Source organism: Pandoraea sp. CB10b_02, from assembly GCF_002216225.1.
Classification (GTDB): Bacteria; Pseudomonadota; Gammaproteobacteria; order Burkholderiales; family Burkholderiaceae; genus Pandoraea; species Pandoraea nosoerga.
Genome location: NZ_NJGW02000007.1, coordinates 113,498 through 170,833, shown reverse-complemented (window position 1 = coordinate 170,833; position 57,336 = coordinate 113,498). Strand labels below are relative to the sequence as shown.

Here is a 57,336-nt window from a genome sequence, read left to right as displayed (position 1 = left end):
AGGGCATCGAGCAGGCGCTTCGCTTCGGCTTTCGCCTCGTCGACCAGGCCTGCCGCGAGGAACGTTCGACCGCAGCACAGCGGCCGCTCGCCCGCGCGCTGGTTCACATGGACCGTGTAGCCGGCAGCTTCGAGCACCCGCCGGGCGGCCTGCGCGTTCTCCGGTTCCATATAGTTGTTGAACGTGTCGACGAAGAGCAGCACCTGGCGCTCGCCCTGTGCCGGCGACGGCTTCGCGGCGAGCGGTGTCTGGCGCGCCAGAAACGACGACTTGAGCGCCGGCAGCGAGCGCTCGGGCGCCAGGCCAAGCCAGCGCTTCGCGGCGTTGCTGCCGGGCAGGCGCTGCGCGGCGTCGAGCAGGCCGCCGACGCGGCTCGCCCACGGCGCGTATCGCGGCAGGTACGCGATGAGCCTGTCGCGCAGCGACAGCCCGTGGCGCTTCGCCCGCGCGTGGCGCGCCTCGATCTTGAAACGCGCCATGTCGATGCCGGTCGGGCAGTCGCGTTTGCAACCCTTGCACGACACGCACAGATCGAGCGCGGCCTTCACGTCGTCGCTCGCCAGTCCGTCATCACCCAGTTGTCCGGACACGGCCAGCCGCAGCGTATTGGCACGCCCGCGGGTGACGTGCTGCTCGTCGCGCGTCACGCGATAGCTCGGGCACATCGTGCCCGCGTCGAACTTGCGGCAGTGGCCGTTGTTGTTGCACATCTCGACGGCCGACGCGAGACCGTGCGTCGCGTCGGTGCCCGTACCGGGCGCGGTCTGCTCGCCCGTGAGCGCATCGCGCTGCACGTTCCAGGCCGCCCAGTCGAGTGCGGGCGTGAACGGCTTCGCGGCATACCCGGGCGCGAAGCGGAACAGTTCGCGCGTATCCATCTTCGGTGGACGCACCATCTTGTCCGGATTGAAGCGGTTCTCCGGATCGAACAGCGCCTTGATCTCGCCGAACGCCGCATTCAGGCGCGGCCCATACTGCCAGGCCACCCACTCGCCGCGGCACAGCCCGTCGCCATGCTCGCCGGAATAAGCCCCCTTGTATTCGCGCACGAGCGCGGCGGCCTCCTCGGCGATGGCGCGCATCTTCACGGCGCCGTCGCGGCGCATGTCGAGAATCGGGCGCACGTGCAGCGTGCCCACACTCGCGTGCGCGTACCAAGTGCCTTCCGTTCCGTACCGATGGAACACTTCCGTCAGACGCCGGGTGTACTCGGCCAGGTGCTCGAGCGGCACCGCGCAGTCTTCGATGAAGGACACCGGCTTGCCGTCGCCCTTCATGCTCATCATGATGTTGAGCCCGGCCTTGCGCACTTCCCACAGCGCCTTTTGCGGCCCGGCGTCGGGCATCTTCACCACGCAATCGGGCAGACCGAGATCCCCCATGAGCGCAGCGAGATCGTCGAGCTTGCGGCGCAGCGCCGCCGCGTCGTCGCCGGCGAACTCCACGAGCAGGATCGCTTGCGGATCGCCCACGAGCGCCTTCTCGATCACCGGCCGGAACGCCGCGTTGTCCATGGCGAGGTCGATCATCGTGCGATCGACCAGCTCCACCGCCACCGGCCCGAGCTTGACGATGTGCTGCGTGAGATCCATCGCCTGGTAGAAGGTCGGGAAGTTGACCACGCCGAGCGTCTTGTGCGCCGGCAGCGGCGCGAGCTTCAGCGTGATCTGACGGCTGTAGGCGAGCGTCCCCTCGGAGCCCACGAGCAGATGTGACAGATTGGCCACGCCGTCGTCGGTGTACGCGCGCGGGTTGAGGCAATCGAACAGATCGAGGTTGTAGCCTGCCACGCGGCGCAGCACGCGCGGCACGCGCTCGCGCAGCTCGTCGCGCTCGCGCAGCGCGATCTCCCGCACGCGCTCGAGAATCGCTCGCGTGCGTGCGTCCGAGGGCGGCGTGTGCAGCGAGCCGAAGTGCAGTTGGGCGCCGTCGGCGAGCACCGCGTCGATGCCCAGCACGTTGTGTACCATGTTGCCGTACTCGAGCGATCGCGAGCCGCACGAGTTGTTGCCCGCCATGCCGCCGATGGTGCACTGGGCAGCCGTCGACACGTCCACCGGAAACCACAGCCCATGAGGCTTGAGCCACGCGTTCAGATGATCGAGCACGATCCCCGGCTCGACGGTGACCGTGCGCGCCTGGGCGTCGAACGCCACCACCCGATTGAGCCACTTGCTGTTGTCGATGACGAGCGCTTCACCGATCGTCTGGCCGCACTGGCTCGTGCCGGCGCCGCGCGCGAGCACCGGCACGCGTTGATCACGGGCGATGTCGAGGGCGCGAATCAGATCGTCCTGGTCGCGCGGCACGACCACGCCGATCGGGAATATCTGATAGATCGACGCGTCGGTCGCGTAACGGCCGCGGCTCGCGCGATCGAACAGCACGTCGCCGCGCAGCTCGCGACGCAGCCGGTCCTGCAGCGGTGTGAGCACCACCCCGCCGCGCTGCATCGGTACCAGATGCACGGGGTGGCCGACCAGATTTGCTCGGGAGTTCGATGGGTGATTCATGATTGTGCTGGCAAATGCGTCACGCGGGCTGGCGGGCGTTGCTCGCCCCGGCCGCCTCGCCGGCCACCGAGAACTTGCTTTCGGGCTGCATGCGGAAGGCGAGAACCACGCCCACGGCCATGAGCACCATGCTGCCCACGAACGGCAGTTCCCAGTTGCCCGTCCGGTCGATCAGATAGCCGGAGAGCACGGGCGAGATGATGGCCGCGAGCGCCGAGCCGGTGTTCATCATGCCGCTGGCCGTGCCCGAGTATTCCGGCGCGATGTCCATCGGGATCGCCCACATCGGCCCGATCGTCATTTCGGCGAAGAAGAAGCCGAACGCGAGGCAGGCCATCGACACGTACAGGTGGTGCGTGAACATCATCGGCACGAGCGAGACCAGCGTGAGCAGCATGCACACCGACACCATCCAGCTGCGTGCGCGCTTCAGACTGCCCGTGCGCTCATAGAGCTTGTCCGTCACGACGCCGCCGAGCGTATCGCCGACCACGCCCGCGAAGAACACGCTCGATGCGAACAGCGCCGACTTCTTCAGGTCGAGGTCGTAGCTATGCAGGAAGTACTGCGGAATCCATGACAGGAACAACCACAGCGTCCAGCCGTAGCAGAAGTACACGATCGTCACCGGCACCATGCGCTTGAAGAGCGGGCCCCACGGCACCGAGGCACTCTTGGCCTTGAGCGCGGGCAGCACGGCGAGCTCTTCGGTCGTGATGCGCGGATGATCCTGCGGACGTTCGGTAAACGTGAAGCCCCACAGCACTACCCACAGAAGGCTCACGATCCCGCACAGGTAAAACGACTCGCGCCAGCCGTGCGTGGCCATGATGAACACAACCACGGCCGGCGCCACGGCGTTGCCGATGCGCGAGGCGGCGTGCGTGATGCCCTGGGCGAAGCCGCGCTTTTCCTTGGCGACCCAGCGCGACATCGCCGACGTGGCCGCGGGGAACGTGGCGCCCTCGCCAAGCCCGAGCAGCAGGCGCGCGAGCAGCAGCGTGACGAGGCCGCCGGCCATGCCCGTGAGGATGGTGGCCACGGCCCACAGTCCGCCGCACACGAGCAGCGTGCGCTTCGCGCCGAAGCGGTCGCTCACCCAGCCGCCGATGATCTGGAAGACGAGATAGGGATAGGCAAATGCGGAGAAGACCAGACCGATTTCGGTCTTGCTGAGATTGAATTCCTTGCCGAAGCCGGCGGCAGCGGTACTGACGTTGACGCGATCGAGGTAGGTGATGAAATACATGACGCATAACATCACCAGCACGACCCTTGTCGCTCGGAAAAGCTTCATTGCACGTCTCCTGAAACATCCTGTGAAGCGCGTCCGCCCGATGCGGATCGCGCACGAGGTGTTGCTGCGGCCCGGACCCTTCTCTCACGAGGCCCGTGACCGCATCGTTCGCAAACAAAGCAAAGCGTTCACTGCAAGGGCGCCGCCTGCGGCGCTCGGCGCCCCTCGTCTCCTGGTATCGGGGACTACGGCACGTCAGGCGGCGGCCTTGAGCGCGGGCGTGTCCTGCGCCTTCGCCAGATAGTCCATCGCCGCCACCACGCCGGAGCCGGCAAGGTTCACGCCCGAGAGCTGCAGGCCCATTTCGCAGCCGGCGAGCGTGGCCATGAGCGTGAGGTCGTTGCAGTCGCCGAGGTGGCCGATGCGGAACATCGTCCCGCGGATCTTGCCAAGCGCCTGGCCGAGCGACATGTCGAAGCGCTCGTAGATGCGCTTGCGCACGGCGTCCGCGTCCACGCCCTGCGGCATGACCACACCGGTGAGCACCGGGCTGTAGACGGCAGGGTCCTGGCACTGGATCTCGAGCCCCCACGCGCGCACGGCGCGGCGCGTCGCTTCGGCCAGACGCTGGTGACGGGCAAACACGTTGTCCAGCCCCTCCTCCAGAATCATGTCGAGCGCTTCGGACAGCCCATAGAGCAGGTTGGTGTTCGGCGTGTACGGCCAGTAGCCGTTCTTGTTCGCTTCGATGATTTCCTGCCAGCCCCAGAACGCGCGCGGCAGCTTCGCGTGGCGGCTCGCTTCGAGCGCCTTGGCCGAGACCGCGTTGAAGCTGATGCCCGGCGGCAGCATCAGGCCCTTCTGCGAGCCCGAGACGGTGACGTCGACGCCCCACTCGTCGTGGCGATAGTCGGCCGAGCCCAGCCCGGAGATCGTGTCGACGAGCAGCAGCGCCGGGTGGCCCGCGGCGTCGATGGCCCGGCGCACGGCGGCAATGTCCGAAGTCACGCCGGTCGACGTTTCGTTATGGACCACGCAAACGGCCTTGATGCCGTGCCCGGTGTCGGCGCGCAGGCGCGCTTCGATCATGTCGGGCTGCACGCCGCGGCGCCAGCCTTCGGTGCCCGGCAGGCCGATGAACTCGGCCCTCAGGCCGAGGTTTTCGGCCATCTTCTTCCACAGCGTGGCGAAGTGCCCTGTCTCGAACATCAGCACATGATCGCCCGGCGAGAGCGTGTTCGAGAGCGCCGCCTCCCATGCGCCCGTGCCCGAGGCCGGATAGATCACCACCGGTTGTTCAGTCTTGAAAATCTTCTTGATGTCGGTGAGTACCTTCCGGCCGAGCGCGCCGAACTCCGGGCCGCGGTGGTCGATGGTCGGGTAGCTCATGGCGCGCAGAATACGGTCGGGCACCGGGCTCGGCCCCGGAATCTGCAGGAAGTGGCGGCCCGAGGGGTGGAAATCGAGCTTCAGCATGAACGTCTCTCTCCTGTGAAAAATCCGCTTTTGAATTTTGCATTCAAAATACTTTAGCAGACGCAAGGATCTTCGCAAGGGCGGAGAAGCGCTTTTAATACAGGCGTTTACCCTAGCGATATGGCGACCTCAGCCGGTACGGTACAATCGCGGCCATGAAGGTTTGATGGTTTTGAATGCAAAAAAATGGAAAACGCGTCGACGATTGCCGCTCCCGAGATTCCGCGTGTGGAACGTCTGCACCTGCACGACACGGTGGTGGAGCATTTGCGCAAGCTCATCATCGAAGGGGTTCTGTCGCCCGGGGTGAAACTCAACGAGCGCGAGCTTTGCGAAACGCTGGGCATCTCGCGCACGCCGCTGCGCGAGGCGTTCAAGGTGCTGGCGGCCGAAGGCCTCATCGAGATCGCGCCGAACCGCGGCGCGAGCGTGGCACGTATGACAGAGAAGGAAATCCGCGAGATGTTCGAGCTCATGAGCGCTCTCGAAGCCTTCTCGGGCGAACTCGCGGCCGAGCGCATGACCGCCGTCGAACTGGCCGAGATCAAGGCGCTGCATTACGCCATGCTCGCCTGCCGGGCGCAGCAGGACTTGCCGGGTTACTACGCCCGCAATCAGGCCATCCACGATCGCATCAACGAAGCGGCGCGCAACGGCGCGCTGCGTCAGACTTACGTGTCGATCAATCGCCGCCTCATGGCACTGCGCTTTCGTTCGAACTTCCACACGGACAAGTGGGACCGCGCCATTGCCGAGCACGAGCAGATGATCGATGCACTGGAAAAGCATGACGGCAAGCGGCTCGGCGAGATTCTGCGCAAGCACTTGCTGGCCAAGCGCGACGCCGTGCTGCAGATCCACGCCGAGCCGCCGGGCGACGCGCCGGGCAACTGACTCGCCTGTCCGGCGAATCGGCGGCAATGCAAACAAAAGGGCGAGGCGCCGATCGGCGCCTCGCCCTTTTGATTCATCCCACGAAATGATCGACGAGATGGCCGGGATGGATGGGAATGAATCGGCGGCCCCCCCCGCCCCTCGGTCACAACCGGCGTTCGGCGGCCTCCAGTGCGCGGCGCGCCAGCACTGCCGGCGATTCGAGCACCTCGCCCGCCAGGCGCGCGACCAGCGCGGCGACATTGCGGCCATACTGCTTGCCGGCGATCACGTCTGCCGGGTCGAGTGCATAGGCGGCGTCGCCGTCCGCTCCCTGCCCTACGACCGCCGGAAAGTCGCTCGGATGGCGGCTGCTGGCCGACTTGCGCGGCACGGCTTCGTGCTCGTCGGCGTCGGCCCACACCATGCCGTGAACACTGGCGAGCGCGGCGAAGTACTCGAGGGTGTCGCGCTTGTCGTCGCCGGAACGGCAACTGAACGCGAAACCGCCCGCGACCTTGTTGCGCCAGTGTCCGGCGCGCCACATGCCGAGGGTGGCGTCGGCAAAGGCCTTGAAGGGTGCGGCGATACCGCCCTGAAATGCCGGCGCGCCGAAGATGATCGCGTCGGCGTTGGCCAGACGCGCGAGCGTGGCTTCGTCGTGCCACTGCCCGTCGATGAGCTGATGCGGCTCGATGCTGATCAATTGCGCATGCGCGCCTGCGTCGTTCACGCCCTGAGCGACCGAGTGGGCAATCATGGCGGTTGCGCCGCCCTGCGAGTAATAAACGATTGCAATATTGGACATGGCGTAGTGCTTCCCTATTGGATGTCCGCCCCATGGCACCGCCGGGATCGCGCTTCCCTTCGCTTCCGCTGGCTGTCTGGACATCAGTCAAGGCCAAATGATGCCAGTGATAACCCCTAGGGAATAGCCCGCATAAATGGACATGACTGTTCCGTCAAAGATAACAATCGGACCGCTACGCCACGCTGTCGGGTCGTCGACACGACGCTGAGCGGAAAATGGACCCACGCGGAGCACGGTCCCCGCGCCGCGTGTCCGGCGACGATGTCGGCGCATTCGCCCCCCTTTTCGCGCGAGAGTCCGCCCCGCTACCAGACGGCCGATGCAGCCTCATCGGCGTGCCGGCGCGCCCAATCGCTCCGACAGCCGGTCGGCGAGCTCCCGAATCTGCCGGCCGATGCGCTGCCCGGTGGCCGCGTCGACCTCGTTCGTCAGGAAGCTGACGGCAAGGCCTGCCACGGCGCGCTCGCCACTCGCGTCGAAGACCGGCGCACCAAAACAGGTCATGCCTTCGCGCATTTGGCCGTTGTCGATCGAATACCCCTCGCGGCGCACCTGCGCCATTTCCTCGGCCAATGCCGAAAAACTTCCCACGCTCGCTCGCGTGAGCGGCTCGGGCCAGGCGCGGACGAGCAGATCGGCGGCCTCGTCGGGCGGCAGCGTCGAGAGCATCGCCTTGCCCGTGGCCGTGTAGGGCGCAGGCAGCCGCATGCCGATGCGAAAGGTCACGCCAAGCGGGCGATCGCCGTTGTGGCAGGCCAGATAAATCACGTGCGCGCCGTCAAGGACGGACAGCGTCACCGTCTCCTCGGCAAACGCGCGCGAGGCCTCCCACACCGCCCGGAACTCCTCGGTGATGTTCGTCTGCGACAGGAACGCGTTGGCCCATCCCATCACATACGAGCCCATCGTCATGCCGCCATTGGGGTGACGCTTGACGAGCCGCAGCTTGACCAGCGTGTCGCACAGCCCATGCAGCGTGCTCTTCGGCACGCCCGTCTCGCGCGCCAGATCGGCCAGCGTCACAGGCTCCGCAGACGCGGCGATCACGTCGAGGACCTGCACGGCGCGCACCACGGCAGGCGCCGTGGTTTTGAGCGGCCGCGCCTCGCCTGTCGCGGGGAAGGCGTGCACGGGAACATCGAGTTTGCGCTTGGGCATGGTCAGTGTGGGTTGCCGAGAACGCCGGTTGCATGCGAAACGTTCCCTGCGTAGAATGAAATTCAATACATAGAATATCGTTCAATAGGTAGAACAGCAAGCCCCGAGACAGGGACATTGCCGTCTTCCTCCCGTCCACCGCCATTACGACAAGCCGGCGAGTCCGGCCCACTGCCATGCAACTCAAAGACACCACGCTTCTCAAGACCCTTGCCTGGGTCGACGGCCAATGGATCGCCGCCGACAGCGGCAAGGCGTTCGACGTCCTCGATCCCGCCACGGGCGAGGTGCTCGCCCGGGTGCCCGAGCTCGGCGCGCAGGAAACCACGCGCGCGATTCTCGCTGCCGAAGCCGCCCAAAAGCCCTGGGCCGCCCGCACGGGCAAGGAGCGCGCCGCCGTACTGCGTCGCTGGTTCGACCTGGTGGTCACGAACACCGACGACCTCGCGTATCTCATGACGCGCGAGCAGGGCAAGCCGCTGGCCGAAGCGCGTGGCGAGATCGCCTACGCCGCGAGCTTCATCGAGTGGTTTGCGGAAGAGGCCAAGCGCGTGGACGGCGACGTGCTGGCAACGCCCGCGGCGGACAAGCGCCTCGTCACGATCAGGCAGCCGGTCGGCGTGTGTGCCGCGATCACGCCGTGGAACTTCCCCGCCGCGATGATCACGCGCAAGGTCGCGCCGGCGCTCGCCGCGGGCTGCGCCATCGTCGTCAAACCGTCGGAGCTCACACCGCTGTCAGCCTTCGCACTCGCGGAACTGGCCCATCGCGCCGGCATTCCGGGCGGCGTGTTCCAGGTAGTGACGGGCGACGCGCGCGCCGTGGGCGGTGTGCTCACGTCGCACCCGAGCGTGCGCAAGCTGTCGTTTACGGGCTCGACGGGGGTGGGTCGTCTGCTCATGGCGCAATGCGCGCCCACGGTCAAGCGCATGTCGCTGGAGCTCGGCGGCAATGCGCCGTTCATCGTGTTCGACGATGCGGATCTCGACGCGGCGGTCGAAGGCGCGCTCGCCGCGAAGTACCGCAACGGCGGGCAAACGTGCGTGTGCGCGAATCGCTTCTACATCCAGGAGAGCGTCTACGACGCGTTCGCCGAGAAGTTCGCGAAGCGAGTGGCCGCGATGAAGGTCGGCAACGGTCTGGAGGACGGCGTGGTGATCGGCCCGCTGATCGAGCCGAAGGCCGTGGACAAGGTGGTCGCACTCGTCGAAGACGCGAAGTCGCATGGCGGCCGCGTGCTCGTGGGCGGCGCGGCGCATGCGCTGGGCGGCACGTACTACGCGCCGACGGTGATTGCCGACGCCACTTCGCAGATGCGCGTGGCGCGCGAGGAAATCTTCGGCCCGGTGGCGCCGCTGTTCCGCTTTTCGCGGGACGCCGACGCGGTGGCGCTCGCCAACGATACGGAATTCGGACTGGCCGCGTATCTGTACACGCGCGACATCGCACGCGCCTGGCGCACGGCCGAGGCGCTCGAATACGGCATGGTCGGCCTGAACACCGGCCTGATCTCGAACGAGGTCGCGCCGTTTGGCGGTATCAAGCAGTCGGGCGTGGGCCGCGAAGGTTCTCGCTACGGCATCGAGGAATACCTCGAGCTGAAGTATCTTTGCCTGCAGATGTGATGCGGCACGCGGCGCGCGCCCGCCGGGGCGCGAACCGCGCGAGAATGGCGATGTTTCGAGAGTGCCTGAACAAAGGAAGACGATCATGAATCCGTTTCGTTTCCAGACGGTCCCGACCGTCGTCGTGGAATTTGGCGCCGCCCGCCGGCTTGGCGCGCTGCTTCGCGAGCAGTATCCGACCAGCAGGCGTCTGTGCGTGGTAACGGACGGCTTCCTGCACAAGAGCGGTCTGCTCGCGCCTGCCCTGGCCGATCTGGCCCGGCATGACTGGCAGGTCTCGGTAATCGACGACGTGATCGCCGACCCGCCCGAGCACGTGGTGCTGGCAGCGGCCGAGCGCGCTCGCGCCGCCGACGCGCAGATCGTGCTCGGGCTGGGGGGCGGCTCGTCGATGGACGTCGCGAAACTGCTCGCCGTGCTGCTGCCGGGCACGCAGTCGATCGGGGACATGTATGGCGTCAAGAAGGTAACGGGGACGCGCCTGCCTCTGGTGCAGATGCCGACGACGGCCGGCACGGGCTCCGAAGTGACCGCGGTGTCGATCGTGACGACAGGCGAGACGACGAAAATGGGCGTGGTCGCGCCGCAACTCTTTGCGGACCTCGCGATTCTCGACGCGGAGCTCACGCTGGGTCTGCCGCGCGCCGCGACCGCGGCAACGGGCATCGACGCGATGGTGCATGCCATCGAGGCCTACACGAGCGCGCACCTGAAGAATCCGGTCTCGGACATGCTCGCCATGAAGGCGCTGGAACTGCTCTCGCGAAACCTGCTGCCGGCGTGCAACGACGGCCGCCATCGCGAAGCCCGCGAAGCGATGCTGCTCGGTGCGATGTTCGCGGGTCAATCGTTCGCGAACGCCCCCGTGGCTGCCGTTCACGCCCTCGCCTATCCGATCGGCGGCATCTTTCACGTCGCGCACGGCCTGTCGAACGCCCTCGTGCTCTGCCACGTCATGCGCTTCAACGCGCCCGCCGCGAGCGAGCGCTACGCCGAACTCGCCGACGTGGTGCTGCCAACGAAGATTACCGGCAGCGACGAAGCGAAAACGGACGCGCTCATCCGGCATATCGAAGCGATGATCGTCGACACCGCCATTCCCCGTACATTGCGCGAAGTCGGCATAACGCAGGACGACATCGCCCGCCTGGCGTCGGACGCCATGCGCCAGACCCGACTGCTCGTCAACAATCCCCGCGAGCTCACGCAAGCCGACGCTTTCGCCATCTACAGCGCCGCACTCTGACGGCGCTCTGCTGGCCGGGCTGCGCGACGATGCCGCCCGCTCCTTACCGCGACGAAAGCGGCAAGCCTCGCAGGGTCTCGACGATGGTGTCGGCCAACGCTCCCGGCGCCACCGCACTGACGTCGGACTCCGTCTGCAACGGTGTTGACTGGCAACGCGGCGTGAGGCGCAAATACGGCGGTTCGGCCTTCGCGAACAGCGTCACGCTCGGTGTCGACGTGGTGTGGGCCACGTGCATGAGGCCGCCGTCGGCCCCCACGAAAAGCACCGCATTGGCAATCACGCGCTTCGCGTCGCGCAGCGTCAACTGGCCCGTGAACGACGTCAGTTGCAGATGGACGAACTTCGCCTCCATCAACGCCTTCGCCGCTTCAACGCCATTGCCCGAGCCCAGCAGGACGACGCCAGTCGGCATGCCGGGCTCGCAGGCCACGTCATAGGCCTGCAGGCACTCGCGCCAATGCGCATAGGTGCGGCGCGGCTCCACCCCGCCCATGCCGAGCACGATGAACGGCCCTTGCGGCAACTGCCGCGCAATCGCCTCGGGCAGATCCGACTCCTCGCGAAGATACGGCTTGGCCCGCGCGAACAGTTCGTCGGGCGCCAGACCGAGCGAGAAAACGTCGTTGACCGCCGCCAGGCTGAACTGGGTCTGGTTGCGATCTGGCCCGTGGAAGAATCGGAACAGGCATGCGAACGGCAGCGTCGGGAAAAACCTGCGCTTGAGCCGCAGCGTCGGATAGTTGAATTCCTGCAGCACGATCACGTCGTAATCGGCCGCATCGATGCTCGCCGGATCGTCGAACACCTGACGGAAGATGTCGTCGCCCTCGAACACGGCCTTCAGGCTCGGCGCGATCAGCAGGTCCACCGGCCCCGGGCGCTCTCGCAACAGCGCACGACCCGACATATCCATGACGGCGTCGCCCACCGACGCCTTGCCGCCATAGATCCACAAAACCCGCGCGTCCGGCGCGACATGGCGCACCTCGCGCCTGGCCTGCCCGCTCACGGCGAGCCGCAAACGACGATGCAGATACTTCTTCGCAACGGTGAGCGACGACGTGCGCTGCAGGAATACGTCCGGCTCGTGGTACACCCATGCATACGGAATGCGGGTGCTCGGTTCGGTAAGGGCGCCCAGTCGGCGGGCAATGAAACGCTGCAGTGCCATGGTGGAATCGGTACGGGTCGGCCGCCGCCCCGGCACGCGCCGGGCGGCAAACGCCGGAAGAACGGGAGTATGCCATGGCTGGATGCCCGTGCCGCAACCGGCACGGCCGCCGGCGGGGCAGCCCCTGCGGCACCCTGCCGGCGTGGCGTCAGATCACCTGAAAACGGTGCGTGCCGTCGCGGCGAAGCTGTTCGACCAGACCGAACTCCCAGTCGAGATACGCCTGCATGGCCTCGGCCGCATTGTCCGTGCCCTCGTATGGCCGGCGATAGCGATCGTCGCGCGCGCTGGCCAGACGCGTCTCGCCCGACTCGAGCGGCAGCCCCGCGTTGATCCAGGCCTGCGTGCCGCCCTCGAGCACGACGATCTCGGCATCGGTCAGCGCTCGCAGATCGTTCGCGGCGAAGCGCGCGAGCAGACTCGAGCCGCAGGTGAGCACGTAGCGCTGAGCCGGTCCCACCTTGCGCAGCGCCTCGGCAAGGCGCGCGCGAATCACGAACCACGCCCCGGGAATATGACGTTTGACGTAATTCACGCCCGACGTGAAGTCGAGCACCGCGATCTGCCCGGGCAACGCCTCTTCCAGCCAACGCGCCAGCAGTGCGGGCGCGACCGTGGCCACCTCGGGCGCGCTTGGCGTGTGCAGCGGCCATCCACCCTGCGCGCTGCGCGCTTCGGCACCATGCGGCTCGACCACGTACACGGTCCACCCCATTTGCGCCAGCCAGGACCCGGTCATGTCGGCGCGCACGCCGTCGTCGTCGGCCAGCACGATCCACGCGCCCCGCACCGGCGCCTGATGATCCGTCTCCTGCACGAGCTGGCCGCCCGGCGCACTCGCGAAGTCTGGCAGATGCCCCGCGGCATACTCCTCGGGCGTGCGCACGTCGAAGCGGTACACGGTGCGTCCCGGCACGCCAAGCGAGGGCACATCCTCCAGCGCAATACGTCTGACGCCGGCCCGGTCGGCCACGGCGCGCGCGCCCTCGCGCGCGACGGCCAGCGTGGCCTCGCGCACGGTCGCGGGGTGACGCCGGTCGGCGCCGCGCTCGAGCGTCTGGCCCGCCAGCGTCCAGCCGATGGTGCCGTTGCGCAGCGCCGCCACCGGGTTCGGCAAGCCGGCATTGACGAGCGATTGCGTGCCGATGATGCTGCGCGTGCGTCCCGCGCAGTTGACGATCACACGCGTGGCCGGGTCCGGCGCGAGTTCGCGCACGCGCAGCACCAGTTCGGCGCCGGGTACGCTCGTCGAGCCGGGAATGTTCATGGTCTGGTATTCGTCGAAGCGGCGCGCGTCCACGACGACGACGTCCGCCTCGGCGTCGAGCAGCGCCTTGACCTCCTGCGCCGAGAGCGACGGCGTATGGCGCAGTCCCTCCACCCACTCGCCGAACGCCTTGCTCGGTACGTTCACGTCGCGAAACACTTCACCGCCCGCGGCAATCCAGCCGCCCAGGCCGCCCGCGAGTCGATTGACGTCGGTATAGCCAAGCTTGCGCAACGCGGCGGCCGCGCGCGGCGCGAGGTCTTCGCCGCCGTACTCTCCATAGAGGACAATGCGCGTATCGCGGCGCGGAATGCGCGCCCACGCCTCGATCTCCACTCGCGAGAGCGGCAGGTTTGCCGCCCACAGCGGATGCGACTGCGCATACGGGTCTTCCTCGCGCACGTCGAGCAGCGCGATCTCCTCACCGGCGAGCAATGCGGCGCGCACGTCGTGATAGGTCAGCTCGGGAAGGGTCACCCCGGAAAAGTTCGTCTCGGCATGCCGGACGTCGTCGGCCGTCTGCGACGGCACATCGTTCGAATGAGAAGACACGGTGGTTCCTTGAATTCGAAACTTCGAAAGTTCGCAAAGTCGTGCGCAAGCGGATCGGCCATGCACCGAGGGCCGCGCGCGAAGGGCCATTGTGGCAGAAGCGGCCGGCGCACGCGCAGTGCCTCATGGTGCGCCGCGGCAAGCCGCATGCGGGCTCAGGCACGCTGCGCCGCACACCCCCACGGGTTGGGCAGATGGGCATTGGCATAGCCGGAGACGAAGCCGTGGCGCTCGCCGGTCTCGGAGTACACGCTGCGATGGACGGCCCCGATGTTCGCGCCGTACACGTGAATGCTCACGGACACGCGATCGTCGAACGCGTTGCTCACACGGTGAATGTCACCCAAGCGAGGCGAAAGCACCTCCACATCGCCCGGCGCGAGCCGCACCGGCTCGCCGGCGACCACCGGAACACCGCCGGCATCGAGCACGTAAGGCTGGGAGTCCTCCGCGCCGCGCAACATGCCGATCAGCCCCCACACGGTGTGATCGTGTATCGGTGTGCGCTGTCCCGGCCCCCACACGAAGCTCACGATACAAAAGCGCTGCGCCGAGTCGCAATGCAGCAGATATTGCTGGTAATGCTCGGGATGGGCCTGTGCGAAGGGCGCCGGCAGCCAGTCGTCGCGCGCGACGAGCTGGGCAAGCAGTCCCGCGCCTTCTTCGAGCAGCGTGCTCTCGTGCGGACGGCGCTCCAGCAGCCGCGAAAACGCGGCGACGAAGGTGCGCAACGGATCGAGCGCATCGTAATCGCGCCTGGACAGATCATGCCGGGCCGTGGCGGATGCCACGTCGCACGGTGCTGCAGTGATGCCAACGGTCATACGGATTCCTGAAAAGCAGCGAGCGCGCGCCGGCCGGCCGCGCCCAGAATGGTGTCGTTCTGCGGCGTGTGGATGCGGCTGCACAGCACGTCGCGATGGTGGCGCTCGAGCGGATTGTGGCGCGACAGGCCGTGATTGCCGGAGAGCTGCAACGCCAGTTCGAGCGCGCGAATGGCATTGCCCGTGACGGTGAACTTGAGCGCGCCGCTGGCGATGTCGTCATCGGGCTGGCCCGCATCGGCTGCGGCGGCAGCGGCGTCGAGCAGGCGCTGATTGACGTGCAGCAGCGTGGCGATCTCGCCCACCGTCTCCTGCACGCGCGCCACGCTCGCCAGTGGCGCGCCGAGATTGCCGGGCACCCGTGTGTTGAGAAACGCGACGAGCCAATCGAGGCCGGCGCGCGCCACGGCGTCATAAAGCGTGCCGAGCAGCACGCTCATCCACGCCTGTTGCTCGATGTGCGCATCGTTGTCGCGCTGGCCGGTGCCGGCGGGCGCCCACTCGTGCAGCGGGCGGATGTCCACGGCATTGCCGAACGGCAGGTCGATGTCCTCGAGAATCACTTCGTGACTGCCCGACGCACGCAGCCCCAGATGGTCCCAGTTCGGCACGACGCGAATGCCGGGGCGATCCGGTCTTTCGCGCGAACCGTCCGGCCGCGGCACCAGGAACACGCCGACGCGCGGCTCCGGCTCGTCGGTGCGCGCCCACACGGACAGCCAGCGCAGCGCCGGAATGCCCGTGCAGTAGAGCTTGCGCCCGGACAGTCGCCAGCCCGACGCCGTGCGCCGCGCCACGGTCGACGGCAAGCCGCCGCGCGCGGGGGTGCCCAGCTCGGGCTCCACGCGCAGGGCATTGATGAGCGCTCCGTCGCGCACGGCGCTCTCGAACACCTCGCGCCGCTGCGCCTCGGGCCAGCGGGTGCCCTCGCGCGCGAGCGAGCGGTGCTGCAGGTACGTCATCGTGAGCACGAGGGCCGTTGCCGACTCGCCGGCCGCCACGGCCGCGACGATACGCCGCGCAGTCGCCAGCCCGGCCCCGCCGCCACCGAACGCTCGCGGCACCACTTCGGCGATCAGGCCGTGGCGATGCAGCAACGCGAAATTCTCGAACGGGAAGCGCGCGTCGCGATCGAGCGCCGCCGCGCCTTCGGCGAGCGCTCGAGTGATGGGCGCGAGCAAGGCGTCGAGCGGGTTGAGCGGGTCGGGAGGACACATGATCGGGAATAAGCAAATACGCGCCAGGCGCAATGCGCCGGATTTCGCAACGTTCATAGCGTAAGGTGCGGCGCGCGTTCGCCCAACCATCCATATCGAATAATCTTTGCGAAAATGATTATTTAACGGCCGAAGATTGTTTGCGTAGGCTCACTCCCGTTCACCGTCTGTTCCGATCGATGGGCGTGTAGCGCAAACCGACCCACGTCGCCGTGCACGCGTCCCTTATCCCACATCAAGGAGAGCGTTCATGAGCGTCGAGATCATCGGCATGATCCAGAGCAGCAAGCAGTCCGAAATACATCCGCAGAAAGGTCCGGTCGTCGACCGCGACTACGTTCGCAATTTCGCCCGCGCTCACGAGCAGTCCGGTTTCGACCGCATTCTCGTGCCGCACCACTCCACGAGCCCGTCGGCCACGCTCACGATCGCCTATGCGTCGACCGTGACCGAGAACATCCACTTCATGCTCGCCCACCGTCCCGGCTTCGTCGCGCCGACGCTGGCCGCGCGCCAGATCGCCACGCTCGATCAATTCAGCGGCGGGCGTCTGGGCGTGCACTTCATCTCTGGCGGCTCCGACGCCGAACAGGCACGCGACGGCGATTTTCTCTCGCACGACGAGCGCTACGCGCGCACCGACGAATACCTCGGCATCCTGCGTCGCATCTGGACCGAGGACGAGCCGTTCGATCACGACGGCAAGTACTACCGATTCAAGCAGGGCTTCTCGGAGGTCAAGCCGGTGCAGCAGCCGCACGTGCCGATCTTCTTCGGCGGCGCGTCGCAAGCCGCGCTCGAAGTCGCGGGCAAGCATGCCGATATCTACGCGCTGTGGGGTGAGTCACTCGACCAGGTGCGCGAACTCACGACGCGCGTGCGCGCCGCGGCCGCCGTGCACGGCCGCGCGCCGCGCTTCTCGGTGTCGTTCCGCCCGATCCTCGCCGAGACCGAGGAAAAGGCCTGGGCGCGCGCCGACCAGATCCTCGCGCAGGCGAAGGCCATTCGCGAAGCCGCCGGGCTGCCGCAAGGCTCGGCCCTGCAGAGCGAAGGCGCGCGCCGCCTGCTCGCCGCCGCCGACAAGGGCGCGCGTCTGGACAAGGTGCTGTGGACGGAGATCGCCAAGCTCATCGGCGGACGATCGAACTCGACGGCGCTCGTCGGCACGCCCGAACAGGTTGCCGACGCCCTGCTCGACTACTACGACCTCGGCGTGAGCACGTTCCTCATCCGCGGCTTCGATCCGCTGGGCGACGCGATCGACTACGGTCGCGAGCTGATCCCGCGCGTGCGTGCGCTGGTCGCCGAGCGCGATCGCCAGAACGCCGCGGCGCGCCGCGCCGCATAAGTCCCGGCCCCTTCGCTTCCCAGGAGAATCCGACATGGCCGCCGTACTGCCCATCGACACGCAAACGCCCACCGCGAGCGCCCCGAGCGCGCCGCATCCGACGCGCACCACGCCGAGCGGGCTCGTGCTCAACGCCGCGCCGCAGCAACGCTTCTGGTTCGACCCGCCGCCGGTGCGCACCGACGTGATCGCCGAGCGCCGCCACCGCCAGACGCGTCTGGCCGCCGCCTTTCGCATCTTCGCGCGCCACGGCTTCGACCTCGGTCTGGCCGGACACATCACCGCACGCGACCCCGAGCTGACCGATCACTTCTGGGTCAATCCGCTTGGCGTGCACTTCTCGCGCATCAAGGTCTCCGACCTGCTGCTCGTGAACAGCAAGGGCGAGACGGTCGTGGGCGACAGGCCGCTCAACAAGGCCGCCTTCGCGATTCACGCGGCGATCCACGAAGCGCATCCGCATCTCGTGGCCGCGGCGCACACGCATTCGACCTACGGCAAGGCGTGGTCCACGCTGGGCCGCACGCTTGATCCGCTCACGCAGGACTCGTGCGGTTTCTTCGAGGATCACGCGCTGTTCGACGACTTCACCGGCATGGTGGTCGACGACAGCGAAGGCCAGCGTATCGCGAACGCGCTGCGCAAGCCCGACGGCAGCGGCACCGTGAAGGGCGCGATCCTGAAGAACCACGGCATTCTCACCGCGGGTCCGACCGTGGAAGCGGCCGCGTGGTGGTACATCGCGCTGGAGAACGCCGCGCACACGCAGTTGCTCGCCGAAGCCGCCGGCAAGCCGCAACCCATCGACGAGACCACCGCGCGCCACACGCACAGCCAGGTCGGCGGGCCCGAGGGCGCGTTGTACTCGTTCGAGAGTCTGTACGAAGGGCTCGTCGAGGCCGAGCCCGATCTGCTCGACTGAACGGCCGTCCCACCATCATCAAAAATCCAGGGGAGTCGTACCCATGAAGTTCCGCCACACCGCCAAGTCGTCCCACATCGCGCCGGGCAGCACGAGCGCGCAGGACATTCACACCGGGCGCCGCAAGGCGCTGCGCGCGGGTGCCGCCGCCGCCCTCGCCGCGCCCGCGTTGCTGCTGGGCCGACGCGCCTGGTCGCAACCGCGCAAGCTCACTTTCGCGTGGAATCAGAACTCGTTCTGCCTCACGCCGATCGTGGCCGCGCAGGAGCGTGGGTTCTTCGAGAAGAACGGTCTGCAGGTCGATCTGATCAACTACAGCGGCTCGACCGATCAGTTGCTCGAGTCGATCGCCACGGGCAAGGCCGACGCCGCCGTGGGCATGATCCACCGCTGGCTCAAGCCGCTCGAAGCCGGCTTCGACGTGAAGATCATCGGCAGCTCGCACGGCGGCTGCGTGCGCCTGCTTGGCGCGAAGGCCGCCGGCGTGAGCACGCTCGCGTCGCTCAAGGGCAAGACCATCGGCGTGTCGGACCTCGCCGCGCCCGGCAAGCACTTCTTCCAGATCCTGCTCTCCAAGCATGGCATCGACGCCGATCGCGACGTCACGTGGCGCCAGTACCCGGCCGACCTGCTCGGCGTCGCCGTCGACAAGGGCGAGATTCAGGCCATCGCCGACGGCGACCCGAACCTGTACCTGCTGGAAAAACGCACCAACGGCGCCTACGTGGAGCTGGCGACGAACCTTACCGGCGAGTACGCGCGCAAGGTGTGCTGCGTGATCGGCGCGCGCGGCGAACTGGTACGCAACGACCGGGCGGCGGCCAGCGCGCTCGCACGCTCGATCGTGCAGGCGACCGACTTCGTCAACGAGAACCCGAACGAGGCGGCGAAGATCTTCGCCAAGTACTCGCCGAAGATCAGCCCGGAGGATCTGCGCAAGCTCTACGCGACCCTCACCTACACCCATCATCCGACCGGCGTGGACCTGCGCGACGAGATCGCATTCTTCGCCGACGATTTCCGCCGCATCGGCGTGCTCAAGAAAACGACCGATCCGCAGAAACTGGCGCAACACGTCTACGCCAACGTCCTGGGATAAAACGACCATGAGTGCCATTCTCGACAACGCTGCGCTGCGCGGGGCTTCGCCCGCCGCGGCGCTGGAACTCGCCGAACAGATCGACGGCGCGACGCTGCGCACGGGCGCGGCCGCGGCGGCGCCGCGCCTGGACGAGACCGACATCGACCAGCTATTCGCCGCACCGGGCACCGCACCCCTATGGGGCGTGGGCTTCGCCGCCGCGCTGGCGTGGGCCGCGCTCGGTGCGCTCACGCTGCGCTGGCCCAACAAGGTCGTCGGCTTCTCGGACTGGGCCTTTACCGACGAGTTAGGCGCCGTGGCGCTGGTCGTCGCCGCGGCACTCGCCGTTGTGTCGGTTGCCGCACGCGCCACGCCGCCGCTGCTGCGCGCGCGCGAAGCGCTCACCGGGGCGGGTCCGTGGCTCGTCGCCATCGCGCTGGGGCTGGCCGCCTGGGAGATTCTCACGGCCAAGACCGGCACGCTGCCCACGCCGTTTTTCGCCCCGCCGCAGGCGCTCATCGAGGTCTACACCGACGACTGGCGGCGGCTTGGCGACAGCGCCGTCAACACGCTCAGGCTGCTCGGCATCGGCTTCGGACTCGGCGCCATCGCGGGCTTTCTGATCGGGGTGTCGATCGGCTGGTCGCGCGCCATCGGCTACTGGGTGCATCCGGTGCTGCGCGTGCTCGGGCCGGTGCCGGCCACCGCGCTGCTGCCGCTCACGTTCTACTTCTTCCCGTCGAGCTACTCGGCCGCCGCGTTTCTGATCGCCCTGTCGACGGCATTCCCGGTGGCGGTGCTCACGTGGTCGGGCGTCGCCGGCGTGAACAAGAGCTACTACGACGTAGCGCGCACGCTTGGCGCGTCCGATGCGTTTCTCGTGTTTCGCGTCGCGATCCCCGCGGCGTTGCCCAACGTCTTCGTCGGCCTGTTCATGGGCCTGGGCGCGTCGTTCTCGGTGCTCGTCACGGCCGAGATGATGGGGGTGAAGTCGGGCCTGGGCTGGTACCTCACGTGGGCGCAAGGCTGGGCTTCCTACGTGAACATGTACGCCGCGCTGATCGTCATGGCCCTGCTCTTTTCGGGCGTCATCACCCTGCTCTTCACCGTTCGCGATCGCGCGCTCGCCTGGCAGAAAGGAACCGTGAAATGGTAAGTCCCGCTACGTCCAAGGTTTCGCGCGAAGCCGCCACGCCGCACGCGGTGGCGCCCGGCGGCGAAGGGTACGTCGATGGGTACGTCGATGCCGGACGCGTCAGTGTCGGCGCCCTCGCCAGCGCCAGCGACAGCGGCGCACGGATCGACATTCGCGGGGTGAGCCACTGGTTCGGCACGCGCCAATCGCCCCTGCAAGTGCTCGACGGCGTGGACCTGAGCGTCGCGCCCGGCGAATTCGTCGCACTGCTCGGTCCCAGCGGCTGCGGCAAGTCCACGCTGCTGCGCCTCGTGGCCGGTCTCGAGACGGCCACGCGCGGCACGATCACCCAGGACGGCGCCGCCATCACGCGTCCCGACCCGTCGCGCATCGTGGTGTTTCAGGACCCGACGCTATACCCGTGGCGCCGCGTGCGCGAGAACGTGGCGCTAGGCCTCCAGGCGCGCGGCGTGCTCGCGAAGGAGCGTCAGCGCGTGGACGCCGCGCTCGCGCGCGTCGGGCTGTCCGAATTCGCCGACGCCTTCGCGCATCAGCTCTCCGGGGGCATGGCGCAGCGCGTGGCGCTTGCGCGAGCCCTCGTCAACGATCCGCGCCTGCTGGTGCTCGACGAGCCGCTAGGCAAGCTCGACTCGCTCACCCGCATGGCCATGCAAAGCGAGCTGGTCGAGCTGTGGCAGCGCGCCGGCTTCTCCGCGCTGCTCGTCACGCACGACGTCGAGGAGGCACTGTTCCTCGCACAGCGCGTGATCGTGTTCAGCCCGCGGCCGGCGCGCATCGTCGCGCAATTGCGCGTCGATCTGCCGTATCCGCGCCATCGCGGCGATGCGCGCATTACCGAACTGCGCCACGAGGCGCTGCGACATCTGGGGCTCGATGCAAGCTGGTGAGCGTATGGCGTGCGTCGCGGCAGGCACACGGTCCACGCGGGATCCATCGAGGCGTGCCATGTCACCGGGTTCGTCCTGGGAGCGGACGCGATGACATTGCCTCCGACGCATGGGTGGCTCAACGCCTTGCTGCACACCCTGCAATCGATTCAGGCGCTCGGACTCGACGCGCTTTACGCACTCGGACTCACCGACGCCTCCCACGGTGCGCCCGCGTGGCCGTGGAGCGTTCGCATCGCGGGAGAAAATCTCGTCATCGACGTCGCCTTGGCCCGGCAGTTCGCATGGATGCTCGCCGCGCTCGTGTTCGCGCTCGTCTGCCTGGTGCTCGCACTTGCGTGGCGACGCGCCCGGCGCTGGCTGCTGGGCGCAGGCCTGCTTGCGCTCGTGATCGCACCATGGCCGTCGCCTTCGCTGTGGCTGGGCACGGCGGTGCCGACGAGCTTTCACACCAGTCCGACAGGCTTCACGGTGCAGAGCATCGCGCGCGGGGAGCGCGTGTATGCGGCGAACTGCGTGGCCTGCCACGGCGTCGACGGGCGCGGCGAGGGGCCGCTGGCCGCCACGCTGCGCCGCTGGCCGCCGACCATGGCCAGTGCGCTGCTCAGCCGGCGCGCCGACGGGGAGCTCTTCTGGCACGTGTTGTACGGCATGCGCGATGCGCAGGGCGTGACCATGCCAGGCTTCGCGGGGCGCCTGAGCGATCGCGAAATCTGGTCCGCGCTCGACTACATGCGAGTGCTGTCCGCGTCGGCGGGCATGGCGGCGGGCGTCAGTTGGCCCGTGCCGCTGGCGCTGCCGTCGCTCGTCGTCAAATGCGGCAACGCGCCGGCGCGCGAGCTCGCCGACTGGCGCGGCCGTCAACGCGTGCGGATCGTGGCCGTGGACGCCGCGCATCCGCCGCCATTCGAAGATCCGCGCTTCCTCACGCTGCTGTTGCGGCAGGACCCCACGGCGACGGTCACCGCCGTGGCCGACGCGAACCGCACCGTGTCAGCGCCACGTTTGCTGCGCGTGAAAGCCACCGCGAACGGGGCGCGCGCCGCCAACGTCACCCGCCTGCTCGGCGAGCGCGCCGATTGCGTGGCCGATGCACCGCAAGCATGGACCGTCTTCGCGCAGATCGCCGGGCAACCGCCCTCGGCGCTGGCGGGCACCGAGTGGCTGGCCGATCGCGACGGATGGCTGCGCGCGCTGGCGCCGGCAGGACGCCGCGGCTGGGCCAGCGGCGGCCTGATGTGCACCACGACGACGGCCCCGCCATCCGACGCGGCGGGCGGCGACGCGCCGCAAGCACGCCGCGCCGATCCCCTCACCGCCACGCTGCGCCAGATGGACAACGACCCCGTGCGTTTCGTGAAGGGTGGTTTCGTCCATTGAACGCCCGTTTCCTCGACCTTTCCCTGGCTTTCTCACCGATTTTTTCCGACTCCGACAGGCTCTCTCATGACGATTTCCCGACGCCGCTTCCTTCAGTACGTCACGACTTGCGGCGCAACCGGTGCGCTGAGCGCACTCGCCGCGCCCGGACTCGCGCTGGCCCAATCCGGGCGGCCGGTGCTCAGGGCCGGCGACCAGAAGGGCGGCCTGCGTGCGCTGCTCGAAGCGGCCGACGCGCTGCGGCAACTGCCCTACGACATCCAGTGGACCGAGTTCCCGGCCGCCGCGCCGCTGGCCGAAGCGCTCAACGCCGGAGCGGTCGATTGCGGACCGATCGGCGACGCGCCGGTGATCTTCGCGCTGTCGGCCGGCGCGGCGATCAAGATCATCGGGGCGAACCGCTCGGACGCATACGGGACGGCCGTCATCGTGCGGCCTGACGCCACGCTGCGCACCGCCGCCGACCTCAAGGGCAAGAACGTGGGCACGACGCGCGGCTCCATCGGCCATTTCGTGACGCTCAAGGCCATCACGGCCGCAGGTCTCGCGCCGGCTGAGGTGAATTTCCGCTTTCTGCCCCCGGCCGACACGATCACCGCGCTGGCGAGCGGGTCGGTCGATGCGTGGGCCACATGGGAGCCGTACACCGCCGTGGCGCAGACGACGGGACGCGGCCGCGTGCTCGTCAATGGCCGCGGGCTATGGTCCGGGCTGAGCTATCTGGCGGCCACCGACGCGGCCGTTGCCGCCAAGGCGGAGATCCTGCGCGACTTTCTCGCGCGCGTCGTGCGGGCGCAGGCGTGGTCGTACCAGCACGTGGATGCATTTTCCGCGGCCATGGCGCGCATCATCGGCATTCCACCGGAGGCGGCCAAGCTGCAGTTTTCGCGACGCGCGACGAAGTGGTGCAACATCGACGATGCCCTCGTGGCCGAGCAGCAACGCACCGCCGACTTCTATTCGCATGTGGGGTTGCTGCGCCAGCCGCTCGACGTCAAGCCCACGTTCGACCGGCGATTTCCTATCGGGGTCTGACGCGACGCGCCGCCCTCCGGCGGCGTTTCAGCGGCGCTCGCGGCACCATTTCCGATGCCGACCATGCGCAGGCAGGCGCCGGCGTTCGCCGCCATGCCTCGTCTCGCACACGTCGGCGAGCTGAAGGCGAGCGCCATCGTGTGGTAGCGTGGCGCCTTTGCCCACGCGGCACGTCCGCCGCCCCCGCCCACCATGCTCGATTTCGACGCCGACGCCCTGATGCGTCTCGTGACCACGCCCATGCCGTTCGGCAAGCACAAGGGCACGCTCATCGCCGATCTGCCCGGCAACTATCTGAGCTGGTTCGCGCGCGAGGGCTTTCCCCCGGGCGACATCGGCCGCCTGCTTGCGCTCATGCACGAGATCGACCACAACGCCTTGGGTGATCTGCTGCGACCGCTGCGCGCACGGGCGCAGGCCGCGCCTCGAAAATGACCCGCGACGGGCCGCGATCCGTCGATCCGCGCCGCCCGCCATCCAACGCGCCCCGTCAGCCGGTGCAGAGCATTGGCGGCAGACGGCGACGCACCCACTGCGTCTGCTGCTCGTGGGCGTGTGCCAGTTGGAGGACCGCAAAGTCCGCCTGCGCGGGGCCGATGATCTGCAGCCCCATCGGCAAGCCTCGCGCGTCGAAGCCGACCGGCACGCTGATCGCCGGCAAGCCGGCCAGCGTCGGGCCGATCACGACTTCCATCCAGCGGTGATAAGTGTCCATCGGCCTGCCGGCCACCGACGCCGGCCAATGCGTCTGCGCGTCGAACGGGAAGACCTGCGCCGCGGGCATGAGCAGAAAGTCGTAACGCTCGAAGAGCCGCGCCAGCGCGCGATACCATTCGCTGCGGTCGATCGACGCGCGGAACACGTCGGAAGCGCTCAGCGCCTCGCCGCCGGCCACTTCCCATTGGGCTTCGGGCTTGAGCCTGTCGCGCCGTGCCGGATCGGCATACATGTCGCCGAGCGAGCCGTTCACGAGCCAGTGGCGCAGGGTAAGCCACGTGCGCCAGAGCCGGTCCGGCGCGAAGTCGGGCCGGCACGGCTCGACCTCGCAGCCCATCGCCGTGAAATCGTGCAGCGCCGCCTCGCACAATGCCATCACGCCGTCTTCCATCGGCAAATGGCCGCCGTAGTCGCCGAGCCAGCCGAGCCGCAGACCCTTCACCTCGCGCGGCAAGGCGTTCGCGAAATCCGAGCCGCCCTGCGAAATCGAGAGCGGGCTGCGCGCGTCATAGCCCGCCTGCGTGGCGAGCAGTTGCGCGACGTCGGCAACCGTGCGGCCCATCGGCCCCTCGGTGCTCAGTTGCTGCACGAAGATTTCCGGGGCCGGACCATACGGCACGCGCCCCTGCGACGGCCGCAGACCGTACACGTTACCGAACGCCGCCGGGTTGCGCAGCGAGCCCATCATGTCGCTGCCGTCGGCCACCGGCAACAGGCGCAACGCCAATGCGCTACCCGCACCGCCGCTGCTCCCGCCGGCGCAGCGCGTGGTGTCGTAGGCGTTGCGCGTGATGCCGAAGACAGGGTTGTAGCTGTGCGAGCCCAGACCGAACTCGAACACGTTCGTCTTGCCGACGAACACCGCGCCGGCCGCGCGAATGCGCCCGACGCTGATGCTGTCGTGCGTGTCGGCCGCCGCGCAGGTGAGCGGCGAGCCCTTGCGGGTGGGCAAGCCCGCACACGACGCGAGGTCCTTCACCGCATGCGGCATGCCGTGCATCCAGCCCAGGTATTGCCCGCTTGCGAGCTGACGGTCGCGCTCGTCGGCTTCGGCGAGCAGCACGTCGGTGTCGCGCAGCGACACGATCGCATTGACGGCGGGGTTGTATCGCGCAATATGCGCGAGATAGGCCTGCATGACCTCGCGGCACGACACGCGGCGCGTGCGAATCGCCTCGGACAGCGCAAGGGCGTCGAGCGCGACGATGTCGTCGAGCGAGTTCGGCAACGCGTGCGCGGCGTTGGCGGCGGGCGATGGGCAGGCCGCGCTCGATTGCGCGGCCGGGGACGGCGCGACGGCCATGTGTCTCTCTCCTTGGCGGGGGCGCCGCGCGTGGGCGACGCCGTTGTCTGACGCCATTGTCGGTCAAACCCGCCGGCGCTGCCGAGGGATAATTGAATTTTCCCCCCCGCAGCGCAAAGCCGCGGCGCCAATCAGTGCGACAGCGCGTCCAGCCCGGTGGCTTCGACATCCTGCGCGGCGGCAGGCGCGGCCATGTACATCAACATCTTCCTCGCTGCTTCGGGATGCCGGGCGTTGACCGGCACCCCGCCCGCAAAGCGCGTGACCGACTGCAGCGACTCGGGGATCTTGCCCGCGAACGCCACCCCCTTGACCGGCAGCAGCTCGCTCACCTGTTGCAGGCCCAGCGCGTAATCGCCGGCCGCCACCTTCTCGGCGACCGGGGTCTTCTGCACCATCACGGCCTTGCCTCGCATCTGCTCGGCGATGCCCAGCTTGCGGAACAGTTCGCGCTCGACGTACACGCCGCTCGCACTGTCCGAATAGGCGACCGATCCGGCCGCAAGGAGCGCCGCCTTGAGCTTCTCCGGCGTGCTCACGTCGGGCACCGGTTCGCCGGCCCTCACGACCACGCCGATGCGCGAGTCCGCCAGATCGACGCGCGAGTCCGCGCGCACCTTGCCCGCCTTGATCAGATCGTCGAGCGCGTAGCCGACCATGATGACCGCGTCGGCGGATTCTCCCCGTGCCAGACGGTTCGGGATCGCCTCGGGCGCCTTGCCCATCGACGGCCCCCACGCCGTATCGACGTGATCACCGCTCGCGGCCTCGAATTTCGGCAGCAGCCGCTTGTACGCGGCGGTGAAACCGCCGGAGTTCATCACGTGCAGGTCTTCCGCCTGTGCGGAGGCGGCGCCGAGCAGCGCGCTCGCGAGGATGCCCGCACCGAAGGCGGCAAGCAGGCGTCGGGGGGCACGCGCGCGTGCCAAAGCGGGAATGGCTTTCATGGGGTGTCTCGTCAGTGATGTTGTTGTGAAGCCGCGGACATGCCGCCGCGGCGTTATGACACAAGGCATACGGCATACGGCCGCGCAAGGCAGCGGCCCGGGGCAACGCAGGACACAGAAGACGCGACGGTCGATCCGTGCATGCCGCGCCTTCCGAGGCCAACTCACGCGTCAGCCCGCCGCGCGAAGCCCGTCGGCATCGGCTCGGCGGCCCTGCCCGCCGGTGCGGCCACGGTAGAGCGCGAGCGTGGCGCAGATCGCGCACAGTGCGGCGAAGCTCATCCAGTAGCCCGGCGCCGCCTTGTCCCCCGTTGCGTGAATGAGGTACGTCGAGAGCGCCGGCGTGAACCCGCCGAAGATGGCCGTCGCCAGACTATAGGCGAGCGAGAAGCCGGCCACACGCACGTCCGGCGGCATGACCTCGGTGAGCGCCGGAATCATTGCCCCGTTGTACATGCCGTACAGGAACGAGAGCCACAGCAGCACGAGGAGCATGCGCGCGAAGCTCGGCGCCTGCACGAGGAACGACAGCACCGGGTAGGCCGTCACCAGCGTGAGGCCCGCGAACAGCAGCAATACCGGACGGCGGCCGATGCGGTCTGACAGCGAGCCGCCGATCGGCAGCCAGATGAAGTTCGACACCCCCACGCACAGCGTGACGAGCAGTGCATCGGTGCTGCTCAGATGCAGCACGCTCTTGCCGAACGTCGGCGCATAGACGGTGATCAGGTAGAACGCCGTGGTGGTCAGCGCCACGAGCAGCGCGCCGCCGATCACGACGCCAGCGTTGGCGGCCATCGAACGAAAGACTTCGCCGAGCGCCGGGTGGCGCTTGCGCTGCCTGAACTCGTCGCTTTCCTGCAGCGAGCGACGCAGCGCGAAGATCACCGGCACGATCAGGCAGCCCACGAGGAAGGGCAGACGCCAGCCCCACGCACCGATCTGCTGCGCGGTGAGGGAAAGCGAGAGTGCGTAGCCGAGCGCGGCCGAGACCACGATGGCGACCTGCTGGCTCGCCGATTGCCAGCTCGTGTAGAAGCCCTTGCGGCCCGGCGTGGCGATTTCGGCCAGATAGACCGACACGCCGCCGAGTTCCGCGCCGGCCGAAAAGCCCTGCAGCAGCCGGCCGATCAGCACGAGCACCGGCGCGGCGAGACCGATGACCTCGTAGCCCGGCACGAACGCAATGAGGATCGTGCCGCTCGCCATGATGCCCAGCGTGGTGACCAGGCCCTTGCGGCGGCCCACCTTGTCGATGTAGGCGCCGAGCACGATGGCGCCCAGCGGTCGCATCAGAAAGCCCGCGCCGAACACGGCGAACGTCAGCATGAGGGACGCGAACTCGCTGTCGGTCGGGAAGAAGACGCGCGAGATCTGCGTGGCGTAGAAGCCGAAGAGGAAGAAGTCGAACTGCTCGAGGAAGTTGCCGGCCGTCACGCGCAGGACGGCGCCGGCTTTCGATGGGCGACGCGAAACCGCGTCTTGGGGGCGCTGTGACATGCGCTGTCTCCGTGTTGCCTGCGGCCCGGGGGATCGAGCCGCCAGTGAATCGTCGCACTGCATCTCTGCCATGGGGCGTGTTGCCCCATGAGGCGTGTTGCCCCGCCATGGACGCTTTTTGAAGCCGCCAATGTTGCGCTGGAAGTTCCCCGCTTGTGAATTGCAAGTTTTGGAAACATTGATGCATCCATGCTATCAATCATGGGATGATGATGCGTCTGCCGAGCGGTAACGCTACAATCGCCGCACCTCGGCGTCGCGCGCCCGTTTCCTCCCGGATTCCTTGTGTCATGGCGATCAACTTCGATCTGAACGATTTGCAGGCCTTTCGCGCGGTCGCGCAGCTCGCGAGCTTTCGCCGCGCGGCCGAATCCATCCATATCTCGCAGCCGGCGCTCTCGCGGCGCATCGACAAGCTGGAGGATGCGCTCGGCGTGAAGCTCTTCGAGCGCAGCACCCGGCGCGTGGCGCTGACCAACGTCGGACGGGCGTTCGCGCGCGACGCCGAGCGCATTCTCGACGACCTCGACAATGCGTTGCTCGGCATTCGGGACGTGGCGTCGTCGAGCCTCGGGCACGTGACCATCGCCTGCGTGCCGTCGGCAGCCTATTACTTCATGCCGCAGGTCATTTCGCGTTATCACCGGGCGTTTCCGCGCATCCGCATCTCGGTGCTCGATGCGAGCGCGAACGAGGTGCTTGCGGCGGTCGTCAACGGCGAGGCGGATTTCGGGCTCAACTTCATCGGCAGTCAGGAGCCGAACGTCGAATTCAAGCTGCTGCTCCAGGAGCGATACGTGGCGGCGTGCCGGCGCGACCATCCGCTCGCCGGCAAGAAGCGCGTGACGTGGCGCGAGCTGTACGAATACGACTACATCACGGTGGGCAAGGTCTCGGGCAACCGGCTGTTGCTCGATCAGGCGCTCACCGGCCTGCCGCAGCGCCCGCCGAGCATCTGCGAAACCCGGCATGTCACCACCATGCTCGGGCTCGTGGAAGCCGGCCTCGGCGTGGCGGCCGTTCCCACGATGGCCATGCCCGGCCGCGATCACCCGCTGCTCACGAGCGTGCCGTTGGTCGACCCGGTGGTCACGCGACGCGTGGGCATGATCCGCAGCAAGGCGCGTGCGCTCTCGCCTGCGGCGGCGCAGCTCTATCGTTACGTGGCCGAAATGAAGGCGCCGGGACGGCGGCGCGCAGGCGCCGAAGCGCTATAACCGGGTGGGCACGATTGCACGCCCGGTAACACTTTGTTACCCGTCTTACGAAAGCCGCAACATTGGCCGGACGGCGCGCGTGCGGGGCGTCTTTATACTTTGCAGCGCATCACAACGACTCGCATCACAACGACTCGCATCACAACGACTCTTACCCAAGCCTCATGCTCAAGCGAATTTTCCCGATCGTGGCGGTTGCCACGCTGGCAGCAGCCACCCCCCTGACGGCCTCGGCCAGTGATATGAACAATGCCCTTGGCGGCGCGCTGGGCGGCGTCGCGGGCGCGGCCGTCGGCGGTGCGCTCGGCGGCAGCACCGGCGCAGTGGTGGGCGGCGCCGTGGGCGGCGGCGCGGGCGGCGCGATGACGTCGAACCGCCGCGAGCGCACGGGCGCCATCATTGGCGGCGCCCTGGGCGGCGGCGCGGGCACGGCGGCGGGCAACGCGATGGGCGGCCGCTCAGGCGGCCTCATCGGCGCGGCCGTGGGCGGCGGCGCGGGCGCGGCGCTCGGCGGCAACATGTCGCGCTCGAGTTCCTATGACGACGACTATCGCCACGGCAAGCGCCGCGGTCATCGCAAGCACCACCATCATTGATCGGCGGCTGTCGTCTGCCGATGCGACGCGTCCCGCCACGGCGACGGGGCGCCGACAAGGGGCCGCCCGGTAACGTGCCGGCCCCGCTTTCCCCTCCATCCTCCCCCTCCATCCTCCCCGTCCATCCCCCCCTCCATCCGCTCCCTATCGGCGCTTCCCCATGATGCTCTCTGCGCCGAGCCGCACCTCGACACCTGTCAGGACGACGCCGGCACGCTCGCCACGGTTCAGGCCTGGAGGAATTCAGGGCCGCGAAGGATACGGGCCGATCCCGGTCGGGTAGCTCCCCGGGACGAGCATCGACGCATCGAGACGGTCCACGCTCGTGCGACCGGTCAGCGCCATCGTCACGTCCATCTCTTTCGCGATCACTTCGAGCGCACGGCGCACCCCCGCCTCGCCCATTGCCCCGAGGCCATACAGGAAAGGCCGGCCAATGAGCGTGCCCTTGGCGCCGAGCGCGATGGCCCTGATCACGTCCTGCCCCGAGCGCACGCCGCCATCGAGCCACACTTCCATGTCGCGTCCGACCGCCGCCACGATGTCGGGCAGCGCGCGGATCGTCGAGATCGCACCGTCCAGTTGGCGTCCGCCGTGATTGCTCACCACGATCGCGTCCGCGCCGGTGTCGCGCGCCGCACGCGCGTCCTCGGGATCGAGAATCCCCTTGAGCACCAGCTTGCCGCCCCAACGCTTCTTGATCCACTCGACGTTGTCCCACGACAGGCGCGGATCGAACTGCGCCGCCGACCAGGCCGCGAGCGAACCGATGTCGTCCACGCCCTTGGCGTGCCCGACGATATTGCCGAACGTGCGCCGCCGCGTGCCTAGCATGCCCATGCACCAGCGCGGCTTGGTCATCATGTTCAGGATGTTCGGCAACGTAAGCTTCGGCGGCGCCGACAGCCCGTTCTTGATGTCGCGATGACGCTGGCCGCTGATCTGCAGATCCATCGTCACCACCAGCGCCGAGCAACCCGCCGCCTTCGCGCGGTCGATCAGGCGCTCGATGAAGTCGCGATCGCGCATCACGTACAACTGGAACCAGAACGGCGCCCTCGTATGCGCGGCCACGTCCTCGATGGAGCAGATCGACACCGTGGAGAGCGTGAACGGCACGCCGAACGCTTCGGCCGCGCGTGCCGCGAGAATTTCGCCGTCGGCGTGCAGCATCCCCGTCATGCCTGTCGGCGCAAGGGCCACCGGCATTGCGACCGGCTGACCGAGCATCGTCGCGCGCGTGCTTCGGTTCTCGATGTTGACGGCCACGCGCTGGCGGAATTCAATCCTGCCAAAGTCCGCCGCGTTGGCGCGATAGGTGGATTCGGTCCACGAACCCGAGTCGACGTACTCGTAGAACATGCGCGGCACGCGCCGCTGCGCGAGAACCCGCAGGTCCTCGATGGTGGTGATCACTGCCATGCTGCGTCTCTTCTTCCCTCTTGTTTTCCAGAGAATCCCGATCCCGAGCAAAAACGAATCGGCCCCTGCCGAATCGTGCGAAACCCGGGGGAATTCCCGCGGGATCGGCATCTACTTAATATCTTATATAATCGTCACTTTTGCTTGACGAGGTCGACGAGCGACTGGGTGTGTTTGATCGTCTTGAGCACGATGTTCGATTGGATCGACATTACCGCGGGCGCCCGGTAGAGCTCGTTGACGATGAAGTCGGAGTAATGCGCGAGGTTGCGCGCGCGCACCGTGAGGATGTAGTTCGCCGAGCCCGTGACGATGCGGGCCGTGACCACTTCGGGCCAGTTCTGCACGCAGGCCAGAAACTTCTCGTGCCACTGGTCGACGTCGGGCCGCAGCGTGATCTGCACCAGCGCTTCGAACTCGAGGCCGATGTGCTGTGCGTCCACGATGCAGCGGTAGCCCGAAATCACCCCGCGGTCTTCGAGCAGCTTCACCCGGCGCAGGCAGGCCGACGGCGACAAGCCGACGGCATCGGCCAGTTCCTGGTTGGAGATGCGTCCATTGAGTTCGAGATGGCGAAGAATGCGCAGATCGGCGAGGTCGAGGTTCATTGGCAGAATCCTTCAAGTTTCACGGGATTTTGGCAGATCCTTCGACACACCGCCAGTTGTCCGACACAAATAGCAAGCAAATTCCATTTTTGCGTTGATATGATAGCCGTCGGCCTTTGGCCGGGGCGTGTTCGTCGTCCCGGCACGGGGGCGACGTTCGATGTGGTGGTTGCCGTGCCAACGCGTGTCCGCGACACCCGTATCGGGGATTCGGCGGACGAGTATCTGAAACATCAGCAGGACGTCTACAAGACTAAAAAGGAGACCCATGAAGTCTGCAATTCCGGCCAGCCTGGCCATCCTCTCGGCCGCCTGTGGCGTGGCCTTCAGCACCCCCGCCGCCGCGCAAAGCGCCGTCACCCTGTACGGGATCGTCGATCAGAGCGTGCGCTACCAGAACAACGCCAACGCCAATAACGACGCCCTGTGGCAAGTCACTAACGGCGCCGTGACCAACAGCCGCTTCGGCTTCAAGGGCTCGGAAGACCTGGGCGGCGGCATGAAGGCGATCTTCCAGCTGGAGTCGGGCATCAACCCGCAGAACGGCACGCTCGCCAATGGCCCGCGTCTGTTCGACCGTTATGCGTTCGTCGGCCTGCAGAACCAGTACGGCACGATCAAGATCGGCCGTCAGGCGACCGAGGCCTTCAACGTATACGGGGACTTCGACCCGCTCACGATCGGCAACTACGCGAACAACTCGTGGATGTACAACATCACGCGTGGTCGTGTGGACAACGCGGTGAGCTATGCCGGCACGTTCGGCGGCCTGTCGGTCGGCGCGACCTACGGCTTCGGCAACACTGCCGGCACGATGGCGGCGAGCAACTACTGGGGCGCGCGCGCCTCGTATGCCATGGGCCCCTTCCAGGTCGCCGGCGTGTACCAGCAAGCGCGTGACGCCGCCAAGCGCGTGCAGCAGATGTGGGGCCTGGGCGGTATCTACAGCGTCTCCATCGCCAAGGTGTTCGTCGGCTACATGGGCGGTCGCGACCGCAGCGGCTGGCTCGACGGCACGCTCAACGATCCGGCGCACACCGTCACCACGGGCAACCTGAACGACAATCCGCGCAAGGACATGACGTTCTACCTCGGCACGACCATCCAGGCCATGCCGAACCTGGCGATCACGGGCGCCGCGTACTTCGACGACATCAAGAACATCAACGCCCAGGCGGGCGATGCCGGTTCGGGCCGTCGCTACACTTACGTGCTGCTCGCCGAGTACGCGCTGTCCAAGCGCACGCAGGTCTACGGCACCGTCGACTACAACAAGGTGAGCGGCGCCGCGCGCGTCGAATTGCCGGGCAACTCGACGCAGGTGGGTGTGGCCACGGGGATTCGCCACATCTTCTAAGCCGACGGCGCGGCTCGCTCGCGCCGGTACGCTTCGTTCCTTGATTCTTTGCTGTACGTATGACCCGCCCCGGCTCCGGCCGGGGCGGCGGGGCCCGTTCGCGCCGGACACCGGCCGCGCCATCTTCCGCGCGCAGGCGGGCAATGACAAGCATTGCTGTACGCATACGGGTGCCGCCCGCCAGTCGCACCGGCATCCACGAGGTGTGTCATGACGCATTCCCCTGAGTCGTCCCAATCCGGCCCGTCGGTCACTTCGTCGCCGTCGTCACCGTCGTCGCCATCCCTTTCCAGCCGCTTCTCGCACATCGCCCGCCGCGAACAGGGGCTGCGCCGCTCGCTTACGGCGAGCCAGATGGCCATGATCGCCATCGGCGGCGCGATCGGCACAGGTCTCTTTCTCGGCAGCGGTTTCGCCATCGGCTTCGCCGGGCCGAGTGTGCTCGTCTCCTACGGCATCGGCGCGCTCATCGCACTCATGCTCATGGGGTGCCTGGCGGAGATGACGGTCGCCCATCCGACCTCGGGATCGTTTGGCGCTTACGCAGAGCATTACATCGGCCCCTGGGCCGGCTTCCTCGTGCGCTATGCGTACTGGTCGTGCATCGTGCTGGCCGTGGGCACCGAGGTCAGCGCCATCGCCGTCTACATGAAATACTGGTTCCCGCAGGTGCCGGGCTGGTACTGGGTGGCGGGCTTCTCGGCCGCGCTCGTGCTCGTGAACGCGATGTCGGTGAACCTGTTCGGCGCCATCGAGTATGGCTTCTCGCTCATCAAGATCACCGCCATCGTGGCGTTCATCCTGATCGGCGCGTATGTCGTCTTCGTCGCGCCCGGGGCGGTGGCCGGCGCGGGTCACACGCCCGCCGGCTTCGGCAACTATACCGCGCACGGCGGGTTCTTCCCGAAAGGGCTGTGGGGCATGTGGGTGGCCGTGATCATCTCGATCTTCAGCTACCTGTCCATCGAGATGATCGCCGTGGCTGCCGGCGAGGCCGAGAATCCGGAGCGGGCCGTGACGCGCGCATTCCGCTCGACGGTCGTGCGCCTCGTGCTGTTCTACCTGCTCACGCTGGCGTTGATGCTGGCGATCGTACCGTGGACGGCCGCCGGTCAGGACGAAAGCCCGTTCGTGAAAGTGATGCAGGCGATCGGCATTCCGGGCGCGGCGGGCGTGATCAACTTCGTGGTGCTCGTGGCCGCGCTCTCGTCGATGAACAGCCAGCTCTACATCACCACGCGGATGATGTTCTCGCTCTCGCGTGCGGGCTACGCGCCGGCCCGCTTCGGCGAAGTCAACGGCCGCGGCGTGCCGCTCGCGGCGCTGCTGCTCTCGACGGTCGGCATTGCGCTCGCCACGCTCGTGAACTTCCTGTACCCGGAGTCCTCGTTCACGTTCATGATGGCGATCTCGATGTTCGGCGCCATGCTCACGTGGATGATGATCTTCGTCACGCACTTCTTCTTCCGCCGTGCGTGGCGACGCGAATCCCACGCGCCGCTGGCGTTCCGCATGTGGGGCTTTCCGTGGCTCACGCTGCTCGGCGCCGCGCTCATGGCGGCGATCATGCTCACCACGCTCTTCACCGGCGTGTTCCGTATGACACTCGTCTTCGGCGTGCCGTTCGTGGCGTTCGTGCTGGTGATCTACTTCGTCTGGTATCGCGGTCGCGACGCCGATCGCGGCACACAGCCTCGGGCGTCGTCCGCAACGGGTTCCTGAGCCAACGAAGGCGGCGGGGCACTCACTTTGCCGCCTTGCGTTGCCTGACGAGCCACTCGAGCAGATAACGCGTCTGTTCGAGCACGGCTTCTCGCACCATGCGGTTTCGCTCGGGGTTGGGCTCGCTGCTCCAGCCCATCGAACAGTCGATGGAGCGGCGCATGACCCGAAACGCCATGCCCAGCGTGCTGATGCATACGGCGCGAATGCGCAAGGCTTCGTCGTCTGGGCTCACGCCGGCCAGACGCGCGGCGATGCCGCCGCCCACCGCGGCCAGGCGGCTCGAGAAGCGCTCATGGAACACCTTGAAGCCCGCCTCCGGCCCGAGCCCCGCCTGCTCGCGCGCCATGAACATATGCCAGCCCTCGATCTCCGGAATCTCTTCGACGAAGCCCGCCTTGCGTTCCTGCAACGCGCAGAAGGCGTCGATCAGTTGCCTGTCGGTCGCGCCGGGATCGGCCACCGTGCGCTCGGCCGCTTCGATGGCCTCGCCCATCTGCGACCAGACGAGATCGACGATGTACTCCACGCACGCCTTGTACACGCCTTCCTTGTTGTCGAAGTAATACTGGAGCGCCGGCGCGTTCACGCCCGCCTCGGTCGCGATGTCGCGTGTGGACGCTCCCGTGAACCCGTGCTCCCCGAAACATTTGATGGCCGCGAGGATGATGCGCGCGCGCGTCTCCTCACCGCGCTGGTATCCGGTGTCGGGCGCATGCCGCGGACGATGGGCCGGGCGCTGCTCGCGCTTGGCCTGCTGAGCACGTGAAGTCGCTGTCATGTAGCTCCTGGCTTCCAAAAACTTTCGTCAAAAATATAACACTTGACATAAATCGATCAACTGGAATAATTCTGCCAATTGGAATAATTTGAGGGAACTTCCATGGCCAACGCAGTACAGGTCACGCCACCCGATCCGGCCCAGCCGAGCGCACCGCCGCCGGACGAAGGCAAATCCACCCACGCCTCTGCCGCGGCCATCGCTCGCGAAGCTCCGCCGGCGTCCTCAGCCGCCGGGAGCCGCGGCACGGCGAAGGCGCCAGGCAATCCCCGCCGCAAGACGTTCCTGCTCGCGGCGCTGGCGCTCGGCATCGTCGCCGGCCTCGGTTGGGGCGCGCACTGGTGGTTCGTGGGGCGCTTCATCGAATCGACCGACGACGCCTATCTCCAGGCCGACAGCATGACCGTCGCACCGAAGGTTGGCGGCTACGTGACCGAAGTGCTCGTGCGTGACAACGAAACGGTCTCGGTGGGCCAGCCGCTCGTGCGTCTTGACGGGCGTCAGTACCAGGCCGCGTTCGACGAAGCGCAGGCGACGGTGGTCGCTCGTGAGGCGGACGTGGCGCGCGCCGAGGCCGAGCTGGCCCAGCATGCCGCCACGATCGCGCAGGCGCGCGCCGAGCTCGACAGCGCCCGCGCGAATGCGGCTTATTCCGCCGGCCAGGTCAAGCGGTATGCGCCGCTCGTGGCGACGGGCGCGGAGACGGACGAGCGTCTCGCCGAGCTGCGCAACGCAAGCACGCGCGCCGACGCCGCGCTCAAGAGCAACGAGGCGAACCTGCAGGCCGCACAGCGCCAGACGGACACGCTCACCGCCGCGCTCGCGCAGGCCAGGGCGCAGTTGGCGGTCGCCCAGGCGAGCGCCCGCAAGGCGGAGCTCGATCTGGCCGACACTGTCGTGAGGAGCACGCTCGCCGGCCGCGTCGGCGATCGCGCCGTGCGCGTGGGCCAGTTCGCGCAGCCGGGCACGCGCCTGCTCACGGTCGTGCCCGTGCAGAACCTCTATCTCACGGCCAACTTCAAGGAAACGCAGGTCGGCCACATGCGGCCGGGCCAGCCGGTCACGGTGCACGTCGACGCCCTGCCCGGTGAGCCGATTCACGGCGTGGTCGACTCCCTGTCGCCGGGCACCGGCGCGCAGTTCGCGCTGCTGCCCGCGCAAAACGCGACCGGCAATTTCACGAAGATCGTGCAGCGCGTGCCGGTGCGCATTCGTCTCGACGTGCCGCCGTCGCTGCGCACGGTGCTGCTGCCCGGCCTGTCGGTCACGGCGGATGTCGATACCCACGAGCGCGCGGCGGCGACGCAGGCAAAGCACGCCGGTAGCACGTCTTTCGCCGCGCCCGCTGCCCGGCTGTCGCTGAGCGCGCCGCTAGGCGCCGCCGCGGGTCCGGCAACGAGCCCGCCGCCGAACGCCGCGCCGTCGGCGCCCAACGGCGGAGTGCAGCGTGGCTGAGGGCGACGTCGTGCAGCGTGCCGCCACGCGCGCACAAGATGAGGCGCACGCTGCCGCGGCCGCCGGTGCAGCCGCGGCCGGAGGCGGGGGGAGCGGGCGAAACGAAGCTGGCGGAGGGGGCGCTGGCGGAGCGAGTGGCGCGCCCGCGCGCAACGCGTCGGCAGCCGACTGGATCGCCGTGGCCGCGGGGGCGCTCGGTGCGCTGCTCGCCACGCTCGACATCTCGATCACCAACTCGGCGCTGCCGCAGATCCAGGGGCAGATCGGTGCTTCGGGCACGGAAGGCACCTGGATCTCGACCGGCTACCTGATGTCGGAAATCGTCATGATTCCGCTCGCGGCATGGCTCACGCGCGTGCTCGGGCTGCGTCGCTTCCTGATGCTCAACGCCATTTTCTTCACGCTCTTCTCGATGATGTGCGGCATGTCGGGCAGCCTGGCCGAGATGGTGGTCGGACGCATCGGTCAGGGCTTTGCCGGCGGCGCGATGATTCCGACCGCACAGATGATCATCCGCACGCGCCTGCCTCGCCACCAGATGCCCGTGGGCATGGCGATGTTCGGCCTCATCGTGTTGCTGGGCCCGCTGCTCGGTCCCGTGGTCGGCGGCTGGCTCACGGAAAACGCCAACTGGCGCTGGTGCTTCTTTCTGAACCTGCCGATCTCGGCAGGCATCGTCGCGCTGCTCATGCTCGGGCTCGAGCGCGAAGCGGCCAATCCGCAGGCGTTCTTCAAGGCGGACTGGCTGGGCATCGTGGGGCTTGCCATCGGACTGAGCTCGCTCACGGTCGTGCTCGAGGAAGGCCAGCGCGAGCGCTGGTTCGACTCGCACATGATCGTCTGGCTCACCGTGCTGTCGGTGCTCGGCATCGGCATGATGCTCGTGGCGCAGTTCACCGCCGAGAAGCCGATCGTCAAGCTCTCGCTGCTTGGCAACAAGAACTATGCGAGTGTGATCTACATCGTGTTCACCGTCGGCGCAGGACTATACGGCGTGTCGTATCTGCTGCCGCAGTTTCTCGCGACGATCGCCGGCTACAACGCGCAGCAGTCGGGCAACATCATGCTGCTCTCGGGACTGCCCGCGTTTCTGATGATGCCCTTCCTGCCGCGGTTGATCAGCCGCGTGGACATCCGCCTGCTCGTGATTCTCGGGCTGCTTTGCTTTTTCGGCAGCTGCATGCTCGACATCGATCTGACGGCGCAGAGCGTCGGACACGACTTCACGCTCTCGCAGTTGCTGCGCGGCGTGGGGCAGATGCTGGCGATGATGCCGCTCAATCAGGCGTCGATGGCGGCGGTCGACGCACAGGACGCCGGCGACGCCGCCGGGCTCTACAACATGGCACGCAACCTCGGCGGCTCGGTCGGCCTCGCACTGCTCGGCACGCTGATCGATCGCCGCAACGACTATCACGACGCCATGCTGCGCGAGAGCATCACCGCCAATAGCCCGCTGGGACAGGAGCATCTGGCGGCCAATGCCGCCGGCTTCTTCGCGCAGACGGGCGACTTCGCGCACGCGCAGTTGCAGGCGAGCGCTCAGCTCGCGGCCGAGATCGCGCGACAGGCGAGCGTGATGACGTTCTCCGAGACCTTTTATGCACTGGGGATCGCGCTGCTGCTGTGCGTGCCGCTCGCCCTGCTGCTCAAGCAACCGGCCGGATTCGCTTCCGGCGGACACTGACCGATCATGATGTTCTCTCTTCGCACGATGGCCCTCGCGGCCATGCTTCTCGTGGCCGGCTGCACCGTCGGCCCCGACTATCGCGGCGCTCCCGACGTGGCCGGCGAGGCGCTGCGCGCCGGCGCGTTCGCCCATGCGGGTGAAGGCGTCGAGGCGCACGCGCCGGCCGCGGCGCGCTGGTGGACAGCGCTTGGAGATCCGCAACTCACGGCGCTCATCGACGACGCCATCGCACACAGTCCGGACATTCGCGCCGCGCAAGCCAAAGTGCGGCAGTCGCGCGCGAGCCTGCGCAGCCATCAGGCCGATCTGCTGCCGAAGGCCGGCGCCGATCTCGCGATGGTGCGCACGCGCTCGCCCGACCTGAGCCTGCTCGGTGGCGGCAATGGCGGCGATGGTGGCAGCGCAGGGCGTGGGCCGCTCGATCTCTACATCGCGGGCTTCGACGCCAGTTGGGAGATCGACCTGTTCGGCGGCACGCGTCGCGCGGTGGAAGCGGCCAGCGCCGACGCCGACGCGGCGTCGGAAGATCTCGCTGACGCCCATGTGCAGCTCGCCGCGGAAGTCGCACAGACCTACGTGGCGCTGCGCGATCAGCAGGCGCGGCTCGCGCTCGTGCGCGACTCAGCCCGGCTCGAAGGCGAAATGCTCGATCTCACGCGACAACGGCGCGCGGCTGGCGTGGCATCGGAGCTCGACGTCGAGCGTCTCGTGACGCAGCTCGAGCAGACGCAGTCGCGCGTGCTGCCGCTCGAAGCCGACGTCATCGAATCGCTGGACCAGCTCGCATTGCTCACGGGGCGCGCACCCGGTGCGCTCGATACGCAATTGAAGGCGCCCAAAGCGCTGCCCAGCGTGCCCGACAAGGTCGCCATCGGCGATCCGTCGGCATTGTTGCAGGCGCGTCCGGACATTCGCGCGGCCGAGCGTCGGCTGGCGTCGCAGAATGCTCAGATCGGGGTGCAGACGGCCAACTGGTTCCCGAAGCTCTCGATCATGGGCGAACTGGGATACTCGGCGCTCGATCCGGGGCATCTCGTGCGCAAGGAGAATTTCAGCTGGATGGCAATGCCGCGTCTGCAATGGAACGCGCTCGACTTCGGCCGCGTGCAGGCCGGCGTCGACAGCGCGAGGGCCGGACGCGACCAGGCGCAGGCCAAGTATGAAAGCGCGGTGCTCGCCGCGCTGCGCGACGCTGACGTGGCGCTCGCACGCTATGGCCATCAGCGCGAGAACGTCTATCGTCTGCGCAGCGTGGAGGCTTCGGCAACACGCGCGGCGACGCTCACGCGCCAGCGCTATCGCGCCGGCACCGCGAGCACGCTCGATTGGCTCGACGCGGAACGCACGCGCTTTTCCGCCGAACAGGATCGCATTGCCGGCGATGCGCAGTTGCTCAAGTCCTTCGTGACGTTGCAAAAAGCGTTGGGATTGGGATGGCAGGTCGGCGCCGCCGCGCAGACGGCGGTGAACTGAAGGTGATGTGGCGATGCCGTGTGGTGGTGCGGGATGCGGCGGGATGCGGCGGGATGCGGCGTGATGCCGCGTGGTGCTGCGCGATGTGGCGTGATGTGGTGCGGCGGCCCATCGTGGGCCGGTCGTGGGCCGGTCGTGGGCCGGTCCTGGCCCGCTCCTGGCCCGATATCGCGGCACGTCGGCACGTCCCAATGCACGGCGCGCCCCCGGGAGGACGCCGGGCGAAGCTTCGCGCACGACGTGCGTCATTTCGTTGCCGGAAATGAAAAACGCTCCAGAAGCTTTCGCCTCCGGAGCGTTTTCGCCAACTGGGTTGGCGCGGCTGGCAGGATTCGAACCCACGACCCCTTGGTTCGTAGCCAAGTACTCTATCCAACTGAGCTACAGCCGCACGTACTGCACGAGACACCGACCAGGCAATCCTGCTGCTGTCGGCGTTTGCCTTGCTCGACGACGCGGGCCGAATGTCTGTGACATGCGGCGCGTCACCGGGAAAGACTCTCCCGAAAAACTAAGGGTCTCCCCGTGAGGAGACCCTCGAATTAGGTGGCGCGGCTGGCAGGATTCGAACCCACGACCCCTTGGTTCGTAGCCAAGTACTCTATCCAACTGAGCTACAGCCGCGTCGTGAGAACAGAATTATGTAAGAAAGCGGTCGGCCACGCAAGTGTTTTTTGCAATTCTTTTGCCATACCCCGCCTTTGCCCGCCCCAGCGGGCCATTCGATGCGGGATTAGCGCGGAATCGCCCTCACTGGCAAGCCTTTGCCGCTAGAACAATTACTCCACGCAAACCCGCGCCAAATCAGGGCTTTCCATGTGCTCGCGCCGTAATCGGCACGGTATGCTACGGCTTTTTGCAGCGCGTCGAATGGCGCGCCTGCCGCAAGCGAGTCCGGATCGGCGAGACGGTGCCCTCGGCGCCACCGCCTCGACCCGCCGCCCGAATGCGATGAAACGACGCACGGCGCACTCCCGCGCTTCCCGCGGCGATGCCGATGCGATAAAAACCATATTCAAGGAGGCGCTCATGGAAAAAGTCTGGCTCAAGAGCTATCCGCCCGGCGTGCCGGCCGAGATAGACGTCAACCAATATCGTTCGCTGAACGATCTGTTCCTGCAAAGCTGCCAGAAGTTCGCGGACCGCCCCTCGTTCACGAACCTCGGCGTGACGATGACGTTCGCCGATCTCGAGCGCAAGTCGCGCGACTTCGCCGCGTATCTGCAGAGCCTGCCGGGTCTCGAGCGCGGCTCGCGCGTGGCGATCATGTCGCCGAACCTGCTGCAGTATCCGGTCGCCGTGTTCGGGATTCTGCGCGCCGGCATGGTCGTCGTGAACGTGAACCCGCTCTACACGGCCGGCGAACTCGAGCATCAGCTCACGGACGCCGGCTGCGGCGCCATCGTCGTCATCGAGAACTTCGCCGCCACGCTGCAAAAGGCGCTGCCGAATACGCCGGTCAAGCACGTCATCACCACGGCCATCGGCGATCTGGTGCCTGCACCGAAGCGCTGGATCGTCAACTACGTGGTGCGCAACGTGAAGAAGATGGTGCCCGAGTGGCACATCCCGCACGCCGTGTCGTTTCGCGCCGCGCTCGCGCAGGGCGCGCGCGCCGGGCATGACGAAGCGGCGCTCGGCCACGACGACATCGCGTTCCTGCAATACACGGGCGGCACCACCGGCGTGGCCAAGGGCGCGATGCTCACGCATCGCAACATGATCGCCAACATGCTGCAGGCGCGCGCCTGGATCGGCTCGGGCCTCGAGGAAGGCAAGGAGATCATCGTCACCGCCCTGCCGCTCTACCACATCTTCTGCCTGACGGCGAACTGCCTCGTCTTTCTCCAGCTCGGCGCGCTCAATCTGCTCATCACCAACCCGCGCGACATGCCCGGCTTCGTCAAGGAACTGGGCAAGTGGAAGTTCACGTTCATGACCGGCGTCAACACGCTCTTCAATGGCCTGCTCAATACGCCCGGCTTCGATCAGCTCGACTTCAGCGCGCTCAAGTGCGCGCTGGGCGGCGGCGCGGCGGTGCAGCGCGCGGTCGCCGAGCGCTGGCAGAAGATCACCGGCCATCCGCTCATCGAAGCCTATGGGCTGACGGAGACGTCGCCGGCCGTGTGCATCAACCCGCTCGGCAGCGAGTTCAACGGCTCCATCGGCCTGCCGATCTCCTCGACCGAGGTGAGCATCCGCAACGACGCCAACGAGGCGCTGGGCTTCGGCCAGGAAGGCGAGATCTGCGTGCGCGGCCCGCAGGTCATGAAGGGGTACTGGAATCGCCCCGACGAGACGGCCAAGACCATCACGCCCGACGGATGGCTGCGCACGGGCGATATCGGCACGATGGACGAGCAAGGCTACGTGCGCATTACGGATCGGAAGAAGGACATGATCATCGTGTCCGGCTTCAACGTGTACCCGAACGAAGTCGAGAGCGTGCTCGCGATGTGCCCTGGGGTGCTGGAGTCGGCGGTGGTGGGCGTGCCGAGCGATCGCACCGGCGAAGCGGTGAAGGCCGTCGTCGTCAAGAAGTCGAACGACCTGACCGAGCAGATGATCATCGACTTCTGCCGTCAGCACCTTACCAACTACAAGGTCCCGCACGTAATCGAGTTCCGCACGGAACTGCCGAAGACGCCGGTCGGCAAGGTGCTGCGCCGGGAGCTTCGGTAAGGCCTGGGCGTGCGCGGGAATCACTCCCTCCGGTTGTTTCGTCGTACATAACGAAATCCGCGAGGCTCGGAATCCGCAAACGCGAATGCCGCAACGACAACGGCCGGGGAGAAGTCTCCGGCCGTTGTCATTTCAGCGCGCGAAACACGGTCCCAAGGCCAGCGCTCGCGAAGCCCGTAACGTTTCGTTACACACGGCGGGTGCGTGGCTTGGGAGAATCGGGAGCATGCCGGAGCCGCTGTGGGCACAGCCCCGCAGCACGACCCGCAGCACGACCTGAAGCACGACCTGAAGCACGACCTGAAGCACGACGGTTCATGCCGATTTCGATGCAACGCGCGTCAGAACGTGCGCCGCGGCGGCCATGCCGAACGCGGCTGTGACACACATGCTCGAGCCGAAACCGGCGCAGTTGAGCCCCTGCGGCCCCGTATTGGCATCGGGCACGCCGCCCGGTGCACAGACCGCCTCGGGGTATTGCAAAGGCTCGTCCGAATACACGGCCGGCACGTTGAACTTGGCTTTCGGACCACGGACAAAACCATGTTGCTTGCGTAATTGGGCACGCACCTTGGCAAGCAGCGGATCCTGAATGGTGCGTGCAAGGTCGTCGATGCGAATGCGCGTCGGATCGATCTGGCCGCCCGCGCCGCCGACGGTGATCAGGCGCTGCTTGTGCGCCACGCACCAGGCGATGAGCGCGGTCTTCACCCGCACGCTGTCGATGGCGTCGACAACCCAGTCGAAGCCGCCGCCGAGCATGGCGTCGAGGTTGTCGAGCTCGACGAAGTCTTCCACGAGCGTGAGCTGGCAGGCGGGATTGATGGCCACGACGCGTTCGGCCATCGCGGCGACTTTCGGTTTGCCGTAGTTGCCGTCGAGGGCATGCACCTGGCGATTGGTATTGCTTTCGGCGACGTTGTCCAGATCGATCAGCGTGAGCCGGCCCACGGCGCTGCGCGCGAGCGCCTCGGCCACCCACGAACCGACGCCGCCGATGCCGATGACGGCCACGTGCGCACCGCGCAGGCGTGCGAGACCGTCGTCACCGTACAAACGCGCGAGCCCGCCGAAACGGCGGTTCGCGTCAAAATCCGACTCCGATGGCGTGGCAGGCACCGGAGCGACAACGAACGACGGGGTACTGTTCATGATGCGATGGGTAACGTCATTGAAATGGCTGGCGATCACGGTGGTCGCCATCGTGCTGGCGTTCGCGGCGTTCATCACGTGGTTCGACTGGAACTACGCCCGTCCCTGGATCAACCGGGAGGTGAGCACCGCGAGCGGACGCCCGTTCGAGATCCGGGGCGACCTGTCGCTGCACTGGCTCGCGCCGAATGCGCAGGCCCCGGGTTTGGGGCGCTGGCTGCCGCGCCCGCGCCTGATCGCGAATGATATCGTGTTAGGCAACGTCGCGTGGAGTCAGACGCCCGACATGATCACCGTCGGACGGCTCACGTTCTCGCTGGAATGGCTGCCGCTGCTCGACAAACGCGTGGTGCTGCCCGAAGTCACGCTCTCGGCCCCGAAGGTGCTCATCGAGCAACGCGCCGACGGGCAGAACAACTGGACCTTCACCAAGGGCAACGGCGAACCGTCGCCGTGGAAGCTGCGCATCGGCCGCCTGATTCTCGAGGACGGCGTGGTGCGCGCCAACCTCGTGCCGCAACAGCTCGATCTCACCGCCAACATCGCGACCATAGACGGGCAGGCGCCCTACGGCATCGGCGTGACGCTCAAGGGCACTTTCCGCAAGGTCGCGGTCACGGGCAAGGGCCGCGGTGGCGACGTACTCTCGCTCGAAGATTCGGGCGAGCCGTATCCGCTCGACGCGAGCGTTCGCATCGGACGCACGCTGATCGCCGCCCAGGGCACGTTCACGAACCCGGCCACGCTCTCCGCGCTCGACATGCATCTGCGGCTCGCCGGGCCGACCATGGCCGACCTGTATCCGATCACCGGCGTGCTGCTGCCCGAGACGCCGCCATACGAAACGAACGGCCACCTGCTGCACACGGCCGGCATATGGCGCTACGAGCGTTTTCAGGGCAAGGTCGGCCAGAGCGATCTGTCCGGCACGCTCGTGTTTCGCCAGCGCGAGCCGCGCAACATCCTGCAGGGCGCAGTCGTCTCGAACCAGTTGCGGCTCGCCGATCTCGGCCCGGTGGTGGGCGGGCAGAACCCGTCGGGCGGCGGCGACCTGACCGGCAAGCCGAAGGCGCCGCCCTCCGACAAGGTGCTGCCCGTCGATCCGTTCAAGACCGACCGCTGGCGTGCGATCGACGCCGACGTGCAATTCACCGGCCGCAAGATCGTGCGCGACAAGAGCCTGCCGATCGACAATCTCGTCACCCATCTCGTGCTCGACGACGGCGTGCTCTCGCTCAAGCCGCTGGAATTCGGCGTGGCCGGCGGACGCATCACGTCGAACCTGGTACTGAACGGGCAGGTCGAGCCGATGAAGGTGGACTCGCAGGTCTCGTTGCGGCATCTGAAGATGAAACAACTGCTGCCGGACGTCGACCTGATGAAGACCAGTGTGGGTGAAGTGAACGGCGACGCGGCCCTGACCGCCACCGGCAACTCGATCGCCGCGCTCGCGGGATCGTCCAATGGCGAGATCAAGACGCTGATCGACCGCGGCTCCGTGAGCAAGCTCCTGCTCGAGTATCTGGGTCTCAACGTCGGCAACATCGTCCTCACCAAGCTCTTTGGCGACAAGCAGATCGAGATGCGCTGCGCAGCGGCCGACTTTGCCGTCAAGGACGGCATCATGGATGCCCGCACCTTCGTGATCGACACGGACGACACGAGCATCGGCGTGACCGGCCAGATCGATCTCAAGCGCGAACACTTCAACCTGACGATCCGGCCCGAGCCCAAACACTTCGGCCTCCTGTCCTTGCGCTCGCCGCTTCACGTGCGAGGCACGTTCAAGCATCCGGACGTCGGTGTGAACATGCCGACGCTCGTCGCGCGCGCGGGCGGGGCCATCGCGCTCGGCGTGCTGGCGCCCTACACCGCGCTCGTGCCGCTGCTCGAACTCGGTCCCGGCCAGGACAGTCCCTGCGGCGAGCTGCTGGCCAGTCTGCAACATCCGCCGAGCCGCAATCCGGCGAATGTCAAATCCACGCCGGGCGCGAGCGCCGGCAAGCGCGGTGCGAAGGCGGCGCCGCCGGCCGGCCAGACGCCGTCGGGCGCCCCCCCGACGGCGCCCGCCTCCGTCCCGGGTCGGGAAGCCCCGTGAAGCGCCCCGGTGCGGCGCGGCGTTCGAGGCAATCCGGCGCATCGCCGCGACGGGCAGCGGCACGTCGGTGCGGGCAAATCCATGCGGGCCACAGGGATTTACCCGTGGCGCAGTGATCGGAAATTCGCGGCGCAAGACCGTCATCTTTCCGGATACTTCATTCCTTAAATATCAAGCACATGGCGCGAAATGCCCGTGTTGCGCGGCATTCGGGCGCCCGCCACGCGCACCTTGCGGCAAATCGTCACGCACGCACGCTGGCCGACTCTTCGCTATACTGTGTCGCAGTCCCCAACCGCAATCGACCTGCAACGATCGTCGTGACCCAGACGCTTTCTCTCGCGGACCTGCGCAAGAACTACGCCCTCGGCTCCCTTTCCGAGACCGACGTGGCGCCCAGCCCGTTCGATCAATTCCGTCTGTGGTTCGAGCAGGCGCTCGCCGCACAACTGCCCGAGCCCAATGCCATGACGCTCGCCACGGTCACGCCGGACGGGCGCCCCGACGCGCGTATCGTGCTGATCAAGGGTGCCGACGAGCGCGGCTTCACCTTCTTCACGAACTACGAGTCGCGCAAGGGCCAGGAGCTGGCCGCCACGCCGTATGCCTGCCTGCTGTTTCACTGGATCGAGCTCGAGCGCCAGGTGCGCATCGAGGGTCGAGTGGACAAGGTGAGCGAGGCGGAGAGCGACGCCTACTATCACTCGCGGCCGGTCGGCTCCCGTCTCGGCGCATGGGCCTCCGTGCAAAGCGCGGAGGTGGCCGATCGCAGCATCATCGAGCAACGCGAAGCGGAATTTCGGCGCCAGTTCGGCGACAATCCGCCACGCCCGCCGCATTGGGGCGGTTACCGGCTTGTGCCGGAATCCATGGAATTCTGGCAGGGTCGCGAATCGCGCCTGCACGATCGCATCAAATATTTCCGGCTTGCCGACGGATCGTGGCGCGTAGCGCGCCTGTCCCCGTGAACAATGCGTCGGCTACGCCGACGCGGTACGCCTGCCCGCCCGATTGACGAGGAGACGTCGCCGCGCCGTGCGGTACGGATTTGAAGTTTTTTTGGTGACACTTGGAGCACATCCATGTTGTGGGAGAAAAAACTCGAAAACTGGGTCAGCGGCGTCAAGACATCCTCCAACCTGCCGATCCGCCTCGCGCTATGGAACGGACAGCACTATGACTTTGGTGCGTTCGACAACCCCAGCGTAACGTTGCGCGTCAATGGTCCCGCGGCCATGACGCGCCTGCTCAGCCCCAGCCTGGACAATCTCGGCGAGGCATACGTGAAGGGCGAAATCGATGTCGAAGGCAAGCTGACGGACGTCATCGACATGAGCTACGCCCTCGCGGGCAGCAGCCTCACGACCATCGGCCCACTGGAGCGGGCCGTGCGTCATTTCAATCACAGTAAGAAGTCCGACAAACGCTCGATCGAGTTTCACTACGACGTGTCGAACGAGTTCTACCAGCTCTGGCTGGACAAGAACATGGTGTATTCGTGCGCCTATTTCGAAAATGGCGACGAGGACCTCGACACCGCGCAAGAGAAGAAGATCGACCACATCCTCACCAAGATCCAGTTACAGCCGGGGCAGACGCTGCTCGACATCGGCTGCGGCTGGGGCGCCCTGGTGATTCGCGCAGCGCAGAAGTTCGGTGCGAAATGCGTCGGCGTCACGCTCTCGCAGAATCAGTTCGATCTGGCGACCGAGCGCGTGAAGCAACTCGGCCTGCAGGATCGGATCGAGATTCGCATCCAGGACTACCGCGACGTCGAGGGCCAGTTCGACCGCATCACCAGCGTGGGCATGTTCGAGCACGTCGGCCGCAAGAACCTGAAGGACTATTTCGCGAAGATGGCCTCGCTGCTCAAGGACGACGGCATCGCCATGAACCACGGCATCACGTCGACCGATCCGGACAGCGGCGAGACGGCCATGGGCGGCGGCGAGTTCATCGACAAGTACGTGTTCCCGAACGGCGAACTGCCGCACATCAGCCTTGCGCTCGAGTCGATGCAGCGTGGGGGGCTCGAGGCGAGCGACGTGGAAAGCCTGCGTCGTCACTACGCGCGCACCCTCACGCTCTGGTCGGAGCGCTTCGAAGCCCATGCGCCGCGCCTGCGCGAACTCGCCGGCGAAGAGCGTTTCCGTGTCTGGCGCGTGTACCTCGCGGGCTGCGCGTATGCGTTCGAGCACGATCACGTCTCGATCTATCAGGTCGTGTGCCGCAAGGCCGGTCAGTCGGCCAAGCGCCTGCCCTGGTCGCGCCGCTATATGTACGAAAACCGATGAGTCAGTTCGATCTGTTTGGCGCGCCGCCTGACGATCCACCGGCAGGCAAACGCGCCAGGCAGATCGATGGCGACGCTTCGGCCCGCTCGGCCCCCTCGGCCCCCTCATCCGCCTCGTCCCCCTCGCCCTCCGGCGCCGGCAGGCACTCGGGCGCTGTCCGCCGCGGCGGCGTCGGCGCGGCGGACCACCCCGCCGCCACGCGCACGCTCGGTGCACAGTTGCCTGCCAACATCCGTCTGGGCACGTCGTCGTGGTCGTTTCCCGGCTGGAAAGGCATTGTCTGGGATGACGACTACAGCGACACTAGGCTCTCCCGCCAGGGCCTCGCCGCCTACGCCAGTCATCCGGTATTGCGCTGCGTCGGCATCGACCGCTCGTTCTACAAACCGATGTCGATCGTCGAGTACCAGAAGTACGCGCAGCAGGTGCCCGACGATTTCCGCTTTCTCGTCAAGGCGCCCAGTGCCGTGACCGACGCGCTCGTGCGCGGCGACAAGGGTGAAGGCCTGGGCGACAATCCGTGCTTTCTCGATGCGCGCATCGCGGCCGAGCAATTCGTCGCGCCTTGTCTGGCAGGCCTCGGCCCGAAGGCTGGCGTACTCGTGTTCCAGATTTCCCCGCTGCCGGCCGATTTGCTGCGCGACGTTCCCGGCCTCATTCAGCGCATCGAGGCGTTCTTCGCGGCGCTGCCGCCGCTGCCCGAAGGCGAAACAACTCCGGATGGCGTGACGCTGCCGGGCCCGTGTTACGCCCTGGAGATTCGCGACGGCGCACTGCTTACCCCGCGCCTGATGCGCACGCTGGGTCAACTGGGCGTGCGCTATTGCATCGGCCTGCATGCGCGCATGCCTCACGTGGAACGTCAGGCGGCCGCCCTGGCAATGCTCGATGAAGCGGGCACCGGGCCCTTGGTGGTGCGCTGGAATCTGAACAGCGCTCACCGCTATGAGCAGGCCAAGGCGAAGTACGCACCGTTCGACAAGATCGTCGATCCCGACCCCGTCACGCGCGACGTCCTGGCCGCGCTCGCAACCCACTATGCCCTCGCCGGCCATCCGGTATACGTGATCGTCAACAACAAGGCCGAAGGCTCGTCGCCCCTGTCGTGTCAGGCGCTGGCCGAGCGCATCGGCGAATTGTCGCGCAGCGCAGCGGCGCCATCGCCCGAGGCCGGGTGAGGTCCTGACGCAGCAACGACAATGGCCCGGGCCGGCAGCGATGCCGAGTCCGGGCCATTGTTTTATCGCGCTATCGTCGAATCGACGGAGCGACGGATCGGCGGAGCGACGCTCGACCATGGGCCTGCCACCACCCCGCCATATTGCGGCGGTATTGTGGTGGCATTGCCTCGGTATTGCGTCGGTATTGCCTCGGTATTGCGTCGGTATTGCCTCGGTATTGCGTCGGTATTGCGTCGGTATTGCCTCGTCGGTATTGCCTCGTCGGTATTGCGAAGGTAGCGTGGCGGCGGTGCCGCGCCGGCCCTTACGCCACGAGGTGTGCGATCGGCACGTCCGGATTGACGTCCGCCTCGTAGTCGACACCATCGACCTCGAAGCCGAACAGACGCAGGAATTCGTGCTTGTAACCGGCGAAGTCCGTCAGTTCGTACAGATTCTCGTCGGTCACCTGGTTCCACAGCGCGGCGACTTCGGCCTGCACGTCCGGCGACAGTTCCTTCTGGTCCGTGCGCACGCGGCCTTCGTCGTCGAGTTGCGGCGTGGCGCTGTAAAGGCTGTCCTTGTACAGGCCGTAGATCTGTTCGATGCACCCTTCGTGCGTGCCCTTGGCCTTCATGACCTTGAAGAGCAGCGAAAGGTACAGCGGCATCATCGGAATGGCCGAGCTGGCCTGCGTGACGAGCGCCTTGAGCACCGCCACGCGCGCATCGCCGCCATTCGCGGCAAGCTTGGCGCGAATGTCCAGCACCTTCTCGTCCAGATCCTTCTTGGCAGCGCCGATCGAACCGTTCCAGTAAATGTCGTGGGTGATCTTCTCGCCCAGATACGTGAACGCCGTCGTCTTGGCGCCCGGGGCCAGCACGCCCGCCTGCGAGAGCGCGTCGATCCACATCTGCCAGTCCTCGCCGCCCATCACCGCGACGGTGTTCTCGATTTCTTCCTGCGTAGCCGGCTCGAACACCGATTCCTTGACCACTTCCTTGTCCGTGTCGATGCCGCGCAGCGTCACCGACTGGCCGACCGGCTTGAGCACCGAGCTGAACACCTGGCCCGTTTCGGGGTGCGTGCGGCGCGGCGCAGCAAGGCTGTAGACGACCAGATCCACCTGGCCGAGATCGCGCTTGATCGTCTCGATGGTCTTCGCCTTGATCTCCTTGGAGAACGCGTCGCCATTGATGCTCTTCGCGTACAACCCCTTTTCGGTCGCGAACTTGTCGAAGGCCGCGGTGTTGTACCAGCCTGGCGTGCCCGGCTTGGTCTCGCTGCCCGCGCGCTCGAAGAATACGCCCAGCGTGGCGGCATCGCAGCCGAAGGCCGCCGTGATGCGTGCGGCGAGGCCGTAGCCGGTCGATGCACCGATCACGAGCACCTTTTTCGGGCCATTCGCGATCGGCCCCTGGGCCTTCACGTACTCGATCTGTTGCTTGACGTTGGCCTCGCAGCCGACGGGATGGGTGGTGACGCAGATGAAGCCGCGCACGCGTGGCTTGATGATCATGGAAACCTCGTTCGCAAAATTCGGTGATGCCGGCTCACCCGGCAAACACCGCGCATTGTAAACGAGGTCGGGTCCGACCCGGCATTTTGGCGGCCGCTTGCGCCTCCGGTGCTTTCGAATTCGGACGGCAGACGTTTCGAGCTCGGACGGGTCCGACCCCGAATCCGGCTTATTCCGGCGCCGCCATCGCGGAGCGCTCGAGACGCTTCGGGAACTGGATCTGACGAATGCGCCGCACCAGCAACGCGGCGATGATGGCCGCCACCCCCGTGAGCAGCACACCGGCGTGAACGGCGCTCACCAGCGTCTGCCGCGCGGTTTCGACGAGTGGCATGCCGTCGACGCCCATCGCTCGCAGATCGGTCAGCAAGTCGGCTCGCAAGGCCGGATCGATGAGGATGCGCGGATCCAGCGCGCGCGCCACGGCGTGCGCGGCCGGAGTGCCGTCGTAGCCGGACACGGCGCCCGATACGCCCCTGGCGTACCAATGATTGACCAGCGTCCCGACGATGGTCGTGCCGAGCATCCCGCCGACCATGCGCGTCGATTGCAGCAGGGCCGTCGTGATGCCAAAGCGTTCGCGGCCGGCGATCTCCTGTCCGAACACGTTCATGTTGTTCAGGATGAAGCCGATGCCAATGCCCGCGCACGCCATGGCCAGCGCCAGCAGGCCGTGCGCCGTGTCGCGATGCGCGAGTCCCACGCCCGCCGACGCCACTGCCAGCAGACAGAAGCCGAGAATCAGCATGTTCGTCGGGCGCGCGAGCCTTACCACGATGGGCGTGTTGATGAAGCTGCCCAATGCAATGCACGCCGCGATGGGCGTCGCAATCAGCCCGGCCGCCTGCGGACTCAGCCCGAAGCCGCCCTGCAGCAGCAGCGGCGCGAAGAAGATGAGCGAGTACATCACGAAGCCGATCAGCACGGACAGCGTGAAGAGGACCACGAGTTGCGGGTGGCGGAACATGTCGAGCGGCACGATCGGATGCGTGGCACGCCGCTCGGTGCGCAGCAGTGCGACGACGCCCACGGCGACCGCCGCCGTCAGCAGGAGATTGCCAAGCGATGCGCCGTGCGCCGGCACGTTCTCGATGAACACCTGGAAGCCGCCGAGCACCACGGCAATCCACAGCGCGCCGCGCCAGTCGACGCGCACGTCGCCTTTGTGCGCGGGGGGGAATTTCGGCAGGTATCGCCACACGAAGTACAGCGCCGCCAGCCCGACGGGCAGATTCACGAAGAACGTGGAGCGCCAACCGAAATGCTCCGAGAGCAGTCCTCCGAGCGACGGGCCGGCCGCCGTGCCGATGCCATACGCCGTGGTGATCACGACCTGCCAGCGCACGCGCGAACGGGCATCCGGGAAGAGGTCGGGAACCGACGCGAACGCCGTGCCGACCATCATGCCGCCGCCGACGCCCTGCAGTGCGCGCGCGAAGACGAGGAACGGCATGTTGGGCGCGAGGCCGCACAGCAGCGACGCGAAGGTGAAGGTCAGCACCGAGGCGATCACGAAACGGCGACGGCCGAAGTAATCGCCAAGGCGACCGAACACCGGCACGGTCACCACGGAGGCCAGCAGATAGATACTCGCGATCCACGCGTAATACTCGAAGCCCTTGAGCTCGGCGACGATGGACGGGAGTGCGGTACTGACGACGGTCTGGTCGAGAGCGACCAGCATGTTGACGAGCGCGATGCCGATCATGGCCATCAACGCGTCGCGAAAAGGCAGGGGGCGCACGGCGGACTACCTGAAGACTTCATGGAGGGGAGTCGTCATTCTATGCGAAAAATAATGAAGATATGAACGTTCAGGCGCCGTGCGGCTTTCCAGGCCGAAATGGCTCAGGATCGTTGGACGGCGGGAAGCGGAAGTCCAAAGACCCGATGTTGTCTGGCGTTGCGGGCGGAAACGCCGCGCAAGGCGCTGCCGAGTCCGCGGCCGGCGCGGCGACAAAAGTGCTCTGGGTACGTGACGCCCGCCGCAGGGGCGCGTCCGATGACGAGGCTCGCGCCGTGCCGCCGAATGCTTCCCGAGGGCTACCCGGCCATTCGCGTCATTCGCGTCATTCGCGTCATTCGCGTCATTCGTGCCACGCGCCCGGCGCCCTTCGCTGATACGCCCTGCATCGAATACGAGGTGTTGTCCGATATGACTTTCGGACGTCCCTTCACCCCGCGGCCGGCGCTGCCCGGCATCATGTGTCTCAGGGCCGGCGGGTTCGGGTGGCACCTGGCTGCTGCCCGCGAGTCGCAGCCGCGTCAGCCGCCGGCAGTACGGATCAGGCGCGCCTGCACCCGCTGGCGTCCGACCGCCCGGACCGGACGGTGAACACAACGGCCGCCTGCCATTGCCGGAAAACGCCCTGCCGGACAACGGCCTCACCATCGCACGATGCCGCACAAAGCGTCGTCGTCGCCACCATCAGGAGATTCGCGCATGATCGATCGCACCATGCGAGCCGACTACCGACGTTGGCTCGATACGCTGGAAGAACCGCAGACCTCGAACAAGTGGCAAGGATCGGGGGCATCGGGGCCGTCGGGGCCGTCGGGGGCATCGGGGGCATCCGGGGCATCGGAGGCGTCGGCCCCGTCGGATGCCCGGCGAACGCAGCCGTCCACGGCGCGAGGCGCTTTTCTCCGTGACCGGGCCGCCCTTCCCGAAGTGCCGGCCCGGCTGCCCTTCGCCGGCCATGTGGTCTGGTTTTACGAGAGCCGGACGTATCTGGACATCCGCTTCGACCATCACCGTTTCGAGATCATCACGCAGCAGGTGCGCGGCGCGGCCGAAGCGTTCTATTTCGACAGCTTCGATGCGGCCTATGGACACGCGGCCGACGTCGGAGAACCTTGCCTGATCCTGCTTTCCGAAGGAGACGGCACGCCGGTCAGTGTCGTCGGATAGCCGCAATCGTCGACAGATAGCCGACGGATGGCGGGCTGACTGTCGGCAGAATGTGGGCGAAATGGGGGCGAAATGGGGGCGAAATGGGGGCGAAATGGGGGCGAAATGGGGGCGAAATGTGGTGAAACGTCCGCGAAATGTCGGGTGAAATGTCCTCGAAATGTCAGCGAAATGTCCGCGGCATCATCTTGCGGCCCTACCGGCACGCCTCGCTTCGCCGCCGCCCCGCGACCGGTCGGCGGTGAGCGAGGAGCGCGCACGCAGCCCCACGGCGCGCTCGTCAGTGGCACCGGACCGTGCGCACGCAGGCGCAAAGCCCCACGCCACGCCGCCACACCGCCGCGCCGCTACGCTTCAGGCCGCCGGCTTGAGTCGACGCGCGAACTTCTCACGGAATTTCTTGAGCTTGGGCGCAACCACATAGGCGCAGTAGCCCTGCTCGGGGTGCTGACGGAAGTAATTCTGGTGATAGGCCTCAGCCGGCCAGAACGTCTGCGCGGGCACCACCTGTGTGACGATCGGCGCGGAGAACGTCATCTCGGCCATCAATTCGGCAATGAGGTGCTCGGCGACTTCCTTCTGCGTCTCGTCGTGATAGAAAATGGCCGAGCGGTACTGCGTGCCCACGTCGTTGCCCTGGCGATTGACGGTGGTCGGGTCGTGAATCGAGAAGAACACCACCAGTAGTTCCTCGAAGGTGACGACCTCCGGATCGAACGTCAGTTGCACGACTTCGGCGTGTCCCGTATCGCCCTGGCAGACCTGCTCATACGATGGATTGTCGACGTGCCCTCCCTCGTAACCGGAGACGACGGACTTCACGCCGTCGAGCTGCTGGTAGCAAGCTTCGAGACACCAAAAACAGCCCCCGGCCAGCGTGGCCACTTCCGTTCGGGTATCGCTCGGGGCGTTCGTCTGCTCTGTCATCATGACCTCGCTTGTCGATAGGTGCGGCGCACAGGACACGCACGAAACCAATGGGGCGGGCGCTCGTGGTGAGCGCCCGCCCCATTGTCGCGCAGAAGTCCGGCAAGCGGCGCAAATAACCCTACGCGCGAGTGATGCGCCGGGCGACGCGCGACGCCTAGTCGGTCGACTGCGTGATGAGCGGATGCAAAAGCCGCGCGCCCACGCGAGCCGTCAGGCCGTCGCGGTCGTATGTCGGGTTGTACTCCGCGATGTCTGCCACGCGCAGCTTGCCACAGCGGCGCACCACGCCGATGAGCGTCTCGACGACTTCCAGCGCCACCCCATGCGCGGCCGGCGCCGACACGCCCGGCGCCTTCTCGCCTGGCAACACGTCCATGTCGATCGTCAGGTACACGTGGCTCACCTGCGCGAGCTTCTTTTCCAGGCGCTCGCACATCTGCGGCAGGCGATGCGCGAGCATCGTCTCGTCGAGCCAGTAGTCCACGTTCAGCGACGCCGCGCGCTCGAACAGTGCGTCGGTGTTGCTGTAACGGCTCACGCCCAGACATGCATAGTGAAACGGCGCCTGGCGTCCCGCAAGCAACTGCGAGATCTGCCAGAACGGCGTGCCCGAGCTCGCCGTGGGCTGCGCGCGCAGGTCGAAGTGCGCGTCGAAGTTGAGGATCAGGATCGGCTCGTCGCGCAGGCGGTCGCCGAAGTGCTCGGCTACGCCGAGGAACGTGCCATAGGCGATCTCGTGTCCACCGCCCAACACGACCGGCCGCGCGCCCGCGGCCAGCACCTCGGCCACGCGGTGGCCCAGAGCGGCCTGCGCGGCTTCGAGCCGGTTGTCGGCACACACCACGTTGCCGCCGTCGAACACGGCGGGCGTGCCGTGCACGGGCAGGCTCGCCAGCGCGCGGCGCAGCATGTCGGGGCCGGCCACGGCGCCTTGCCGGCCGTGATTGCGGCGCACGCCTTCGTCGCTGCAAAAGCCAAGCACGACGGCGCCGCCGGCGACCTGCGAGGCGTCGTAGTCGCGCAGCACCTGGTGCAGACGCAGGGTGTGACCGGCTTCGCCGGTGTCCACACGGCCTTGCCAGACCGTTCTATCGATTGTCATACCTTGCCCGCCTTGCCTTACCGTGCGATGACCGCTTGCAGGAATTCGCGCGTGCGCGCTTCGCGCGGCGCCGTGAAGATCTGCTCCGGCGGACCGGCCTCGATGATGCGGCCCTGATCCATCACGACGACCACATCCGCCACTTCGCGCGCGAACCCCATTTCGTGCGTGACGACGAGCATCGTCATGCCGTCATTGGCGAGCGCCTTCATCACCTGCAGCACTTCGCCGACGAGTTCCGGGTCCAGCGCGGAGGTCGGCTCGTCGAAGAGCATCACCTGCGGCTGCATGGCCAGCGCGCGCGCAATCGCGACGCGCTGCTTCTGGCCGCCCGAGAGCGTACCCGGGAACACATCCGCCTTCGCGGCGAGGCCCACCTTGGCGAGCAGCTCGCGAGCGAGCTTCTCGGCCTGTGCGCTCTTCATGCCGCGCAGCTTCTTCGGCGCGAGCGTGACGTTATCGAGCACGCTCAAATGCGGGAACAGGTTGAACGACTGGAACACCATGCCCACGTCGGTACGCAGCTGGTTGAGCGCGCTCTCGCCCATCATCTTGCCGTGATCGACGAGTTTCTTGCCCACGATTTCGATGGTGCCCTGCTCGGCCGTCTCCAATCCGTTGCAGCAGCGCAGGAACGTGCTCTTGCCCGAGCCGCTCGGGCCGATGACCACGACGACCTGGCGCGCATCGACTTCGAAATCGATGCCCTTGAGCACCTGATGGCTGCCGTAGGCCTTGCCGAGCCCTTCGATCTTCAGGATCGGGGCGCCGAATTCTTTCTTCACTTCGCTCATTGCACGGCACCTCCGGCGCGCAGGGACTTCTCGGCGCGCTGCAGGAGCAGCGTGGTGACGCCGGTCAGGATCAGATAGACGAACGCGATCGCCAGATACACTTCCAGCGAGCGATACGACACGC

General features: G+C 67.0%; 46 protein-coding genes and 2 tRNA genes (2 of these 48 only partly in view). 24 read left to right on the top strand and 24 right to left on the bottom strand.

The features are described 5' to 3' along the window. The 3 genes from CDN36_RS09885 to CDN36_RS09875 all read right to left on the bottom strand — a co-directional run. A protein-coding gene (locus CDN36_RS09885; RefSeq protein WP_287496634.1) for an FAD-binding and (Fe-S)-binding domain-containing protein crosses the window boundary here: on the bottom strand, positions 1–2,513 show its 5' portion. It extends 535 nt beyond the left edge of the window; 2,513 of the gene's 3,048 nt are visible here — the first part of the coding sequence; its start codon is at positions 2,511–2,513; its stop codon lies off the left edge, out of view. 19 nt (positions 2,514–2,532) lie between these two features. Continuing rightward, positions 2,533–3,810 (bottom strand): MFS transporter, encoded by a 1,278-nt coding sequence (locus tag CDN36_RS09880; protein ID WP_150555318.1) that lies wholly within the window; start codon positions 3,808–3,810, stop codon positions 2,533–2,535. A 195-nt stretch (positions 3,811–4,005) separates the two neighbouring features. After that, positions 4,006–5,226 carry a pyridoxal-phosphate-dependent aminotransferase family protein gene (locus CDN36_RS09875; RefSeq protein ID WP_287496633.1) on the bottom strand — a complete coding sequence of 407 codons (1,221 nt, stop codon included), beginning with the start codon at positions 5,224–5,226 and terminating at the stop codon, positions 4,006–4,008. Between the two features lie 186 nt (positions 5,227–5,412). On the opposite strand from CDN36_RS09875, the gene CDN36_RS09870 reads away from it, so the two are divergent. Next, positions 5,413–6,120, top strand: a complete 708-nt coding sequence (locus CDN36_RS09870; RefSeq protein ID WP_150555320.1) for a GntR family transcriptional regulator — start codon at positions 5,413–5,415, stop codon at positions 6,118–6,120. 145 nt (positions 6,121–6,265) lie between these two features. Here the strand turns inward: CDN36_RS09870 and CDN36_RS09865 are convergent, their stop codons facing one another. Further along, entirely contained in the window at positions 6,266–6,907 is a 642-nt protein-coding gene (locus tag CDN36_RS09865) for a flavodoxin family protein (protein ID WP_174966341.1), read from the bottom strand. A 330-nt stretch (positions 6,908–7,237) separates the two neighbouring features. Beyond that, positions 7,238–8,068: an IclR family transcriptional regulator gene (locus CDN36_RS09860; RefSeq protein ID WP_287496632.1), complete on the bottom strand. Its 831-nt coding sequence runs from the start codon at positions 8,066–8,068 to the stop codon at positions 7,238–7,240. 176 nt (positions 8,069–8,244) lie between these two features. On the opposite strand from CDN36_RS09860, the gene CDN36_RS09855 reads away from it, so the two are divergent. Together CDN36_RS09855 and CDN36_RS09850 are read left to right on the top strand one after the other, a co-directional pair. Then, on the top strand, positions 8,245–9,693 hold the full coding sequence (locus tag CDN36_RS09855; RefSeq protein ID WP_287496631.1) for an NAD-dependent succinate-semialdehyde dehydrogenase: 1,449 nt from the start codon (positions 8,245–8,247) through the stop codon (positions 9,691–9,693). Positions 9,694–9,778: 85 nt separating this feature from the next. Beyond that, a complete protein-coding gene (locus tag CDN36_RS09850; RefSeq protein ID WP_150555324.1) occupies positions 9,779–10,939 on the top strand; it encodes an iron-containing alcohol dehydrogenase in 1,161 nt (386 codons plus the stop codon). 43 nt (positions 10,940–10,982) lie between these two features. Here CDN36_RS09850 and CDN36_RS09845 read toward each other — a convergent pair whose 3' ends face one another. The 4 genes from CDN36_RS09845 to CDN36_RS09830 all read right to left on the bottom strand — a co-directional run bounded on the left by CDN36_RS09845 (position 10,983) and on the right by CDN36_RS09830 (position 15,973). Beyond that, positions 10,983–12,113, bottom strand: a complete 1,131-nt coding sequence (locus CDN36_RS09845; protein ID WP_150555325.1) for a glycosyltransferase family 9 protein — start codon at positions 12,111–12,113, stop codon at positions 10,983–10,985. Positions 12,114–12,261: 148 nt separating this feature from the next. Next, positions 12,262–13,857, bottom strand: coding sequence for a rhodanese homology domain-containing protein (locus CDN36_RS09840; RefSeq protein ID WP_287496668.1), 1,596 nt, complete (start codon positions 13,855–13,857; stop codon positions 12,262–12,264). Positions 13,858–14,087: 230 nt separating this feature from the next. Continuing rightward, on the bottom strand, positions 14,088–14,756 hold the full coding sequence (locus CDN36_RS09835) for a cysteine dioxygenase family protein (RefSeq protein ID WP_150555327.1): 669 nt from the start codon (positions 14,754–14,756) through the stop codon (positions 14,088–14,090). Beyond that, positions 14,753–15,973 (bottom strand): acyl-CoA dehydrogenase family protein, encoded by a 1,221-nt coding sequence (locus tag CDN36_RS09830; protein WP_150555357.1) that lies wholly within the window; start codon positions 15,971–15,973, stop codon positions 14,753–14,755. The genes CDN36_RS09835 and CDN36_RS09830 overlap by 4 nt, the downstream gene beginning before the upstream one ends. A gap of 250 nt (positions 15,974–16,223) precedes the next feature. Here CDN36_RS09830 and CDN36_RS09825 point away from each other — a divergent pair, with 250 nt between their 5' ends. From CDN36_RS09825 to CDN36_RS09790, 8 genes are all read left to right on the top strand, one after another. Next, the gene (locus CDN36_RS09825) at positions 16,224–17,321 is read left to right on the top strand and encodes an LLM class flavin-dependent oxidoreductase (RefSeq protein WP_150555328.1); all 1,098 of its coding nucleotides are present in this window, start codon (positions 16,224–16,226) and stop codon (positions 17,319–17,321) included. A 34-nt stretch (positions 17,322–17,355) separates the two neighbouring features. Continuing rightward, positions 17,356–18,243 carry a class II aldolase/adducin family protein gene (locus CDN36_RS09820; RefSeq protein ID WP_287496630.1) on the top strand — a complete coding sequence of 296 codons (888 nt, stop codon included), beginning with the start codon at positions 17,356–17,358 and terminating at the stop codon, positions 18,241–18,243. 43 nt (positions 18,244–18,286) lie between these two features. Next, entirely contained in the window at positions 18,287–19,342 is a 1,056-nt protein-coding gene (locus tag CDN36_RS09815) for an ABC transporter substrate-binding protein (protein ID WP_370750015.1), read from the top strand. Positions 19,343–19,349: 7 nt separating this feature from the next. Beyond that, positions 19,350–20,480: an ABC transporter permease gene (locus CDN36_RS09810; RefSeq protein WP_287496629.1), complete on the top strand. Its 1,131-nt coding sequence runs from the start codon at positions 19,350–19,352 to the stop codon at positions 20,478–20,480. Beyond that, complete coding sequence (locus tag CDN36_RS09805; RefSeq protein WP_287496628.1) at positions 20,474–21,367, top strand: ABC transporter ATP-binding protein; 894 nt, start codon at positions 20,474–20,476, stop codon at positions 21,365–21,367. Before CDN36_RS09810 ends, CDN36_RS09805 begins: the two co-directional genes overlap by 7 nt. 90 nt (positions 21,368–21,457) lie before the next feature. Beyond that, positions 21,458–22,747: a c-type cytochrome gene (locus tag CDN36_RS09800; protein WP_287496627.1), complete on the top strand. Its 1,290-nt coding sequence runs from the start codon at positions 21,458–21,460 to the stop codon at positions 22,745–22,747. Between the two features lie 66 nt (positions 22,748–22,813). Continuing rightward, entirely contained in the window at positions 22,814–23,782 is a 969-nt protein-coding gene (locus tag CDN36_RS09795) for an ABC transporter substrate-binding protein (protein ID WP_287496626.1), read from the top strand. A gap of 192 nt (positions 23,783–23,974) precedes the next feature. Next, positions 23,975–24,217, top strand: coding sequence for a DUF3820 family protein (locus CDN36_RS09790; RefSeq protein ID WP_150555333.1), 243 nt, complete (start codon positions 23,975–23,977; stop codon positions 24,215–24,217). Positions 24,218–24,272: 55 nt separating this feature from the next. On the opposite strand, the gene CDN36_RS09785 is transcribed toward CDN36_RS09790, so the two are convergent. The 3 genes from CDN36_RS09785 to CDN36_RS09775 all read right to left on the bottom strand — a co-directional run bounded on the left by CDN36_RS09785 (position 24,273) and on the right by CDN36_RS09775 (position 28,249). After that, complete coding sequence (locus CDN36_RS09785) at positions 24,273–25,802, bottom strand: amidase (RefSeq protein ID WP_287496625.1); 1,530 nt, start codon at positions 25,800–25,802, stop codon at positions 24,273–24,275. A 131-nt stretch (positions 25,803–25,933) separates the two neighbouring features. Then, positions 25,934–26,749 carry a substrate-binding domain-containing protein gene (locus tag CDN36_RS09780; RefSeq protein WP_150555335.1) on the bottom strand — a complete coding sequence of 272 codons (816 nt, stop codon included), beginning with the start codon at positions 26,747–26,749 and terminating at the stop codon, positions 25,934–25,936. A 171-nt stretch (positions 26,750–26,920) separates the two neighbouring features. Continuing rightward, a complete protein-coding gene (locus CDN36_RS09775) occupies positions 26,921–28,249 on the bottom strand; it encodes an MFS transporter (RefSeq protein WP_287496624.1) in 1,329 nt (442 codons plus the stop codon). A gap of 290 nt (positions 28,250–28,539) precedes the next feature. On the opposite strand from CDN36_RS09775, the gene CDN36_RS09770 reads away from it, so the two are divergent. Together CDN36_RS09770 and CDN36_RS09765 are read left to right on the top strand one after the other, a co-directional pair. Next, positions 28,540–29,466 (top strand): LysR family transcriptional regulator, encoded by a 927-nt coding sequence (locus CDN36_RS09770; RefSeq protein ID WP_150555337.1) that lies wholly within the window; start codon positions 28,540–28,542, stop codon positions 29,464–29,466. 164 nt (positions 29,467–29,630) lie between these two features. After that, on the top strand, positions 29,631–30,062 hold the full coding sequence (locus CDN36_RS09765) for a hypothetical protein (protein ID WP_287496623.1): 432 nt from the start codon (positions 29,631–29,633) through the stop codon (positions 30,060–30,062). Between the two features lie 243 nt (positions 30,063–30,305). Here the strand turns inward: CDN36_RS09765 and CDN36_RS09760 are convergent, their stop codons facing one another. Together CDN36_RS09760 and CDN36_RS09755 are read right to left on the bottom strand one after the other, a co-directional pair. Then, positions 30,306–31,484, bottom strand: coding sequence for an alpha-hydroxy acid oxidase (locus tag CDN36_RS09760; protein WP_287496622.1), 1,179 nt, complete (start codon positions 31,482–31,484; stop codon positions 30,306–30,308). 134 nt (positions 31,485–31,618) lie between these two features. Continuing rightward, on the bottom strand, positions 31,619–32,092 hold the full coding sequence (locus CDN36_RS09755; protein ID WP_039372583.1) for an Lrp/AsnC family transcriptional regulator: 474 nt from the start codon (positions 32,090–32,092) through the stop codon (positions 31,619–31,621). A gap of 268 nt (positions 32,093–32,360) precedes the next feature. Between CDN36_RS09755 and CDN36_RS09750 the strand changes: the two genes are divergently transcribed. Then, positions 32,361–33,449 (top strand): porin, encoded by a 1,089-nt coding sequence (locus CDN36_RS09750; protein ID WP_150556984.1) that lies wholly within the window; start codon positions 32,361–32,363, stop codon positions 33,447–33,449. Positions 33,450–33,659: 210 nt separating this feature from the next. Further along, positions 33,660–35,171 (top strand): amino acid permease, encoded by a 1,512-nt coding sequence (locus tag CDN36_RS09745; protein ID WP_287496621.1) that lies wholly within the window; start codon positions 33,660–33,662, stop codon positions 35,169–35,171. A gap of 22 nt (positions 35,172–35,193) precedes the next feature. On the opposite strand, the gene CDN36_RS09740 is transcribed toward CDN36_RS09745, so the two are convergent. Next, the gene (locus CDN36_RS09740) at positions 35,194–35,952 is read right to left on the bottom strand and encodes a CerR family C-terminal domain-containing protein (protein ID WP_287496620.1); all 759 of its coding nucleotides are present in this window, start codon (positions 35,950–35,952) and stop codon (positions 35,194–35,196) included. Positions 35,953–36,054: 102 nt separating this feature from the next. Here CDN36_RS09740 and CDN36_RS09735 point away from each other — a divergent pair, with 102 nt between their 5' ends. The 3 genes from CDN36_RS09735 to CDN36_RS09725 all read left to right on the top strand — a co-directional run bounded on the left by CDN36_RS09735 (position 36,055) and on the right by CDN36_RS09725 (position 40,570). Then, entirely contained in the window at positions 36,055–37,407 is a 1,353-nt protein-coding gene (locus tag CDN36_RS09735) for an HlyD family secretion protein (RefSeq protein WP_287496619.1), read from the top strand. A 178-nt stretch (positions 37,408–37,585) separates the two neighbouring features. Beyond that, a complete protein-coding gene (locus CDN36_RS09730; RefSeq protein ID WP_244958209.1) occupies positions 37,586–39,094 on the top strand; it encodes a DHA2 family efflux MFS transporter permease subunit in 1,509 nt (502 codons plus the stop codon). A gap of 6 nt (positions 39,095–39,100) precedes the next feature. Beyond that, entirely contained in the window at positions 39,101–40,570 is a 1,470-nt protein-coding gene (locus CDN36_RS09725) for an efflux transporter outer membrane subunit (RefSeq protein ID WP_287496618.1), read from the top strand. 314 nt (positions 40,571–40,884) lie between these two features. On the opposite strand, the gene CDN36_RS09720 is transcribed toward CDN36_RS09725, so the two are convergent. Further along, positions 40,885–40,961, bottom strand: a tRNA-Arg gene (locus CDN36_RS09720). A gap of 156 nt (positions 40,962–41,117) precedes the next feature. After that, positions 41,118–41,194 (bottom strand) — tRNA-Arg (locus CDN36_RS09715). Positions 41,195–41,599: 405 nt separating this feature from the next. On the opposite strand from CDN36_RS09715, the gene CDN36_RS09710 reads away from it, so the two are divergent. Beyond that, entirely contained in the window at positions 41,600–43,252 is a 1,653-nt protein-coding gene (locus CDN36_RS09710) for an AMP-binding protein (protein WP_150556988.1), read from the top strand. Between the two features lie 315 nt (positions 43,253–43,567). On the opposite strand, the gene tcdA is transcribed toward CDN36_RS09710, so the two are convergent. After that, entirely contained in the window at positions 43,568–44,404 is an 837-nt protein-coding gene (tcdA, locus tag CDN36_RS09705; RefSeq protein ID WP_150556989.1) for a tRNA cyclic N6-threonylcarbamoyladenosine(37) synthase TcdA, read from the bottom strand. On the opposite strand from tcdA, the gene CDN36_RS09700 reads away from it, so the two are divergent. The 4 genes from CDN36_RS09700 to CDN36_RS09685 all read left to right on the top strand — a co-directional run bounded on the left by CDN36_RS09700 (position 44,403) and on the right by CDN36_RS09685 (position 49,974). Further along, the gene (locus CDN36_RS09700; RefSeq protein WP_287496617.1) at positions 44,403–46,502 is read left to right on the top strand and encodes an AsmA family protein; all 2,100 of its coding nucleotides are present in this window, start codon (positions 44,403–44,405) and stop codon (positions 46,500–46,502) included. The two genes, tcdA and CDN36_RS09700, sit on opposite strands and share 2 nt — an antisense overlap. Positions 46,503–46,822: 320 nt before the next feature. Continuing rightward, complete coding sequence (pdxH, locus tag CDN36_RS09695) at positions 46,823–47,470, top strand: pyridoxamine 5'-phosphate oxidase (protein WP_150556990.1); 648 nt, start codon at positions 46,823–46,825, stop codon at positions 47,468–47,470. A gap of 114 nt (positions 47,471–47,584) precedes the next feature. Then, positions 47,585–48,796 (top strand): class I SAM-dependent methyltransferase, encoded by a 1,212-nt coding sequence (locus CDN36_RS09690; protein WP_150556991.1) that lies wholly within the window; start codon positions 47,585–47,587, stop codon positions 48,794–48,796. Next, positions 48,793–49,974 carry a DUF72 domain-containing protein gene (locus tag CDN36_RS09685; RefSeq protein ID WP_287496616.1) on the top strand — a complete coding sequence of 394 codons (1,182 nt, stop codon included), beginning with the start codon at positions 48,793–48,795 and terminating at the stop codon, positions 49,972–49,974. The genes CDN36_RS09690 and CDN36_RS09685 overlap by 4 nt, the downstream gene beginning before the upstream one ends. Positions 49,975–50,281: 307 nt before the next feature. Here the strand turns inward: CDN36_RS09685 and fabV are convergent, their stop codons facing one another. Both fabV and CDN36_RS09675 read right to left on the bottom strand, forming a co-directional pair. Then, on the bottom strand, positions 50,282–51,475 hold the full coding sequence (gene fabV, locus CDN36_RS09680) for an enoyl-ACP reductase FabV (RefSeq protein WP_150556993.1): 1,194 nt from the start codon (positions 51,473–51,475) through the stop codon (positions 50,282–50,284). A gap of 169 nt (positions 51,476–51,644) precedes the next feature. After that, positions 51,645–53,183, bottom strand: coding sequence for an MFS transporter (locus CDN36_RS09675; protein ID WP_287496667.1), 1,539 nt, complete (start codon positions 53,181–53,183; stop codon positions 51,645–51,647). 735 nt (positions 53,184–53,918) lie between these two features. On the opposite strand from CDN36_RS09675, the gene CDN36_RS09670 reads away from it, so the two are divergent. Then, on the top strand, positions 53,919–54,386 hold the full coding sequence (locus CDN36_RS09670) for a hypothetical protein (protein ID WP_287496615.1): 468 nt from the start codon (positions 53,919–53,921) through the stop codon (positions 54,384–54,386). A 354-nt stretch (positions 54,387–54,740) separates the two neighbouring features. Here the strand turns inward: CDN36_RS09670 and msrA are convergent, their stop codons facing one another. The 4 genes from msrA to CDN36_RS09650 form a co-directional block, all read right to left on the bottom strand. After that, the gene (gene msrA, locus CDN36_RS09665; RefSeq protein WP_287496614.1) at positions 54,741–55,316 is read right to left on the bottom strand and encodes a peptide-methionine (S)-S-oxide reductase MsrA; all 576 of its coding nucleotides are present in this window, start codon (positions 55,314–55,316) and stop codon (positions 54,741–54,743) included. Positions 55,317–55,470: 154 nt separating this feature from the next. Further along, the gene (hutG, locus tag CDN36_RS09660; protein ID WP_150556995.1) at positions 55,471–56,418 is read right to left on the bottom strand and encodes a formimidoylglutamase; all 948 of its coding nucleotides are present in this window, start codon (positions 56,416–56,418) and stop codon (positions 55,471–55,473) included. A gap of 17 nt (positions 56,419–56,435) precedes the next feature. Continuing rightward, the gene (locus tag CDN36_RS09655; RefSeq protein WP_150556996.1) at positions 56,436–57,212 is read right to left on the bottom strand and encodes an amino acid ABC transporter ATP-binding protein; all 777 of its coding nucleotides are present in this window, start codon (positions 57,210–57,212) and stop codon (positions 56,436–56,438) included. Then, positions 57,209–57,336: the end of an amino acid ABC transporter permease gene (locus tag CDN36_RS09650; RefSeq protein WP_150556997.1), read on the bottom strand. The gene runs 541 nt beyond the window's last position; 128 of the gene's 669 nt are visible here — the last part of the coding sequence; its start codon lies beyond the right edge, outside the window — the gene reads right to left on this strand; its stop codon occupies positions 57,209–57,211. The genes CDN36_RS09655 and CDN36_RS09650 overlap by 4 nt, the downstream gene beginning before the upstream one ends.

What these genes read in the sequence shown, in the direction of transcription:
- CDN36_RS09880 (WP_150555318.1), bottom strand. Translation starts at nt 3,810, where the DNA reads ATGAAGCTTTTCCGAGCGACAAGGGTCGTGCTGGTGATGTTATGCGTC.
- CDN36_RS09875 (WP_287496633.1), bottom strand. Translation starts at nt 5,226, where the DNA reads ATGCTGAAGCTCGATTTCCACCCCTCGGGCCGCCACTTCCTGCAGATT.
- CDN36_RS09870 (WP_150555320.1), top strand. Translation starts at nt 5,413, where the DNA reads ATGGAAAACGCGTCGACGATTGCCGCTCCCGAGATTCCGCGTGTGGAA.
- CDN36_RS09865 (WP_174966341.1), bottom strand. Translation starts at nt 6,907, where the DNA reads ATGTCCAATATTGCAATCGTTTATTACTCGCAGGGCGGCGCAACCGCC.
- CDN36_RS09860 (WP_287496632.1), bottom strand. Translation starts at nt 8,068, where the DNA reads ATGCCCAAGCGCAAACTCGATGTTCCCGTGCACGCCTTCCCCGCGACA.
- CDN36_RS09855 (WP_287496631.1), top strand. Translation starts at nt 8,245, where the DNA reads ATGCAACTCAAAGACACCACGCTTCTCAAGACCCTTGCCTGGGTCGAC.
- CDN36_RS09850 (WP_150555324.1), top strand. Translation starts at nt 9,779, where the DNA reads ATGAATCCGTTTCGTTTCCAGACGGTCCCGACCGTCGTCGTGGAATTT.
- CDN36_RS09845 (WP_150555325.1), bottom strand. Translation starts at nt 12,113, where the DNA reads ATGGCACTGCAGCGTTTCATTGCCCGCCGACTGGGCGCCCTTACCGAA.
- CDN36_RS09835 (WP_150555327.1), bottom strand. Translation starts at nt 14,756, where the DNA reads ATGACCGTTGGCATCACTGCAGCACCGTGCGACGTGGCATCCGCCACG.
- CDN36_RS09830 (WP_150555357.1), bottom strand. Translation starts at nt 15,973, where the DNA reads ATGTGTCCTCCCGACCCGCTCAACCCGCTCGACGCCTTGCTCGCGCCC.
- CDN36_RS09825 (WP_150555328.1), top strand. Translation starts at nt 16,224, where the DNA reads ATGAGCGTCGAGATCATCGGCATGATCCAGAGCAGCAAGCAGTCCGAA.
- CDN36_RS09820 (WP_287496630.1), top strand. Translation starts at nt 17,356, where the DNA reads ATGGCCGCCGTACTGCCCATCGACACGCAAACGCCCACCGCGAGCGCC.
- CDN36_RS09815 (WP_370750015.1), top strand. Translation starts at nt 18,287, where the DNA reads ATGAAGTTCCGCCACACCGCCAAGTCGTCCCACATCGCGCCGGGCAGC.
- CDN36_RS09810 (WP_287496629.1), top strand. Translation starts at nt 19,350, where the DNA reads ATGAGTGCCATTCTCGACAACGCTGCGCTGCGCGGGGCTTCGCCCGCC.
- CDN36_RS09805 (WP_287496628.1), top strand. Translation starts at nt 20,474, where the DNA reads ATGGTAAGTCCCGCTACGTCCAAGGTTTCGCGCGAAGCCGCCACGCCG.
- CDN36_RS09800 (WP_287496627.1), top strand. Translation starts at nt 21,458, where the DNA reads ATGACATTGCCTCCGACGCATGGGTGGCTCAACGCCTTGCTGCACACC.
- CDN36_RS09795 (WP_287496626.1), top strand. Translation starts at nt 22,814, where the DNA reads ATGACGATTTCCCGACGCCGCTTCCTTCAGTACGTCACGACTTGCGGC.
- CDN36_RS09790 (WP_150555333.1), top strand. Translation starts at nt 23,975, where the DNA reads ATGCTCGATTTCGACGCCGACGCCCTGATGCGTCTCGTGACCACGCCC.
- CDN36_RS09785 (WP_287496625.1), bottom strand. Translation starts at nt 25,802, where the DNA reads ATGGCCGTCGCGCCGTCCCCGGCCGCGCAATCGAGCGCGGCCTGCCCA.
- CDN36_RS09780 (WP_150555335.1), bottom strand. Translation starts at nt 26,749, where the DNA reads ATGAAAGCCATTCCCGCTTTGGCACGCGCGCGTGCCCCCCGACGCCTG.
- CDN36_RS09775 (WP_287496624.1), bottom strand. Translation starts at nt 28,249, where the DNA reads ATGTCACAGCGCCCCCAAGACGCGGTTTCGCGTCGCCCATCGAAAGCC.
- CDN36_RS09770 (WP_150555337.1), top strand. Translation starts at nt 28,540, where the DNA reads ATGGCGATCAACTTCGATCTGAACGATTTGCAGGCCTTTCGCGCGGTC.
- CDN36_RS09765 (WP_287496623.1), top strand. Translation starts at nt 29,631, where the DNA reads ATGCTCAAGCGAATTTTCCCGATCGTGGCGGTTGCCACGCTGGCAGCA.
- CDN36_RS09760 (WP_287496622.1), bottom strand. Translation starts at nt 31,484, where the DNA reads ATGGCAGTGATCACCACCATCGAGGACCTGCGGGTTCTCGCGCAGCGG.
- CDN36_RS09755 (WP_039372583.1), bottom strand. Translation starts at nt 32,092, where the DNA reads ATGAACCTCGACCTCGCCGATCTGCGCATTCTTCGCCATCTCGAACTC.
- CDN36_RS09750 (WP_150556984.1), top strand. Translation starts at nt 32,361, where the DNA reads ATGAAGTCTGCAATTCCGGCCAGCCTGGCCATCCTCTCGGCCGCCTGT.
- CDN36_RS09745 (WP_287496621.1), top strand. Translation starts at nt 33,660, where the DNA reads ATGACGCATTCCCCTGAGTCGTCCCAATCCGGCCCGTCGGTCACTTCG.
- CDN36_RS09740 (WP_287496620.1), bottom strand. Translation starts at nt 35,952, where the DNA reads ATGACAGCGACTTCACGTGCTCAGCAGGCCAAGCGCGAGCAGCGCCCG.
- CDN36_RS09735 (WP_287496619.1), top strand. Translation starts at nt 36,055, where the DNA reads ATGGCCAACGCAGTACAGGTCACGCCACCCGATCCGGCCCAGCCGAGC.
- CDN36_RS09725 (WP_287496618.1), top strand. Translation starts at nt 39,101, where the DNA reads ATGATGTTCTCTCTTCGCACGATGGCCCTCGCGGCCATGCTTCTCGTG.
- CDN36_RS09710 (WP_150556988.1), top strand. Translation starts at nt 41,600, where the DNA reads ATGGAAAAAGTCTGGCTCAAGAGCTATCCGCCCGGCGTGCCGGCCGAG.
- CDN36_RS09700 (WP_287496617.1), top strand. Translation starts at nt 44,403, where the DNA reads ATGATGCGATGGGTAACGTCATTGAAATGGCTGGCGATCACGGTGGTC.
- tcdA (WP_150556989.1), bottom strand. Translation starts at nt 44,404, where the DNA reads ATGAACAGTACCCCGTCGTTCGTTGTCGCTCCGGTGCCTGCCACGCCA.
- CDN36_RS09690 (WP_150556991.1), top strand. Translation starts at nt 47,585, where the DNA reads ATGTTGTGGGAGAAAAAACTCGAAAACTGGGTCAGCGGCGTCAAGACA.
- CDN36_RS09685 (WP_287496616.1), top strand. Translation starts at nt 48,793, where the DNA reads ATGAGTCAGTTCGATCTGTTTGGCGCGCCGCCTGACGATCCACCGGCA.
- fabV (WP_150556993.1), bottom strand. Translation starts at nt 51,475, where the DNA reads ATGATCATCAAGCCACGCGTGCGCGGCTTCATCTGCGTCACCACCCAT.
- CDN36_RS09675 (WP_287496667.1), bottom strand. Translation starts at nt 53,183, where the DNA reads ATGATCGGCATCGCGCTCGTCAACATGCTGGTCGCTCTCGACCAGACC.
- CDN36_RS09670 (WP_287496615.1), top strand. Translation starts at nt 53,919, where the DNA reads ATGATCGATCGCACCATGCGAGCCGACTACCGACGTTGGCTCGATACG.
- msrA (WP_287496614.1), bottom strand. Translation starts at nt 55,316, where the DNA reads ATGATGACAGAGCAGACGAACGCCCCGAGCGATACCCGAACGGAAGTG.
- hutG (WP_150556995.1), bottom strand. Translation starts at nt 56,418, where the DNA reads ATGACAATCGATAGAACGGTCTGGCAAGGCCGTGTGGACACCGGCGAA.
- CDN36_RS09655 (WP_150556996.1), bottom strand. Translation starts at nt 57,212, where the DNA reads ATGAGCGAAGTGAAGAAAGAATTCGGCGCCCCGATCCTGAAGATCGAA.